This window comes from Amycolatopsis pithecellobii (assembly GCF_009707865.1).
Classification (GTDB): domain Bacteria; phylum Actinomycetota; class Actinomycetes; order Mycobacteriales; family Pseudonocardiaceae; genus Amycolatopsis_E; species Amycolatopsis_E pithecellobii.
In genome coordinates this window covers 1-57522 of sequence record NZ_WMBA01000050.1, presented here as the reverse complement: position 1 = coordinate 57522, position 57522 = coordinate 1, and the positions used below count along the sequence as shown (strand labels likewise).

52 protein-coding genes (1 of these 52 only partly in view) are annotated in these 57522 nt (G+C 67.8%); 20 read left to right on the top strand and 32 right to left on the bottom strand.

Going from position 1 to position 57522, the window contains the following annotated elements; translation table 11 throughout:
* The 5 genes in view from GKO32_RS26905 to GKO32_RS26885 are tightly spaced (at most 32 nt apart) and all read right to left on the bottom strand, a layout consistent with a single transcriptional unit that may run on beyond the window.
* Positions 1-638: the 5' portion of an ABC transporter substrate-binding protein gene (locus tag GKO32_RS26905; RefSeq protein ID WP_154759696.1), read on the bottom strand. 409 nt of this gene lie to the left of the window's left edge; the window shows 638 of its 1047 coding nt (coding positions 1-638); it begins with the start codon at positions 636-638; its stop codon lies off the left edge, out of view.
* A 32-nt stretch (positions 639-670) separates the two neighbouring features.
* Positions 671-1438 (bottom strand): SDR family NAD(P)-dependent oxidoreductase, encoded by a 768-nt coding sequence (locus GKO32_RS26900; protein ID WP_154759695.1) that lies wholly within the window; start codon positions 1436-1438, stop codon positions 671-673.
* A complete protein-coding gene (locus GKO32_RS26895; RefSeq protein WP_154759694.1) occupies positions 1438-3411 on the bottom strand; it encodes an acetoacetate--CoA ligase in 1974 nt (657 codons plus the stop codon). Before GKO32_RS26895 ends, GKO32_RS26900 begins: the two co-directional genes overlap by 1 nt.
* Positions 3408-4268, bottom strand: coding sequence for a fumarylacetoacetate hydrolase family protein (locus GKO32_RS26890; protein ID WP_154759693.1), 861 nt, complete (start codon positions 4266-4268; stop codon positions 3408-3410). The genes GKO32_RS26895 and GKO32_RS26890 overlap by 4 nt, the downstream gene beginning before the upstream one ends.
* Positions 4269-4274: 6 nt before the next feature.
* The gene (locus GKO32_RS26885; protein WP_208024555.1) at positions 4275-4970 is read right to left on the bottom strand and encodes a VOC family protein; all 696 of its coding nucleotides are present in this window, start codon (positions 4968-4970) and stop codon (positions 4275-4277) included.
* A gap of 117 nt (positions 4971-5087) precedes the next feature.
* Here GKO32_RS26885 and GKO32_RS26880 point away from each other — a divergent pair, with 117 nt between their 5' ends.
* Together GKO32_RS26880 and GKO32_RS26875 are read left to right on the top strand one after the other, a co-directional pair.
* The gene (locus GKO32_RS26880; protein ID WP_166459745.1) at positions 5088-5759 is read left to right on the top strand and encodes a GntR family transcriptional regulator; all 672 of its coding nucleotides are present in this window, start codon (positions 5088-5090) and stop codon (positions 5757-5759) included.
* A gap of 15 nt (positions 5760-5774) precedes the next feature.
* Entirely contained in the window at positions 5775-6368 is a 594-nt protein-coding gene (locus GKO32_RS26875; protein ID WP_154759691.1) for a nuclear transport factor 2 family protein, read from the top strand.
* A 3-nt stretch (positions 6369-6371) separates the two neighbouring features.
* Here GKO32_RS26875 and GKO32_RS26870 read toward each other — a convergent pair whose 3' ends face one another.
* The 6 genes from GKO32_RS26870 to GKO32_RS26845 all read right to left on the bottom strand — a co-directional run bounded on the left by GKO32_RS26870 (position 6372) and on the right by GKO32_RS26845 (position 13307).
* The gene (locus tag GKO32_RS26870) at positions 6372-6953 is read right to left on the bottom strand and encodes a TetR/AcrR family transcriptional regulator (protein ID WP_154759690.1); all 582 of its coding nucleotides are present in this window, start codon (positions 6951-6953) and stop codon (positions 6372-6374) included.
* 25 nt (positions 6954-6978) lie between these two features.
* Positions 6979-7995 (bottom strand): NAD(P)-dependent alcohol dehydrogenase, encoded by a 1017-nt coding sequence (locus GKO32_RS26865; protein WP_154759689.1) that lies wholly within the window; start codon positions 7993-7995, stop codon positions 6979-6981.
* Between the two features lie 124 nt (positions 7996-8119).
* Positions 8120-8950, bottom strand: coding sequence for an ATP-binding cassette domain-containing protein (locus tag GKO32_RS26860; RefSeq protein WP_154759688.1), 831 nt, complete (start codon positions 8948-8950; stop codon positions 8120-8122).
* Complete coding sequence (locus GKO32_RS26855; protein ID WP_154759687.1) at positions 8947-10902, bottom strand: dipeptide/oligopeptide/nickel ABC transporter permease/ATP-binding protein; 1956 nt, start codon at positions 10900-10902, stop codon at positions 8947-8949. Before GKO32_RS26855 ends, GKO32_RS26860 begins: the two co-directional genes overlap by 4 nt.
* Positions 10899-11843 carry an ABC transporter permease gene (locus GKO32_RS26850; RefSeq protein WP_154759686.1) on the bottom strand — a complete coding sequence of 315 codons (945 nt, stop codon included), beginning with the start codon at positions 11841-11843 and terminating at the stop codon, positions 10899-10901. The genes GKO32_RS26855 and GKO32_RS26850 overlap by 4 nt, the downstream gene beginning before the upstream one ends.
* Positions 11844-11864: 21 nt before the next feature.
* Positions 11865-13307: an ABC transporter substrate-binding protein gene (locus GKO32_RS26845; RefSeq protein ID WP_166459744.1), complete on the bottom strand. Its 1443-nt coding sequence runs from the start codon at positions 13305-13307 to the stop codon at positions 11865-11867.
* Positions 13308-13723: 416 nt separating this feature from the next.
* Between GKO32_RS26845 and GKO32_RS26840 the strand changes: the two genes are divergently transcribed.
* Positions 13724-14563, top strand: coding sequence for a FadR/GntR family transcriptional regulator (locus tag GKO32_RS26840; protein ID WP_154759684.1), 840 nt, complete (start codon positions 13724-13726; stop codon positions 14561-14563).
* A gap of 8 nt (positions 14564-14571) precedes the next feature.
* Positions 14572-15948 carry a class-II fumarase/aspartase family protein gene (locus GKO32_RS26835; RefSeq protein WP_154759683.1) on the top strand — a complete coding sequence of 459 codons (1377 nt, stop codon included), beginning with the start codon at positions 14572-14574 and terminating at the stop codon, positions 15946-15948.
* An 84-nt stretch (positions 15949-16032) separates the two neighbouring features.
* On the opposite strand, the gene GKO32_RS26830 is transcribed toward GKO32_RS26835, so the two are convergent.
* Positions 16033-18060 (bottom strand): CocE/NonD family hydrolase, encoded by a 2028-nt coding sequence (locus GKO32_RS26830; protein ID WP_154759682.1) that lies wholly within the window; start codon positions 18058-18060, stop codon positions 16033-16035.
* 333 nt (positions 18061-18393) lie between these two features.
* On the opposite strand from GKO32_RS26830, the gene GKO32_RS26825 reads away from it, so the two are divergent.
* From GKO32_RS26825 to GKO32_RS26815, 3 genes are all read left to right on the top strand, one after another.
* A complete protein-coding gene (locus tag GKO32_RS26825) occupies positions 18394-19128 on the top strand; it encodes a FadR/GntR family transcriptional regulator (protein WP_154759681.1) in 735 nt (244 codons plus the stop codon).
* Positions 19129-19233: 105 nt separating this feature from the next.
* A complete protein-coding gene (locus GKO32_RS26820) occupies positions 19234-19770 on the top strand; it encodes a MaoC family dehydratase (protein WP_154759680.1) in 537 nt (178 codons plus the stop codon).
* A complete protein-coding gene (locus GKO32_RS26815) occupies positions 19767-20966 on the top strand; it encodes a CaiB/BaiF CoA transferase family protein (RefSeq protein ID WP_154759679.1) in 1200 nt (399 codons plus the stop codon). Before GKO32_RS26820 ends, GKO32_RS26815 begins: the two co-directional genes overlap by 4 nt.
* A gap of 42 nt (positions 20967-21008) precedes the next feature.
* Here GKO32_RS26815 and GKO32_RS26810 read toward each other — a convergent pair whose 3' ends face one another.
* Both GKO32_RS26810 and GKO32_RS26805 read right to left on the bottom strand, forming a co-directional pair.
* Complete coding sequence (locus GKO32_RS26810) at positions 21009-21338, bottom strand: hypothetical protein (protein WP_154759678.1); 330 nt, start codon at positions 21336-21338, stop codon at positions 21009-21011.
* 1 nt (position 21339) lies between these two features.
* Complete coding sequence (locus GKO32_RS26805; protein WP_154759677.1) at positions 21340-22002, bottom strand: DJ-1/PfpI family protein; 663 nt, start codon at positions 22000-22002, stop codon at positions 21340-21342.
* A 98-nt stretch (positions 22003-22100) separates the two neighbouring features.
* Between GKO32_RS26805 and GKO32_RS26800 the strand changes: the two genes are divergently transcribed.
* Positions 22101-23048 (top strand): GlxA family transcriptional regulator, encoded by a 948-nt coding sequence (locus tag GKO32_RS26800; protein WP_312868592.1) that lies wholly within the window; start codon positions 22101-22103, stop codon positions 23046-23048.
* A gap of 7 nt (positions 23049-23055) precedes the next feature.
* Here the strand turns inward: GKO32_RS26800 and GKO32_RS26795 are convergent, their stop codons facing one another.
* Together GKO32_RS26795 and GKO32_RS26790 are read right to left on the bottom strand one after the other, a co-directional pair.
* Positions 23056-23937: a hypothetical protein gene (locus GKO32_RS26795; RefSeq protein ID WP_154759676.1), complete on the bottom strand. Its 882-nt coding sequence runs from the start codon at positions 23935-23937 to the stop codon at positions 23056-23058.
* Complete coding sequence (locus GKO32_RS26790) at positions 23934-24314, bottom strand: hypothetical protein (protein WP_154759675.1); 381 nt, start codon at positions 24312-24314, stop codon at positions 23934-23936. The genes GKO32_RS26795 and GKO32_RS26790 overlap by 4 nt, the downstream gene beginning before the upstream one ends.
* Positions 24315-24399: 85 nt before the next feature.
* Between GKO32_RS26790 and GKO32_RS26785 the strand changes: the two genes are divergently transcribed.
* Positions 24400-28035, top strand: a complete 3636-nt coding sequence (locus GKO32_RS26785; protein ID WP_154759674.1) for a CHAT domain-containing protein — start codon at positions 24400-24402, stop codon at positions 28033-28035.
* A 31-nt stretch (positions 28036-28066) separates the two neighbouring features.
* Here the strand turns inward: GKO32_RS26785 and GKO32_RS26780 are convergent, their stop codons facing one another.
* Together GKO32_RS26780 and GKO32_RS26775 are read right to left on the bottom strand one after the other, a co-directional pair.
* Entirely contained in the window at positions 28067-28903 is an 837-nt protein-coding gene (locus GKO32_RS26780) for a fumarylacetoacetate hydrolase family protein (protein ID WP_154759673.1), read from the bottom strand.
* A gap of 14 nt (positions 28904-28917) precedes the next feature.
* Positions 28918-29142, bottom strand: a complete 225-nt coding sequence (locus GKO32_RS26775) for a hypothetical protein (protein WP_154759672.1) — start codon at positions 29140-29142, stop codon at positions 28918-28920.
* A gap of 212 nt (positions 29143-29354) precedes the next feature.
* Between GKO32_RS26775 and GKO32_RS26770 the strand changes: the two genes are divergently transcribed.
* Positions 29355-29990, top strand: a complete 636-nt coding sequence (locus GKO32_RS26770) for a DUF6338 family protein (protein WP_154759671.1) — start codon at positions 29355-29357, stop codon at positions 29988-29990.
* A gap of 45 nt (positions 29991-30035) precedes the next feature.
* A complete protein-coding gene (locus GKO32_RS26765; protein ID WP_154759670.1) occupies positions 30036-30515 on the top strand; it encodes a hypothetical protein in 480 nt (159 codons plus the stop codon).
* Positions 30516-30626: 111 nt separating this feature from the next.
* On the opposite strand, the gene GKO32_RS26760 is transcribed toward GKO32_RS26765, so the two are convergent.
* Positions 30627-33092, bottom strand: a complete 2466-nt coding sequence (locus GKO32_RS26760; RefSeq protein ID WP_154759669.1) for a LamG-like jellyroll fold domain-containing protein — start codon at positions 33090-33092, stop codon at positions 30627-30629.
* Between the two features lie 92 nt (positions 33093-33184).
* Positions 33185-34114 carry a LysR family transcriptional regulator ArgP gene (locus tag GKO32_RS26755; RefSeq protein WP_312868591.1) on the bottom strand — a complete coding sequence of 310 codons (930 nt, stop codon included), beginning with the start codon at positions 34112-34114 and terminating at the stop codon, positions 33185-33187.
* A 24-nt stretch (positions 34115-34138) separates the two neighbouring features.
* On the opposite strand from GKO32_RS26755, the gene GKO32_RS26750 reads away from it, so the two are divergent.
* The 6 genes from GKO32_RS26750 (at position 34139) to GKO32_RS26725 (ending at position 39846) form a co-directional block, all read left to right on the top strand.
* Entirely contained in the window at positions 34139-34780 is a 642-nt protein-coding gene (locus tag GKO32_RS26750; RefSeq protein ID WP_246244741.1) for a LysE/ArgO family amino acid transporter, read from the top strand.
* Positions 34781-34815: 35 nt separating this feature from the next.
* Positions 34816-35778 (top strand): pirin family protein, encoded by a 963-nt coding sequence (locus GKO32_RS26745; RefSeq protein ID WP_312868590.1) that lies wholly within the window; start codon positions 34816-34818, stop codon positions 35776-35778.
* Positions 35775-36098 (top strand): GNAT family N-acetyltransferase, encoded by a 324-nt coding sequence (locus tag GKO32_RS26740; RefSeq protein ID WP_246244739.1) that lies wholly within the window; start codon positions 35775-35777, stop codon positions 36096-36098. The genes GKO32_RS26745 and GKO32_RS26740 overlap by 4 nt, the downstream gene beginning before the upstream one ends.
* 50 nt (positions 36099-36148) lie before the next feature.
* Positions 36149-36751, top strand: coding sequence for a hypothetical protein (locus tag GKO32_RS26735; protein ID WP_154759667.1), 603 nt, complete (start codon positions 36149-36151; stop codon positions 36749-36751).
* Positions 36752-36942: 191 nt separating this feature from the next.
* Positions 36943-38028: a CaiB/BaiF CoA transferase family protein gene (locus GKO32_RS26730; protein WP_312868588.1), complete on the top strand. Its 1086-nt coding sequence runs from the start codon at positions 36943-36945 to the stop codon at positions 38026-38028.
* 78 nt (positions 38029-38106) lie between these two features.
* Positions 38107-39846 carry a pyruvate dehydrogenase gene (locus tag GKO32_RS26725; RefSeq protein ID WP_154759666.1) on the top strand — a complete coding sequence of 580 codons (1740 nt, stop codon included), beginning with the start codon at positions 38107-38109 and terminating at the stop codon, positions 39844-39846.
* Between the two features lie 8 nt (positions 39847-39854).
* Here the strand turns inward: GKO32_RS26725 and GKO32_RS26720 are convergent, their stop codons facing one another.
* From GKO32_RS26720 to GKO32_RS39980, 4 genes are all read right to left on the bottom strand, one after another.
* Positions 39855-40598, bottom strand: coding sequence for a ferredoxin reductase (locus tag GKO32_RS26720; protein WP_154759665.1), 744 nt, complete (start codon positions 40596-40598; stop codon positions 39855-39857).
* Positions 40568-41167, bottom strand: coding sequence for a sulfite oxidase-like oxidoreductase (locus GKO32_RS26715; protein ID WP_154759664.1), 600 nt, complete (start codon positions 41165-41167; stop codon positions 40568-40570). The genes GKO32_RS26720 and GKO32_RS26715 overlap by 31 nt, the downstream gene beginning before the upstream one ends.
* A gap of 15 nt (positions 41168-41182) precedes the next feature.
* Complete coding sequence (locus GKO32_RS26710; protein ID WP_154759663.1) at positions 41183-42613, bottom strand: aldehyde dehydrogenase (NADP(+)); 1431 nt, start codon at positions 42611-42613, stop codon at positions 41183-41185.
* 800 nt (positions 42614-43413) lie between these two features.
* The gene (locus GKO32_RS39980; RefSeq protein ID WP_281354163.1) at positions 43414-43539 is read right to left on the bottom strand and encodes a hypothetical protein; all 126 of its coding nucleotides are present in this window, start codon (positions 43537-43539) and stop codon (positions 43414-43416) included.
* Between the two features lie 24 nt (positions 43540-43563).
* Here GKO32_RS39980 and GKO32_RS26705 point away from each other — a divergent pair, with 24 nt between their 5' ends.
* A complete protein-coding gene (locus tag GKO32_RS26705) occupies positions 43564-44340 on the top strand; it encodes an NAD-dependent epimerase/dehydratase family protein (RefSeq protein WP_154759662.1) in 777 nt (258 codons plus the stop codon).
* On the opposite strand, the gene GKO32_RS26700 is transcribed toward GKO32_RS26705, so the two are convergent.
* The 5 genes from GKO32_RS26700 to cmk all read right to left on the bottom strand — a co-directional run bounded on the left by GKO32_RS26700 (position 44337) and on the right by cmk (position 52349).
* A complete protein-coding gene (locus GKO32_RS26700) occupies positions 44337-45599 on the bottom strand; it encodes a M1 family metallopeptidase (RefSeq protein WP_246244737.1) in 1263 nt (420 codons plus the stop codon). The two genes, GKO32_RS26705 and GKO32_RS26700, sit on opposite strands and share 4 nt — an antisense overlap.
* Entirely contained in the window at positions 45596-49450 is a 3855-nt protein-coding gene (locus GKO32_RS26695; RefSeq protein ID WP_154759661.1) for a Pls/PosA family non-ribosomal peptide synthetase, read from the bottom strand. Before GKO32_RS26695 ends, GKO32_RS26700 begins: the two co-directional genes overlap by 4 nt.
* Before the next feature lie 117 nt (positions 49451-49567).
* Positions 49568-50995: a ribosome biogenesis GTPase Der gene (der, locus tag GKO32_RS26690; protein ID WP_154759660.1), complete on the bottom strand. Its 1428-nt coding sequence runs from the start codon at positions 50993-50995 to the stop codon at positions 49568-49570.
* A complete protein-coding gene (locus GKO32_RS26685; RefSeq protein ID WP_312868586.1) occupies positions 50992-51651 on the bottom strand; it encodes a lysophospholipid acyltransferase family protein in 660 nt (219 codons plus the stop codon). The genes der and GKO32_RS26685 overlap by 4 nt, the downstream gene beginning before the upstream one ends.
* On the bottom strand, positions 51648-52349 hold the full coding sequence (cmk, locus tag GKO32_RS26680; protein WP_312868593.1) for a (d)CMP kinase: 702 nt from the start codon (positions 52347-52349) through the stop codon (positions 51648-51650). Before cmk ends, GKO32_RS26685 begins: the two co-directional genes overlap by 4 nt.
* 124 nt (positions 52350-52473) lie before the next feature.
* On the opposite strand from cmk, the gene GKO32_RS26675 reads away from it, so the two are divergent.
* Positions 52474-52956 (top strand): cation:proton antiporter regulatory subunit, encoded by a 483-nt coding sequence (locus tag GKO32_RS26675; RefSeq protein WP_312868585.1) that lies wholly within the window; start codon positions 52474-52476, stop codon positions 52954-52956.
* A complete protein-coding gene (locus GKO32_RS26670; protein WP_154759702.1) occupies positions 52956-54146 on the top strand; it encodes a cation:proton antiporter in 1191 nt (396 codons plus the stop codon). The genes GKO32_RS26675 and GKO32_RS26670 overlap by 1 nt, the downstream gene beginning before the upstream one ends.
* A 14-nt stretch (positions 54147-54160) precedes the next feature.
* On the opposite strand, the gene recQ is transcribed toward GKO32_RS26670, so the two are convergent.
* The 3 genes from recQ to scpB all read right to left on the bottom strand — a co-directional run.
* Positions 54161-55963 carry a DNA helicase RecQ gene (gene recQ, locus GKO32_RS26665; RefSeq protein WP_312868583.1) on the bottom strand — a complete coding sequence of 601 codons (1803 nt, stop codon included), beginning with the start codon at positions 55961-55963 and terminating at the stop codon, positions 54161-54163.
* Between the two features lie 85 nt (positions 55964-56048).
* Positions 56049-56792, bottom strand: a complete 744-nt coding sequence (locus tag GKO32_RS26660) for a pseudouridine synthase (protein ID WP_154759657.1) — start codon at positions 56790-56792, stop codon at positions 56049-56051.
* Positions 56782-57522, bottom strand: a 741-nt coding sequence (gene scpB / locus GKO32_RS26655; protein WP_246244735.1) for an SMC-Scp complex subunit ScpB, incomplete at its 5' end; no start/stop codon positions are given. The genes GKO32_RS26660 and scpB, both read right to left, overlap by 11 nt.

Here is a 57522-nt window from a genome sequence, read left to right as displayed (position 1 = left end):
TTGTCGGCGGGATCGAGGATGACCGCGAGCTGGCCTGCCTCGATGGCGCTCTGGTACCAGTTGACATTCCCCACCGCACAGTCGGTGTGGCCACTCACGACGTTCGCGGCAACGGCCGGAACCGAGGTGAGCTGGGACAGTTCCCATTTGACGTGGTAGATGTTCTCCAGTTGTCGCGTCCATGCGTGGACCACGGTTCCGGGCGTCGAAGTGCTGACGGTCCGGCATTCCGCCGGTGTCTTGATCGCCTTGTTCGCGGTGACGACATAGCCGTACGCTCCTGCGTCCACCCCGTAGATCGTCTGAACCGGTTTGCCGGAGTTGATGATCCCGAACAGTCCGCCTTGGGCGCCCCAATAGAGATCCGTTTGCCCGGAGACGAGCTGCGCGGTGTGCGCTGCCTCTCCGACCTTGATCGACACGTCGAGGTTCTCTTTGTCGAAGTATCCCTGCGCTTTCGCCCAGTACAGGGATGATGCGTAGGCCGTGACGTCCCGCGTGCCGACCACCAGGGACAACCGTTCACCGGGCGCGGGCGCCGCACCGGAGGTCGTGCCACAAGCCGTGGCGAGGATCGCAATCACCGCGAGAATGCCGGCGGCCGCGCGGCGGCGGATTACGGAATCCGAGTTGTCCATGTCACCAAGCTCCTTTGCTCAGTTCTCAGTTGTTATGGTTGTCGGCCCGCGGTCAGGCCGCCCTCGACGGGAATCAGCGCGCCCGTGATGAAGGACGCCTCGTCGGACAGCAACCACCGCGCCGCATGGCCGATCTCCACCGGTTCGCCCGGCCGGCCCAGCAGATGGAGGCCGGCCGCCCGCTCGAGGTACGCCGCGGACTCCGTCGACCCGAAAACGGCCTCGGCCATCGCCGTGCGTATCGAGCCAGGGAGGATCGCGTTGACCCGGATGCCGAGCGGCGCGCCTTCGACCGCCGCGGCACGTGTCAATCCGCAAACGGCATGCTTCGACGCGATGTAGTCCGCTCTGTTCGGCAATGCCATCACACCGAGTGCGGAGGAAGTGTTCACAATGGACCCTCCGCCGGTCATCGCCCGCATTTCATGCTTGAGGCAATGGAATGTCCCGACGACATTGAGGCGCATCACGCGGATGAAATCGTCGGTGGTCAGCTCGACAAGCGGTTTCTCGTGCTGGGTCACTCCCGCGTTGTTGAACGCGCCGTCCAGGCGCCCGAAACGCTCGACCGTGCTTTCGACGAGTGCGCGCACCTCGTCCTCCTCGGTGAGGTCGGCTTGGACGAAGAACGCTTCAGGCCCGTCAGCGGAGAGCTCCGCGGCGAAAGCGGCGCCGCCCGTTTCGACCACATCCGTCACGACGACATGCGCCCCGGACTCGGCGAGTAAACGCGCTGCCTCGCCGCCGATCCCGCCGAGCCCACCGGTGACGATGAACACCTTCGCGTTTCCCGCGCTCATCACGATTTCTCCTTTGTGGACGCCAGGAACTCGCGCGCCCGGTCGATGTACCAGTCCATGGCCTCGGGATTCGCCAGTGCACCGCGATCGATCGCGTCCGGATCGGCGCCGGCGAACAGTCTCTTGATCGGCAGCTCGACTTTCTTGCCCGTGTGCGTCACCGGGATGGCGGGCACCGGGATGATCTCGTCCGGCACATGGCGCGGTGACGCGTTCGAGCGGATGGCTGTCGTGATTCGTTCGCGCAGCGCGTCGTCGAAGTTCCGGCTCTGGTCCAACTCGACGAACAGGGGCAACCAGTACCCGCCGGCCGGCAGCTCGACGCCGATGACGAGCCCGTCGAGGACGCCGGAAACAGGCTGTAGCGCGCCGTATATCTCGGACGAGCCGAGCCGGATGCCGTGCCGGTTCAGCGTCGCATCGGAGCGCCCCAGGATCTCACACGTGCCATCGGTGCTCAGCGTGATCCAGTCCCCGTGTGTCCACACGTCCGGATACGCCTCGAAGTACGCGGCGCGATAGCGAGCCCCATCCGGGTCGTTCCAGAACGACACGGGCATGGCAGGCATCGGTCGCGTGATGACGAGCTCGCCGACCGTATCGCGCAGACTTTTCCCGCTCTCGTCGAAGACATCCAGCGCCACCCCGAGGAACGCGCCTTGCATACGGCCCAGACGCACCGGCTCCAGCGGATTGCCGCCGACGAATGCCGAACAGATATCGGTGCCACCGCTGGTATCGGCGAGGCGCGCCCGGGCGCCCACCGTGTCATGAAGCCAGTTCGCCGTGGCATCCGCCAATGTGGAGCCCGTCGACATCACCAGCCGCAACGCGGAGAGGTCGTATTCGCCGCCCGGATATCGGCCGGCTTCCTGGACCCTTTTGAGGTATGCGGCGCCCGTGCCGAACATCGTCGCTCCGGAATTCGCGACGATCTCGAACTGCCGGTCGACGCGCGGGAAGGTGGGAGAGCCCGCATAGGTGACGATGGACGCGCCCGACATCAGGCTGGCCAGCAGCGTGTTCCAGACCATCCACGAGGTGTTGGCGGCGACGTAATAGCGGTCCTCAGGCGTCATCTCGAACTGCAGACCCCACGCCTTCACCGCCTCGAGGGCCATGCCGCCGTGACCGTGCACGATCCCCTTCGGCGAGCCTGTCGTGCCCGAGGTGAACAGGACCCACAACGGGTGGTCGAACGGGACGCGGTCGAAGCCGGGCTCCGCCTGCTCGGCTGTCAGCTCCGCGAAAGACATGCGCGTCGTGTCCTGCCCGACCTCGATGACGTGCTCGAGCGAGGGCAGCCGGGCGACGATCTCATCGAGATGATCGCGCCGATCGAACCACTTACCGCCGTAGCGATACCCGAGTGATCCGATAAGCACCTTCGGGTCGAGCTGACCGAGCCGCGCGACGGTAGCCGTCGCCGACAGGTCGGGTGAGCAGATGCACCAGGTCGCACCGATACTCGCACTCGCCAGCAAGCCGATGATCGCTTCGGGCGCATTCGGCAGCACGGCCACCACGCGATCGCCGCGACGGACACCGAGCCGGCGCAGCGACGCCGCCACGGATGCGACGCGATCACTGAGGTCACGCCAAGACATTTCGCGTTGGTGGCCATGTTCGTCGATATCGACGATGGCGGCTTGTGAGGCAAGCGCGCCTCGTGCATGACGTAAGACGTTCTCGGCGTAATTGAGGCGGGACAGCGGAAACCACTTCGCTCCCGGCATGCGCTCGTCGGTGAGCACCGGGCCGCGCCAGTCGCCGACGAGATCGAACCAACGGCGGACCCGGTCCCAGAAGCCGGCGATATCGTCGGTCGACCACGCCAGCGCCGACCGGTAGTCCGGAAGGTCGACGGCACACTCTTCGGCTGCCGCAGCGAGAAACCTCCCCATCAGGCCGGCCATCGCGTCGGCTTCCGGCTCCCACAGAATCGTCTCGCCGTGGGCTGTGGTGTCGTTCATCGCGACGTGAATCTGTTCGTCATCGTGCCGATACCGTCGATCGTGCTCGTCAGCGTGTCGCCGGGTTCGAGAAAGAGGCCGCGGGGTTGGCCCACGCCGGCGGGCGTACCCGTGAAGATCACGTCGCCGGGATGCAGCGTCACGACCTGAGAGAGGTCGGAAATGATGCGATCAACAGGAAAAATGAGGTCCGCAGTGGTGCCGTCCTGCACCGTGCGGGTCCCGGCTTCTCCTGCGCTCGGCCCCGCCAGGACCGCTGTGATCCGCAGCTTTCCGGGATCGTCGAGTTCGTCACCTGTCACCACGGCAGGCCCGAACGGCCCGAAGTGGGGAAACGACTTGCCCAGGCTGAACTGGGGCGCGGGGCCGCGCAGCTGGACACCCCGGTCGCTGTAATCCTGGCCGACGGAGTAGCCGGCGATCGCAGCAGCCGCGGTCTCGAGATCGGCCTGGTGGGTCTCGCGGCCGATGACCACGACAAGCTCGGTTTCGTAGTCCACGCTTTCGCTCGGCAGCTCAACGGTCACATTCGGCCCGGCCAGCGAGGACGCGAATTTCGTGAACACGACGAGATGTTCGGGATGTGCGAGCTGTGCCTCGTCGGCGTGGTCACGGTAGTTGAGCCCGATGGCGAACACCTGCTGCGGATCGGGGACCGGAGCGCCGAGGTCCGCCGGTTCGAAAGCCTTACCACCGCTCAAATCCGCGGTTTCGGCCCACGCCGTGAAGGCATCCCACTGTTCGAACACCTGCCGTGGCGACGGACCGAATCGCCCGGCACTCGCCTCGGCTATATCGACGGCTGTCGTGCTGTCCGTGATCAGCACGGCCCGCTGGGAGAGATTCGCGATACGCATCGTGGTTCAGGCCTTCGAGTCTGCGGGTGCGGGAACACCATCGGCGAGCGAGGGATCCGAAGAAATCCTGGCGGGCCAGGGATCGTCCAACGTGAGCACCGTGCGGGGCTGCTCAGGGGCGAATTCGCCTTTGCGTGCGCGGGTGTGTATTTCCGCGCTGGTCGCGCCCGATCGGTAGGCGGCGACGAGCTCTTCCGGATCGAACTGTGGCCCGATCTGGTCCTCGCTGAACTCTTGCGAAGCCCACATCCATTCCTTCGACGCCGCCCAGTCACCGAACACGTCGACCTGGATCTCCACGCCGTTCCCATCGGGATCCTGGTAATACATCGACATCGTCATGCCGTGATCAAGGCAGACGGTCGGCAGGACACCGGCGTCTCGCAGGCGCACATAGTTGTCGATCCACCCGTCGAAGGTGTCGTATTCGAACGCGGTGTGGTGGAGTCCGGCGCTGTGCGGCTTGTCGACCGGCGGGTGCACACCGGGCAGCCGCAGCAGCGCGATGCGGTGGTTCGCGTCGTCGTTGGTGAGCCACGCCGCGTGCTGCGCGTAGTAGACCGGCTGCAGCCCGGCGACCAGCTCGTAGAAGGAAACCATGGCGTCCACGTCCATCGTCATGAAGGTCGCGTGATGGAGCTTCGGCGGCCGGATCGGGCGTGGCTTGGGAGTGCGGAAGTACTGACTGTGGCCCGTATTCACGGGACCACCTCCTCGGGGCCTCGTCGTTGAGTGGCCCGAGCATGTCCGATGATTCACGAAGATGCAATAGATTTTTGAGAATCTAGCTGATTCATGTGGATGTGGTACGTTGCCGCTGTGGCGCCAACCAAACCGACGACGCGTGCGGCACGGATGCACGACCTCTTGAGATCAGCGATTCTGCGCGGCGAACTCGCCCCCGGGGAACCGCTGCGCCTGGCCGCGCTGGCGGCGAAGTACGACGCGAGCCAGTCCTTGGTGCGTGAGGCGCTCACCCGGCTCGCGGAAAACAACCTGGCCGAGCTCAGCCCGAATCAAGGCTTCCGCGTGGTCAGCATCTCGCGTTCGGACCTGATCGCGATCACCGATCTTCGCGTCCTGCTCGAAGGCGAGGCGCTGCGTCTTTCGATCGAGCACGGGGACGTGGAATGGGAGGCCGCGGTCGTCTCCACGCACCATGTGCTGGAACGCGCGACGTTCACGCTGGCTGGCGAACCCGGGACCACCCAGGCCTGGAGCGATGCGCACGCCGCGTTCCACATCGCTTTGGTGTCCGCGTGCCCGAACCCCCGGATGCTCGCGCTGACGAACTCTCTGCGCGACGGAGCCGAGCTCTACCGGCAGCTGTCGGAGGGTGGTTCCCGGTTCGCCGAGCGTGACATTCCGGCCGAACATCGCGAACTGATGCGGCTGGCGACCTCCCGGGATCCGCTGGCGGTCGAATCCCTCGAACGGCACCTGCGCCGGACCACAGACGACGTTCTCGATTCGGGCGTACTGGCGCCATGAGACAAGGAGTCCTGAATGGACAGTTCCGAGATCCGTGCTGTCATCGAAGGATGGGCCGTGTGGCGCGACGCCGGTGCTTGGGAGCAGCTTCGGTCCACGTGGCATGACGACGGCCGCATGAAAACGACCTGGTTCCGGGGATCAGCCGACGATTTCGTCAACGCCTCGCGCACGGGCTTCGACAAGGGCGTGATGGTGCATCATTTTCTCGGCGGATCGGCGATCGAAGTGTCCGGCTCGCGTGCTGTCGCACAGACGAAGATGTCCATCTCCCAACGGCTTACGTTGGACGACGCCGAGGTCGACGTCACCTGCGTCGGGCGGTTCTACGACTTCTTCGAGCGCCGCGACGGAGCGTGGCGAATCGTGCTCCGCGAGCCGGTCTATGAGAAGGACAGGATCGATCCCGTGACGCCCGGCCGGGCGCCGCGGCTCGATCACGAAGCGCTGGCGGCTTTTCCGTACGGCTGCCGGCATCTGCTTTTCTGCCAGCGCAAGGCGGGGATGAACGTGTACACCGATGTCCCCGGCCTCCGCGGTCCGGAAGTGGAGGCGCTCTACGCGAACGGCCGCGACTGGTTGGACGGGAAGCCCCTTCCGGCCGGGTAAGGCCTATGCGCTGCCGGCCTTCTCGAAGGCCGGCAGCACGATGTCGTCGATGACATGGTCGACGAACTTGCCGTCCAGCGACTGGCCCCGCATCAGTCTCATGATGACCAGCGCCGGCACGATCTCCTCGAACAGCTGGTGATCGACCGGGCCGGAGAGCTCACCGCGTTCGACGGCCCGTTGGATGACCGCCGGCGGGAGGTGTATCCCGCTGGCGCTGTTCCGTACGACCGCTTCGGCGAAACTCGGATCCGCGGTGTAGCCCTGCATGAGACCGAGGAAAAAGCGCCCGTCGAATCCGTTGAACAGCGTGGCGAGCCTGCGCCCGTAGGCGAGGAGATCACCCCGCAGCGATCCGGTGTCCTCGGTCGCCGCGTCGTTGTGACCGACGTAGTCGTCCATCGCCGCGAGGACCAGCTCACGCTTTTCGCGCCACCGCCGGTAGATGGTGGTCTTCCCCGTCCCGGCCCTCGCGGCGACGCCTTCGATCGACAGACCCGCATAGCCGCGCTCGGCGATGAGTTCCCTGGCCGCGGTGAGTATCGCCTTGTCGCGGTGCGGGTCTCGTGGTCGTCCCGTCGTCACGACGAAAACGATAACTCGTCGTACGTCACAGCTCGAGAACGGCGCGATAGCGGGCACTGCCCTCGCGCACACTGTCGAGCGCCTTGTCGAGGTCCGGAAGGGAATACGTCTGCACCTGTGACCGGATATCGTGCCGTCCGGCGAAGGCCAGCATCTGGCGAGTGTCCTCGATACCACCGGGAATCCCGCTGCCGATCGTCTTGGCATTGGGCAGCAGGTTCATCGCGGACACGGTGATCGACGAGGGCGGGACACCGACGAAGCACAGCGTGCCACCGGGGCGCAATGTGTCGAGGTAATCTCCCCAGGGCAGATCCGCGGTGACCGTCGACAACACGAAATCGAATCGTCCGGCCGCCGCCTCCAGTTCGCCCGGCGTACCGGAGGCGACGAAATCGGTCGCGCCCAGCGAATAGGCGTCCTGTTCCTTGTTGCGGGACCGGGATATCACGGTCACCTCGCAGCCCCACTTGGCCAGGAACTGCACGGCGAGGTGACCGAGACCGCCGAGGCCGACCACTGCGACCTGGTCGGTCGGCCGGACGCCGTAGCGGAGGATCGGCGCGAATACCGTGGCGCCGGCACACAACAGCGGCGCCGCCTCAGCCGAGGGAATGGCGTCCGGGATCGGCTGAACGTGCCGCCACTGGCTGGCCCGGACATAGCGAGCGAAGCCGCCCCCGACACCGCGCAAGACGGTGTCGTCGCGGTGCGCGCAGAACTGCGTGCGCCCCGCGATGCAGGTGGTGCATCGCATACACGACCCGGCGATGGCACCCACGCCGACCCGGTCCCCCACCTTGATCCGGGCAGTGTCGACGCCATCGCCGACCGCTTCCACCACGCCGATGGCCTCATGCCCTGCCACGGCGGGAAAGCGACCGATCCCGTGGTGGTCGTCGATGATGTCGACATCGGTGTGGCAGATGCCGCAGTGAGTGACCCGGACGTCGACCTCCTCCGCCCCCAGCGGCCCACTGTCGTATCGATACGACTCGAGCGGACCTCCGGCCTTCATCGCCGCAAACGCCTCGACCTGCATGCCTGCTCCTTCCGAGAGTCGCGATAACTTACGATACGGAAGTGTACCGTATCGGAAGGGGTGCCGCAGGGAACGGAGAACTTCAGGCCCGGGCTGGGGGGGCGATGTGCAAGTCGAGGGGGAATCAGAGCTTGCCGCTGCAACCCATCGCAAGTGGACGCCGACGCTCCTGCTCGTCAGGATCGGGTGCAGGTGCCGCCGCCAGCAATGCCCTGGTATAAACGTGTTTCGGCTCCTGGTAAACCCGCTCGGCCGGTCCCTCTTCGACGATCTCACCGCGACGCATGACGGCGACGCGGTGCGCCACGTACCGCACAACCTCCAGGTCATGCGATATGAACAAGTAGCTCAGCGACAGGTCGTGCTGCAACTCGACGAGGAGGTTGAGCACTTGTGCTTGAACGGACAGGTCCAGCGCGCTCACGGCTTCGTCACACACGATCAGTTTCGGTGACAGAATGAGTGCGCGGGCAATGGCAATTCGTTGTCGCTGCCCTCCGGAAAACTGCGTCGGATAGCGGTCGGCTACCTCCGGTGGAAGGCCGACCTTGGAAAGCGCCGTCGCAATCCTCTTGCTCGCTTCGTGACGGCTGAGTTTCTCGTGAACGAAGAGCGGCTCCGCAAGCGTTTTCCCGATGGTCCTGGCGGGATTGAGGGAGCTGTACGGGTCCTGGAACACAACCTGCAAGTCCCTGCTGAGGAGACGGCGCTCGGCACGATTTGCTCGCGTGATGTCGCGACCGTCGAATGCGATGCTGCCGGAAGACAGGGGCACCAAACCCAAGATCGCATTTCCCACCGTGCTCTTGCCCGAGCCTGATTCGCCCACGAGCCCCAATGTTTCGCCGGCCCCGATATTCATACTGACACCGGAGACGGCACGAAACTGGCGCTTCCGCCGGCCGATTTGATAGTCGACAATGACATTGTCGAGTCGCAGCAGGTCTGCGCTCATCGAAGGATCGCCTCCCGCTTCAGGTCCTCGTGATGAATGCACCGGGTTCGATGACCGGCGCTTGGCTCCAACAGCGGGATGCGCCCAGCCGCGCAGTCCGCGGTACTCATGTGGCAACGCGGGTGGAACCGGCAGCCCGTCGGCCAATTCTCCGGAGCCGGCACCGTGCCGGCGATGGCCGGCAGTGGTAACCCCTTCTGAGCGCCATGGGGATTCGAAAGAAGGAGCCCGTTGGTGTAGGGATGGCGTGGTTCACGGAAAACGGTGCGGACCTCACTGGATTCAACCACTTGACCGGCGTACATGACGATCGCTCTGCTGCACATGTCGGCGACGACCCCCCAGTCGTGGGTGATCAGGAGAATCGCCATGCCAGTGTCCTGCTGGATCCTTCGCAACAGCTTCAAGATTTCGGCTTGGACGGTGACATCGAGCGCGGTCGTCGGTTCGTCGGCGATCAGCAGTGCGGGCTCGGCGGCCAGCGAGCCGGCGATGGAAACCCGCTGTGCCATACCTCCAGACAGCTGGTGAGGGTACTTCCGCGCGACGCCCTCCGGGTCGGGCATCTCCACCTGACGAAGCAACTCCACCACGCGTGCCTTGGCCGCGCGGCGTGTCATCTTGTCGTGCCGGCGCAAGACTTGGGCGATCTGGTTGCCCACGGTGAAGTTGGGATCGAGGCTCGCGATCGGTTCCTGTGCGATCAACCCGATACGCCGGCCGCGAAGCCGGCCGATCTCCGCTCTACCGAGCCGAAACAGGTCCTTTCCCTCGAACCGGCATTCTCCCCGCACCACTTCTCCCCCGGCCGGCAGGAGACCGAGGAGTGCACGCCCTGTGATGCTCTTTCCGCAACCGGACTCGCCGACCAGTCCAACTGTCTCCCCGTAACCGATCTCGAATCCCACGTCCTCCACGACCGTCCGGCGGCCCTCAGGAGTTGTGAAATCGACGGTGAGGTGCCGGACGGCCAAACAAGCGTCAGGCGAGAGCGGCGCGTTGTTCTCGGACCCGAGATCTCGAGTGTTGTCCGTGCCCCGGTCAACAATCGGCCGGGCACGGCGTCGCACCTTGCTCGCCGTCACCGGGCCTCGTGCGTCACGTAATGCGTCCCCGACAAGCCCGAACGCCAGCACGGTCAGCGCGATGGTGAGACCGGGCGGCACGATCTCCCAGCTGTGGTCGCTCAGGTACAGCGATGCGCTGCTGATCATGCCGCCCCAAGTGGGTTGTGGTTCCTGCACGCCCAGCCCGAGAAACGCCAAGCTGGACTCGGTGAGCAAGGCCGCTCCCGCGAACAGGGAGGCCTTGACGATGATGGGACCGGAAATTCTCGGCAAGATATGCCTGACCATCGTCTGGAACGTCGAGAGGCCGTACACGCGAGCCGCCGTGACGTAGAGATCCTTGCGTACGGCTATCGTCGCCGCCCGCACGATCCTGACGGTTCCTGGGGCGCCGAGCAAGCCCAACGTCACCATCGCAGCTGCCTGGCTCTGCCCGAACGTCGACACCACGACGAGCAGCGCCATGATGTTCGGAATCGCGAGCACGATATCCGTGATCGAACGGATCACGGCGTCGGCACGCCCGCCGACGAACCCGGCCAACAGGCCAAGCGGCACTCCCAACAGGAGCATCACTCCGACCGCATAGGCCACACCGATGAAACTGACCTGACCGCCATAGAGCAGCCGGCTCAGCACGTCACGGCCGAGATCGTCGGTACCGAGCAAGTGCTGGAACGATGGTCCGGCGAAAACCGACTGCAAGTCTTGCGCCAGCGGGTCGTACGGCGCGACCAGGGGTGCCGCCCACACGGCGGCCACCAGGCACACCAAGAGAGTCAGGGCTGCCGCGCCGAGCGGACGCCGGAGGATCCGGTGCAGCATGGTCGCCCGGCGAGGGGCGGCCGACGATGGGGAGTCCGTTTCCGGCGGGGAAACCGTCATGAGATCCTCGCTTTCGGGTTCAGCCAGGCGTACAAGATGTCGATGATCAAATTCACGACGACCACGATGAGTGTGAAGTACACAGCGACGCCCTGGATCAGCGGCGCATCCTGTTTCGTCGTCGCGAGCACCGCCGCGCCGCCCAGCCCTGGCAAGCCGAACACGGTCTCGACAATCACGGTGCCGCTGAGCAATCCGACGAGAAGCAAACCCAATGCCGTCACAATCGGAATAGCCGCGCTCCGCAAAGCGTGCCGGAAGATGATCGTGCGTTCCGGCACACCCCGTGCTCTGAGGGTGGTGATGAACTCTCGGTCCAGGACCTCGAGCATCGAATCACGAGTGAGCTTCGCGATCAGGGCGACGGCCCCGAACGACAAGGTCGCAACCGGCAAGATCAGACTCCACGCCCAGCCGGTCAGGGAACGCTCCGGCGGAATGTATCCCCCCGAGTTGAACAACCCCAGCTGCACCGAGAAAACAGCCACCAACCCCAACCCGAGCCAGAACGTCGGCACCGAGTGCCCCGCAAGCGAGACGACGTCGACCACCCGGGCCAGGACACCGTTCTTGCGAACAGCGCTGAGGATGCCGAGGCCGATCGCGATGACACCGGCAACCACCAAAGTCGCGGCAACCAGGGAGATGGTGACTCCGACGCGATCATTCAGGACTGTTGTCACGGGTTCGTGGCTGTACAGCGATTGTCCCATCGATCCTTCGAACACACTTTTCAACCAATTCCAGTAACGGACGTGGATCGGTGCGTCGAGCCCGAGCTGCGCCCGCAAGGTCGCGTACTGCTCCGGGGTGTACTGGTCGCCCAGTATTCGTTTCGCGGGATCACCCGGTGCCAGCGACTGCATGACAAAGGTCAGCATGGAAACGATGAGAACCAACGGCAGCGACAGCAGGAGACGCTTCACCACGAGACGGCCCATGTCTTCAACCTCTTTTCGACGTTACGCCCCGGACCCGCTCGCCGGGCGTATCCACGTGGCGTTGGCCAAGGGGCGAACGGCGGGGACATCCAGACCAGTGATGCCCTGTCGCGCGAAGTAGAACTTCGGTGCGGCCGTGACGAATACGAACCAAGCCTGGTCGACGAGCTGGCGTTGAACCTGCTGGAACAACGCGCTCTGCTGGTCGGTCGCAGCACCGGCGGCCCTGTCATAGGTGGCGGTGATCGTCGGGTCCGCCGACTTGAACGGGTTGTAGGTCGCGGCGTTCGGCAAATACAGGGTAGGCCCCTGAATGTGCATGTTCGGCAGCGTTCCGAACCCGATTCCGGCTATTCCGTATTTTCGCGAACGCAATTCATCGGAATAACTGGCGTAGTCGATGTTTTTCAGGTCAAGAGTCACGCCGACCTTCTGCAGGTCCGCCGCGATCGCCTGGACCACCCTGCTCTGCCCGTTGTACGAAGTGGTCAGCGTCGGAATCGTGAGGCCATTGCCATAACCCGCGTCGGCCAGCAGTTTCTTCGCCTTCTCGGGATCATATTGATAAGTGGCCGCCGGCAGGGAGCCAGGCTGTCCGACAACGACCGTCTGATCGGTCGACTTGCCGTACTCACCGAACAGAGCCGACGAAATGGTGTCACGGTTCACGGCCAGGTTGAGTGCCTGGCGAACTCGCACATCCCCGAGCGCCGGCACGATTTCTCCGCGGCGGTCGAGCAAATCGAGGCCCATCATCAGCGAAGGCTGATAGGTCACCGTCAGTCGCGCGCTCTTCGCGGCACCGGCCACGGTATAGTCGCCCGGAGCCGCATCGATCTCCCCGGTCTTCATCGCGTTGAGAACCGAGTTGAGGTTCGGCATGACCTTGATGACAACCCGCTCATAGCGGAAATCGTTCTTGTTCCAGTAGTCAGGGTTCGGGACGTACGTGTAGTGGTCGTTCGCGACTGTGCTCGCGGCGTCCAGCACGTACGGGCCCGCACCGAGCGTGTGAGTCCCCAGCTGATCTCGGCTGTTCAAGCCCCCGTCGCTGACCACATGCCCGCCGGCCAGTGTGGACGTGAGCGACCACGGGATCGAGGGGTCAGGTTTCTCGCTCGTGATCCGGACGCTCAACGGTCCTGTCACGTCGACGGTCTTGTCGGCCCACCTGCTTGCCGCCTGATTTCCCTTTTCCTTGTTCCGATCGAGGTTCGCCTTGACCACCTGGGCGGTCAACGGAGATCCGTCGCTGAACTTCACATCGGGCCGCAACGTCAGGTCGAATACCCGGTTCCCGTCGCCGACGTACCCCCAGTTCGTCGCGAGTCCCGGCCGCAGGCTTCCGTCCGGCGCCATGCTGATCGGTGTTTCATAGGCCAGGTCCCAATACCAGTTGAACGCGGTGTTGAACTGCGCCGGATCGAGACTGGTCGGACCTTGCGCCATAGCGAGATTCAGCACCCGCGATGCACCACTGCCCGCCCCACCACCACCGCAGGCTGCGACCACGAACATGGCCACGACAGCGCCGAATCCCAGCGCACGCCGTGACCATCCACCATGGACTCTCCTCAACGCCGTCCGCCAGATTCGCAAGATGCTGACCATGTCACTGACCTCGTTGTCATTTCTCTCGAATTGCCACAAGGGACACTTGTGTCCACAAAGGACACGGTTCTTTTCCGGCCACCTGCGCGAAGCGGCCACTAGCACGCCCGCTCCCGGGCGGGGTTCCGGCTTGCGTCAAACATGTAATGTTTTGCTGGGTATGTTAACTTAGCGTTTCAGAAAACGTCAACGACCTGCCGGAGGAGACCGGAAGAGCGAGGCATCGGAATGGTAACGAAAAGCAATTTGCAGATTTCCAGGTGTGCTCGATGAGCAAGGGAGACAAGGTATCGCCCGCCGGCCGGCGAAGGGCCGGTGGCTCCGCGACCCGACCGTCGAACCCGAGCGGGCAGTCGACACAGTGGCACCGGATCACGACGCGGTTGCGTGAAGAGATAATTTCGGGCGCACTCCAACCAGGAGACCAACTGCCTACGGGCCCGGAACTCGCTGCCCAGTACGACGTCAGTCTGCACACCGCCCGCAGCGCCCTCATCGCGCTGGCCACGGAAGGCCTGGTGATCTTCAAGCAAGGGGTGTCCGGTGGCACTTTCGTCACCGTGCCGAGCCCGAGCCGGGTCGGTGATTTCCTGCAGCGCAGCATGTCTCTCATGGTGGCAAGCGCCCACGGCCCCCTGTCCGGCCTCATGGAGATCCGGGAGATCATGGAAGTTCCCGCCAGTGCACTCGCGGCGGTGCGCCGCACCGAACAAGATCTCGCCTCGCTGCGGAGGGCGCTGTTCGACCCGCGCGCAGTCGATGTCAACGACATCTTCACTTACACCTATGGGTTTCATCTGGGCGTGATCACCGCAGCTCACAATCCCTGGCTGTCCATTTTGGCCAGTCCCGTGCAACGTGTGCTCCAGGAACGCTTCGCCCGCGAACGGGTGTCGAATCGGCAATGGAAGACGATCAACCACGAGCACGAGGAAATCCTGGCGTGCATAGAAGCCGGCGACTCCGCCGCGGCGGAAGCCGCGACCCGCCGGCACCTGCGCTCACTGGTTCCCAGCTACGAAAGGATGGACCGCGAGCGTTCCCCGGAAGTCGCGATCGTCCAGGATGTCCGCCGCGCACAGCGGCACGGAATGAAAGCCGAGGAGTAACTCGTCCCATGCGCACCAGTACCCGTTTCACCGATGGCCGGGTTCCCGAGCCCGGCATCAGCCCGTTGTTCGAGAGGGAGAACCGGTGGCAACGCTGGCTTGACGTCGAAGCGGCGCTCGCACTCACCGAAGCGGAACTTGGCGTGATTCCGGGAGAATCCGCCACCGTGATCGCGCGCGCCGCACAGCTGAGCAACTTCGATCTGGCTCGCGTGCAGCATGACATGGCAGTGACCAGCCATCCGTTGATGCCCCTGATCACCCAGCTCAGCGAGGTGGCTGGGGAACCACATGGGGGGTGGGTCCATTGGGGAGTCACCACGCAGAACGTGACCCAGACCGGAGACGTTCTCCTGGTGCGGCAAGCACATTCCCTCCTTCGCACCTGGCTCGGCCGCGCGTTGCGCGCCGCAGCGGGACTGGCCGAACGCGGCGCCGAGGTCGTGATGGCCGGTCGAACCCATGGCCAGCACGCGGTGCCGATCACCTTCGGCTTCAAGGTCGCGACGTGGATCGACGACCTCATCAGGCACGTCGATCGATTCGCCCAAGCGGAAGACCGGCTCTTTGTCGCTCTTGTCGGTGGGGCGGTAGGGAACTTCGCGTCGTTCGGCTCCCTTGGACCGCGAATACAACAGGGGGTGGCGGATCGTCTCGACCTCCGCCCTGCCGACGTGCCCGCGCGCACCATGGCGGATCCATTCGCGGAATATGTGTGTTTGCTCGCCATGCTGGCCGCCACCGGTGGACGAATCGGACGCGAGATCTCAACTCTGATGAAGACAGAACTGGGTGAAGTACGGGAACCGGCTCCGCGTGAAACCATCGGAAGCTCCACTATGCCGCACAAGGTCAATCCACAACTGTGCCAGGACATCACCGCGTTGTCCGCCCAGATAAGGACGCTGGTTCCGCTCGCCCTCGAGGCTGTGCTTCATGAACACGAAGCCGACGGGGCCTGCCAGTCCATGATGGACAACGCGATGACGCAGGCGATCATGCTCACGGGGGATCTGCTCACGAGACTGGTGCTCGTTCTGTCCGGGCTCGAGCTGGACGAAACGCGAATGCGGACGAACCTGGATCTCACCGGTGGTCTCATCACGTCGGAGGCCGTGATGCTTTCGCTGGGAACTTCCGTAGGCCGGCAGAACAGCCATGAGATTGTCCACAATGCAGCGTCGGCCGCCCGAAACGGGACGAGCTTCGCCGACGCCCTCGCCAAGGACCCGCGAGTCTCGGAAAACCTGAGTTCGTCGGACCTCGCCGATCTCGCTGATCCCAGTTCATATATCGGCCTTTCCACCGCCATCTCCCTCGAGTCCGCCGACCGTGCGAGGAAGGCGGCCGACGCGATCGACTCAGCCGCCTTGCCCCATCCTTAGTCCCCTGAGTGCACCGGGCTGAACCGCGATTGCCGCCTCAACCCGGTGCACTCCCTTATGCCGGTTGTACTTTCGCTTGCCGCGTCACCCGGTGAGCAGCGAGGAAAACTGCTCACCGACCGGCGCCAGAGGGGCACGCCTCGCCGATGCCCGGGCTTCAGCACGTGAGCCGACGTCGGTGATCACCAGATCGGCGGAGCCGTCGTCGAGCGAGGCCTCCCACGCTCTGGAGAAGATGGTCAACCCATCGATCGTCACTTCGCCGTGTACCCACAAGGTCGCCTGATGACAGCGGAACCGCGCCTCGACCACGATCAGCTCACCCGTGTCGAGTTGCACGACCGCACTGAACTCACCCCGGATCACGCAGTCCTGCGGAGCATCTCGACGCACCGTGGCTGTCGTGCTGTCCTTCTTCTCGAACGGCAATCCACCGCCCGGTGTTCGGCCCGATGTTGTCGAGCCGACTGTCACGGCAACCCCACCGTCGCCCGGGCTTCGGGTGATCTCCCATCGTCCGGCGTTGCTCGTGCGTGGCGCGGTGATCGCGGGAAGGTCGTGGGTGACACCGGCATGGTCCGGCTCCGCGATTTCAAGTTCCACGGACGAGATCTCGAAGGCGATCGGCTCGGCGAGCGGGCGCAGTCGAGGGAAATCCGAGTCGCTCACCGAAATCCGGAGCCGTTGGCCGACGGCGACCCGGTAGAAAATCGGCCACAATGTGAACGAATAGCTGTCGCGGGGACCTTCGGGGCACAGAACCCCGCTGGTGATCAATGTGGAACTTCCGTCGAGGTCGACTGCCGTCAACCTCACCACCAGCCGTGGTGGATACCCGCCCTGCGCCGGTACCGCCAGTCTCATCGACACACGAGGCCGGCCGGTCACCAGCACATCGTCTTGCAGCGGCGCCGTGGTGAAGGTTGCCGAGCGCACGTCATCATCATGCTGGTCGATGGGAAGACCGAATCCCCCGACACCGATACGGCATAAGCCGGCGGTGGTTCCGATGGTCGGATCCGGTTGATACCAGGTGCTTCCACCGGCGCCCGACCGGGTTGGCGGCAGCACGATCCGTTGCGTTTCCCCACCGGTATCCGGCTCAGCCGGCCATTTGTCGTAGGCGCGCCACCCCGGATCCTTGCCCTGTTGATGGACGACTACTTGCGGTTCTTCGAGCACGCCGTCGTCCACGTCGCGTAACCAGTGATCCCACCAACGCAGCGCGATGGCAAGGAAATCGATGGCCCCGAATGGAGAATTCTGGGGCATGCTGTGCATCCAGGGCCCTATCAACAACTTTTTCGGTCCCTGTACACGTTCGAAGACCCGGACAATTGCCGAACAGTAGAGGTCGTACCAGCCACCGACACACAACGCCGGCGTCACAATCTCGGCCGGCTCGATCGCCCGCGCGCGGAGGTCCGGGTCTCGCAGCCGACAGCGAGCGAGGTCCGCGAAGTAGGGCTCGCTCTCGTGCAACCGGCGCCGCCACCGCCGCTGTGCTGCCGGATCGTTCAACTCGTCCAGCGGCGGCAGTAGCTGCAGCAACAAATTGGTGCCACCGCGACGCACCAGCGTGTGCAGGTCGGCACGTGCACCGTCGGGATGAACCGCATCGAACTCGGTGTCCACAGGCGGCATCATCGGAATGATCGCCTTGAGCGCATTCGGCTGCCGCGTCGCAGTGCGCAGGGTCGTGTAGCCACCGTAAGACAAGCCCCACATGCCGACCCTGCCGGTGCACCAGGACTGCGCTGTGGCCCAATCGATCGCAGCGAGGGCGTCATCGGCTTCACCCGGATCATTGAATGGCCGCATGAGCCCGTCCGATGAGCCGGTTCCGCGGATGTCGACGAGCATGCAGGCGTACCCGCGCTCCGCGAACCATCGAGCCGGGCCGGCGTGCGCCGCCCCGGAGACGAAGTCACCACGGTAGGGCGTCAGCATGAGCAGGAGCGGCACCGCATCGGGCGTCACCGGCCGGTAGACGACCGCACCGAGACTCGTCTCCGGGTCCGCCGTGGGAATTCGCACCCCGCGGTCGATGCGAACCTCGTACTGGCTTGGCGACACCACACGACCGTTCGGCGACTGCGGTGACGAATTCATGCTGAAGCCCCTCTCTCGGCGTCCCGATATGCGCGGAGAAGCCGATGCCAATGCACGCCAGACTTGTCGAAACCTCCGAGTTTTGGGGTAGGTTAACTCCGCCCCCTACCGCCGTCAACGGGAGCACTCAAGGCCTCCGCGACCCAGCCGAGCAGCCTTGACAGCTAAACCTCCAAGGTTTAACGTCAACAGTGAAATCCGGTAACTTCGCCTCGCGGTTCATCGAGCATGGGGCGGTTTCACTGTCCGGGAGGAGAAGATGACGAGGCTCTGTGGTGAACCTCTGACCTCCAGCGGATCCGAGTGTCATGTCGCCCGGCAAAGGGACGTGCTTTGACTGTCGAATCGCGAGGCGCGACCACGGCGTACGACCGGCTTGCCGCACATATCCGCGAGCAGATCCTCTCGGGCGAACTGCGCGCGGGGCATCAGCTTCCCACGGAATCGGAACTCTCGGACCATTACCAGGTCAGCCGTAACACCGCGCGCGAGGCGGTACGGGCGCTCGCCAGCCAGGGACTCGTGATGGTGAAACGGGGCGTCGGTGGTGGCACATTCGTCACGCGGCCAACGCCCGCGCAGATCAGCGAGTCGCTGCGATTGAACCTTGCCCTCCTCGCCGACGGCACCGACCTGACCGTGCGGGCGCTCGTCGATATCCGCGAAATGCTCGAAGTCCCGGCGGCCGAAATCGCGGCGCGCAATCGCAGCGAGGAAGAGCTCGCGGCGATCCGGGAAACGCTTTTCGATCCCGTCGACGTCAACCCCAAAAGCGTGTTCTCAGATAATCGTAGTTTTCATCTGGGGGTGCTGCGGGCCACCCACAACCCGCTCATGGAGATGATGGCCGAGCCGGTTTTCCGGGTCCTGCAGGAGCGATTTCTTCGCGAACGTGCGTCCGAGGACTTCTGGGTCCAGGTCGATCACGATCATCGCGAAATCTTCGGTCACCTCGAAAGCGGCGACCAAGCCGGTGCCCGGGAGGCGACGCGCGCACATCTGCGCTACCTGCGCATCCATTACGAGGCCATCGACCGAAACAAAGACGAGCCGGCACCGAAGCAGTAAGAGCCGGACACCACTGGGACGAAATTCCGAAACGGCCACGGCACTCGCCTGTCGCAGGGTTGCGCGGGTGGGTGTACCGCGCCGTTGTTTCGCTAGGGAGGCGTCATGAAAGTGAGAGCCGGGTGGGAAGGTCGGTTCTTCGAGGACTTCGAAATAGACGATGTGTACCAGCACCCGCTGGGCCGCACCATCACCGACACGGACAACACGTGGTTCACCCTGCTGACCATGAATACCAACGAGGCCCATTTCAACGCCGAAGTCGGCAAGGCCTCAGAATTCGGCAAGCCGCTTGTCGTGTCCACGCTGACCATTGCGATCGCCATCGGGCAGAGTGTCATCGACACGACCCAGAACGCGTTCGCCAACCTGGGTTTGGACAAATTGCGGCTGTCACATCCGGTATACGCGGGCGACACGTTGTGGTCGGAGTCCATCGTCCTTGCCAAGCGAGAGTCGGCCAGCCGTCCCGACGCGGGCATCGTGACCATCAAGACCCGCACCATAAACCAGCATGGAGATGAGGTGCTCTCCTTCGTTCGAACCTTCTACATTCACCGCCGCGGCGCACCCCGCGCGGGGGCCGGCTTCCCGGAACCGAAGGAACCGCTGGTGGTTCACGACTGGGAGCGTCCGGCATGAGCCCGCTGGAGGACGTGCGCGTCATCGCATTGGAGCAGTACGGCGCCGGTCCATTCGGCTCCCTGCATCTCGCGAGTCTCGGTGCGGACGTGATCAAGATCGAGGACCCCTCCGCGGGAGGCGACGTCGGTCGCTACGTCCCGCCCTACGCGGCCGGCGAGGACTCGTTGTTCTTCGAAACCTTCAACCGGAACAAACGCAGCGTCAGCCTGAACGTCCGGCACCCCGACGGGCGCACCGTGCTGGAGGACCTCGTCCGCCACGCCGACGCCGTGTACTCGAACCTCCGCGGCGACGTGCCCGCCAAACTCGGCATCCGTTACGACGACCTCAAGCATGTCAATCCGAAGATCGTGTGCTGCTCGCTGACCGGTTTCGGGATGACCGGCCCACGGGCCGACGAGCCAGGATACGACTATGTCCTGCAAGGACTCGCAGGCTGGATGACGCTGGCAGGCGATCCGGCGGGGCCACCGGAGAAGACGGGATTGTCACTGGTCGACTACTCGGGCGGGTTCGTCGCGGCGATCTCGCTGCTCGCCGGAATTCATGCCGCCCGGCGCGACGGTGTGGGAATGGACTGCGACGTGAGCCTGTACGACACGGCGCTCAGCCTTCTGACCTATCCCGCCACCTGGCATCTGACCGAGCGGTATGAGCCGGCGCGGACCCGGCGCTCCGCACATCCCTCGCTGGTGCCCTTCCAAGTGTTCACCGCCAAGGACGGCTGGCTCGTGATTGCCTGCGCGAAGGAAAAGTTCTGGCGGCGACTCACCGAGGTCGTCGGCCGACCCGAACTCGCCACCGACGCCCGGTTCCGGACGTTCACTGCGCGCCGCGAGAATCATCAGGCCGTACAGGACATCCTCGACGAAGTGTTGTCCAGCCGCACGGTGGCCGAGTGGGTCGACGCGCTGCGAGCGGCCTCGGTGCCGTGCGGGCCGGTGAACGATGTCGCCCAGGCGCTGCGGGAAGAGCACACGGAGGCTCGCGGGCTGATCGTGTCGACCGAGCACCCACGGTTCGGCACCGTGCGGCAGGTCGATTCGCCGGTGCGGGTGGGCGAACCGGTGACCCGGCACCGGCGAGCGCCATTCCGGGGCGAGCACACGGATACTGTGCTGCGTGAGCTGCTCGGTTACGACGAAGAGACCATCCGGCAGTTTGCCGATGCCGGTGTCTTCGGGGCAACATGACGCGCGCCGGAGTCCACAATGGAGGGACAGGATGCCGGCGCCCTAGCCCGATCGCCGGTGGCCGGAGACTTGGGTTTTCGGTAGGCGGCCGGCGCGGGAATGGCCGAGCATCTCACCGGAGCGCACTTCGACGTCGAATTCGAGGTTCAGCCGTAACGGTTTCCGGACGCTCTGCCGCCACGTTACCCGGGGCCCTTCGACGCGCACGGCGGTGACGGGCGTTTCTTCCCCCGCACCCGTAGCGGTTCCGACGACCTCGTTTCCATTGTGCGTAAACACATAAACGGCACTGAGTGAACCTATCGGGGTCTTCATGGTGACATCCCAGATCCCGATGAGTTCCTTGATCGCATTGTCCGCCGGGCCGGTCATTTCACACCTCCACAGGGGTGCGTCCGGCGGCGTGCCACACGGTCCCGCGGCGCTCGTATTCGAAAAGCTGCTCGACCGACCGCGCTATCTGGGAGCCGAATTCCCGTTCCAGTAAATACAAGCCGAGATCGAGCCCGGAAGTGACACCACCTGAGGTGATCAGATCGCCGTCGTCGACCACACGTGCGTCGATGGCCGTCGCTCCGGTGGCATCCAGCAGATCCATGCCCAGCCGATGGGTCACCGCGTTACGGCCGTCGAGCAAGCCCGCCATCGCGAGCGCCAGCCCGCCGCCGCAGACGCAGGTCACCGTGACCCGCGGATTCGCCAGCATTTCCGAAAGTACCGGCATACTCGGGCTCGCCGCGAACCGGGCCAGCAGCACCGGGATCGTCTCCACGCCGTCATCGGGATCACCGGCGACCGGCCCCGATGCGCCGGGCACGACGACATATCCGGGTAGTCCGGGATCCAGCATTCCGGACGCGTCGAGCAGCAGACCGCGAGTGCCCGACCGCACCGGGCCGGGGCCATCAGCCGACACGAGCCGGACATCGAGCTCCCCGCCCAGTGCGTCGCTGCCGGCGGCGAGCACTTCGAACGGACCGATGACGTCCAACGGGTCGAACCCGTCGAACAACAAGATCTGTGCGTACGTCGTCATGCCGCTTATCGTTTCGGCCCCGATACGCCACGCGCCATCGGCCAGACAGCCATGTTCCGCCTCGATCTGGCCACCGGCATCGCAGCTAAAGTGGCCAGGTGCACACCGTGGTCGTTCTTGCCGTCCCTGATGCGATCGTCTTCGATCTAGCCACACCGATCGAGGTTTTCGGGCGCGCCCGGCTGCCCGGCGGGCAGCCCGCGTACCGGGTGCTGGTGGCCGGGAGCGAACCGGAGGTCGCCGCCGGGCCGGTTCGGCTCGGTGTGGACGACGGCCTTGAAACGGTGGATCGGGCGGACACGATCGTCGTTCCCGGCCGGACGAATCCCGAGCTGGAAACACCCGCGGAATTCGTGTCCGCGCTCCGGAAAGCCTTCGCCAACGGCACGCGAGTCGCCTCCATCTGCGTGGGCACGTTCACCCTCGCGGAGGCCGGCCTGCTCGACGGGCTCCGCGCGACCACGCACTGGCGGGCGGCGTCCCTGTTGCGCCGCAAGTACCCCACGGTCGAGGTGGACCCCGATGTGCTCTACATCGACAACGGCCAGGTCCTCACCTCCGCCGGCGCCACAGCCGGGATCGACCTGTGTCTGTATCTGATCCGGCGCGATTACGGCGCCGCGGTGGCCGCTGACGCGGCGAGGCTCGCGGTCGCCCCGCTGCACCGGAGCGGCGGTCAAGCCCAGTTCCGCATGCCGAGCCTGTCCGACGGGACGGCGACGAGTCTCGAACACGTTTTCGCCTGGCTGGAAGAGAACGCGCATCGCGAGCTGACGTTGGCCGATATCGCCGCTGCCGCACACGTGAGCGTGCGAACCCTGAGTCGCCGGTTCCAGCAGGAAGCCGGGTGCACGCCCCTCGAATGGCTCATCGGCGTGCGAGTACGACACGCTCAGGAGCTGCTGGAAAGCACCGACCACCCGGTCGAGCGCATCGCGGCACAGGTCGGTTTCCCGAGTTCGAGCAACTTCCGCGCCCGGTTCCGCGCGTATACGACGGTGAGCCCCAGCGCCTACCGGGCCACGTTCCGCAGCACCAGCCGATAGCCGGTCCTCATTCCGGGACGCCGCCACGAAGTGCGGCTTCGACGGCGGCCCCGGTGTCCCGGGTGAACGGTCCCTCCGCCGCGACACCAAGCCGCGTCGCGAGTTCCCGGCCGTGCAGGTCCACCGCGCCGCTCACCAGATCCGCCAGATTCACCGCGCTGTCCCGCGCCCGGAACCGCGCCGTCACGGCAAGCACGACCGCGACCGGCACCGCGGGCCACCACACCGCCCCGGCCACCAGATAAAGAACCGCCCACGCGGACAGCCGTGCGGAAGCGGCCTGCGCGTCACGGGCCGCGGTGATTTCGGCTCGGCACTGGTCCGGCACCACCAGCCACAGCAGCGGCCAGATCTGCCCGAGCTGCATCGCATAGCAGTGCCGGATCCGTTGCTCCACACCGAAAACCCCGTCCCCGATCCAGGACGGCCCGTGCGGGCGGATGCGGCCGATCCGGTCGCGACGGGCTTGTGCGCGAAGAGCTTTCCGGCGCGCGGCGGGCCCGGCTTTCAGTGACCGGTGCAGCCGTGCGTCCGCGGCATCCCACCGTCGCCGGCGCCAGGCGATGCGCAGCCGTCCCACCACCCCGGTGCCCTCGGCGTACCAGAGCCGCTCGATTCCGCGGCCCAGCGCGGAAACCGTGAGCCCGGCGAACGTCGCGGCAGCCAGGATTCCCGCCGCTGTCAGTAAAATCGCGCCCGGACTGGACGACGCGGGGCTGGCCGCCACCCGGTCCATGGTCTCGCGCAGCAGGCCGATTTCGAATGGCCTGTGGTGGCGCAGAATGACGGCCGCCGCGACCACGGCCAGGTACAGCGCGCCGGGCAAGACCAGCAGGCTCAACCATTTCTCGGCCAGCTTCCCGCCGAGCGCGGACAGGAAAGCGTTCATGCGCCGAGGCTCCGGCGGCCCAGGACACGCCCGGTGATCGCGCACCGCGGCGGCCCGCCGGTCTCGATGGCGGGGATCGTGACGATCCGGGCGCACGGGCGCTCGGCCGGGCAGCCCCAGAACGCGAGTGAGTGGCCGGCCGGCAGCGGCCGGTAGCCGCGGCCGGGCTGGGTGACCATGCCCATCCCGGCCCTGGCCAGCAGGTCATCGAGGGTGTCCAGGTCGGACACGATGTCCGGCTCCGCACCGCCTTCGCGGATGGCGGTCAGCACGCGGCGAAGCACGTCACCCGCGCCCGCACTGCCGGCGAGCTGCTCGAACCCGGCGTCATCCAGCATGGTGCACAGACGTTCGACCCGGTCGCTCGCCGACGTCATCAGGCCCCACTTCCTTTCCCAAAAGCCATGACTACCCGTGGGTCGGCCACTACCCTACGCAAGACAGCCGATCGGAGGGGGCCGAATGCGGGAACGCGCGAAACTGCTCAGGCGTGTCAAGGCCAGGGTCAGCAAGTTCGAGCGGACCGGCGATCCATCGCACATTCTCGACCGGGAAGCCACGGCCGAGGCGGCGGAACTGCTCGCACAGCTCGGAAATGCCACCGACATCGCGGTCATCAGCGTCGCGGCCTCGTTCTACGAGGCGCGTTTTCAGGTCCGTCCCCGCAGCGACGAAGGTGCCGCCGACGGTTCCACGGCGGTGACCCTGTATGCGCAGCTCTACCCGACGCATCCGGAACTCGTACCCGAGCTGTACCGCGACTTCCTTGAGAAGAACTGGGCACGGATCGAGCGTTCGGCCGGGACAGCCAATGACGATCTCATGCGGGATGCCCGTGCGGCACAACAACTTTTCACTCGTGACCCCGCTTCACGCACCCGGGCCGATCTCGAAGAAGCGCTTGCGCTGCAACGTCGCGCGCTGCGCCTGCTCCCGGCTGTCCACCCCGGATACGCCGCCACGCTGTCCGAAAAGGCTGTCGTACTCGTGATGCTGTGCGACGAAAGCGCCGATCCGCGCCCCCTGCTGGAAGAAGCCGAGGCAAGTCATCGCGAAGCGCTCGCCGCGGCCCCTCCGGGACACGCGAGCCGGGCCACGATCCTGTGCAACTTCGGGCTGTTCCTCAAAAAATGGTATATCCAGACCAATTTGGCCGAGGTTCCGGCGGAGGCGGTGCGGGTGGGGCGCGAGCTGGTGGATCTGGTCGAGCCGGACCAGCCTGACGCACTGACCATGCTCTACGGACTCGGAGACGCATTGCGCGAACTGTTCGAGCTGAGCGGTGAAGCGGACTTGCTCGAGGTTTCCCTCGCGCTGCTGACCAAGAGCGTCGACGCCTATCCCCCGTTCAGTCCCGGCCTGTCTTCGATCTTTTTCGCGATTTCCCGTGCCCAGTTCGCGCTTTACCAGGTCAACGGGGATCAGCAGCTGCTCAGCGACGCCGCGAGCGCGGCCGTCGGCGCCGCGACGATCGCGCCGCACGAGCAGCCCGATCCCGCGGCGTTCGCCCACCACGCGATGACCGTGCAACGCGAGCTTTACCGCGTGCGGAACGACACGGACGCACTCGCCGACGCCGTGCGGCACGGCCAAACCGCGCTTCGGCTGACCCCGAAGACCGATCCGAATCACGCGGTCTACCAAGACAATCTGCTGCATGTATTGATGGATCAGTACTCCGTGACCAAGGAAGTGTCCCTGCTGCAACGCGCGGCCGCCGCCGGGCGCGACGGGGTCGCCGCCGCCGCGCCCGATCACCCGGCGCGCGGGCTGCTGCTGCACGACCTGTCCTATGTGCTGTATGTGCTTTATCAGGCTGAGCCGAGCATGGGTGTATTGCGCGAAGCGATCCGCACCGCACGCGAGGCCATCGCGGCCGGCCCGGCGGACGCGCCGGATCGCGCCGGGAATCTGGTCACGCTCGGCGCCATGCTGCGCATTCTGTTCACCCGCACCGGTGAGGTCGCCGCCGTGCACGAAGCCATCGAAGTGACCAGCCGCGCGCTGGACGCCCTCCCGGCCGGCACGCCGAAACGGGCGCAGTATCTCGGCAATCTCGCGATGATCCGGTTCGCCCTGTTCGAGCAGCAGCCCGATACTGTGCCGTCCGTTACCAATCCGACGACAGCCGTACTGGCACAGGCGATCGCGGAAGCGCGCGAGGCGCTCGCGGGCAGCACGGGCGCGGAACTCACCCGCAACCGGTCCAATCTCTCGGTGCTGCTCGCCGCGGCCGGGACGGATGAAGCGCTGTCCGAAGCGCTGGCACTCGCCCGGGAGGCGACCGTCGCGCTACCGCAGGGCGCTGAGGACACGGGCGTGATGTTCGCGCAACTCGGGCGGTGCCTGCGCCTTTCCGTTGAGCGGTCCGGAAATCTCGCATTGGTCGGCGAGGCGCGGAAGGCGTTCACCACCGCGGAGCGCGCCTCCCGTGCCGCACAGCTGCGGATCTGGGCCAAGCGCCAGATCGCGTGGGCCGACCTGACCGAGGACGACCCCGGCGCGGCGATGCGGGCCTACGGCGACGCGATCGACCTGCTGACCGAAGTGTCCGCGCCGCGCTTCTGGCGGCAGGACCGGCAAGCCGGGCTGGCCGGGTTGAGCGGGCTCGCCGCCGAAGCGGCCACAGCGGCGATCAGGGCCGGAGATCCCGCGCAGGCCGTGGATTTGCTCGAACGCGCGCGCGGCACCTTGCTCGCCGAAGCGATGGGCTGGCGCGGTGACCAAGCCGAATTGGCTGCCCGCGCACCGGAATTGGCCGAGGAGTACGCGAAACTGCGCGACTCGCTGGAACTGGCCGAGGAGTTCAACCACACACCACCGGTCATCCTCGAGGTCCCGGGCCTGGACGCGCCGGTGTGGAAACCGGAGGGCATCGAATTCGACCGGGACGGTTCACCGGAGCAGCTCGCCGCGTGGATCACCGCCTGGCGCCGGGAACTCGAGCGCTGGCGGGACGATCTGCTCGGCCGGATCCGCGCGGTCGATGGCCTGGCCGACTTCCAGCGCGCCCCGTCGACCGGCGAGCCGCCCGCCGGCCCGGTCGTGATGATTGCCGTCAGCGAGTACGGGGCGCACGCGCTGATCGTCACCGACGAGCCGCCGCGCGTCGTTCCCTTACCAGGCCTCACACCGGAAAAAGTGCGGGAGCAGGTCGACCGCCTGCTGCGGGTGACGGGCGATGCGCCGGGCCGGTCCGCCGCGGAGCGGATGCGGGCGCAGCGTGACCTGAGTGACCTCGTGGGCTGGCTGTGGGACGTCGTCGCCGAGCCGGTGCTGGACGAGCTGGGCTTCACCGGCCCCGCCGACCGCGACGGCCCACGGGTGTGGTGGTGTCCCGCCGGTGAGCTCGCCCTGCTGCCGATCCACGCGGCCGGTCACCACGATCGCGAAGCCGACGGGGCACCGCCGACCGTGCTCGACCGGGTCGTGTCCTCGTACACGCCGACGCTGCGCGCGTTGCGGCACGCGCGTGCCGTCGAGCCGCCCGAGGACACGGCGGCCGGCGCGCTCATCGTCGCGATGCCGCAAACCCCTGGTGCCGCACCGCTTCCCGGTGTCCTCGCGGAGGCGGCGCGGATCGAGGCGCTCGTGCCGGGGTCGCGGATGCTGACGGGGCCGGCGGCGACGACCGCCGCGGTCAGCGAAGGCCTCCGGTCGCACTGGATCGCGCACCTGGCGTGCCACGGGATCAACGATCGCAGCAATCCTGACGCCAGCCGGTTGCTGTTGCACGACCACGAGGAGAACCCGTTCACCGTGCACCGCGCGGGTACCACGCGCCCCGGTTCGGCCGGTCTCGCGTACTTGTCGGCGTGCAGTACGACGCAGAGCAGTCCGTGGCTCGCCGATGAAGCCCTGCACATCACGTCGGCTTTCCAGCTCGCCGGGTACCCGCACGTCATCGGCACACTCTGGCCCGTCGGCGACGCCGTGGCCACCCGCGTCGCCGGAGAGGTCTATACCACCTTGACCGAGGGTGGCACGCCCCAGCCGGACCGCTCCCCCTACGCGCTGCACGAAGCGATCCGGCGGCTCCGCGACGACTACGTGGCCAGTCCTTCCTTGTGGGCAGCGCATATCCACGCCGGGCTCTGACGATTTCCTTGCCAGGTCCCGGATCGGCGGCTTACCCCACCGGATTGTCCAGCCGCCCCACCCGGTCCACGTCGATGATCACCTCGTCACCGCGCCGGAGGCTGATCTCGTCGCCGGGAACGGCGGAGGTGCCGGTCGCGAGGATGACCCCGCGCGGATACACGTCGCCGCGGTAGAGATAGGCGGCCAGGTCGGCGAGCTTGCGGTGCAGCCGTGCGGTGCTGGTCTCCCCCGACCACAACGGCGCGCCGCCACGGTTGATGCGCACAAAAATGCCGAGTACATATGGGTTCGCGATTTCGCTCGCCGGTACGATCCACGGCCCGACCGCGCACGCGCCGCGAAAGATCTTGGCCTGCGGGAGGTACAGCGGGTTCTCACCCTCGATACTGCGCGAGCTGACGTCGTTGACGATCGTGTAGCCGACGATAGCGCCTTCGGCGTTGCACACGATGCCCAGCTCCGGTTCGGGCACATCCCACGTCGAGTCGTCACGCACGCCGATCCGGCCGCCCGGCCCGGCGACCCGCCAGCCGATGCTCTTGAAGAACAGCTCGGGCCGTGGCGCCTGGTAAACCCGCGCGTACACGTCCGCGTCGATGCTCTCGTGCATCCGCGCCTCGCGGGACACTTCGTAGGTGACGCCCGCGGCCCACACCTCGGTGTCGTCGTCGACGGGCGCGAGGAGTTGCGGGGCCAAAGTTTGGGTCAGCGGCACCGAGGCAAGCCGGTCGGCGAACTCGGCGGCGGGCAACGCGAGGAGTGACCCGAGCGTGGTGCCCGAGGGGAGCCGGCCGAGCATGATGACCGCGCCGCTGTCCCCGAGTACGCACCAGCCGCCGGGGGTTTTCGCCAGCCGGAGGGCCATCGCCGCCTCCTTGATCAGCGCCGGAAAAGCCGCCGCCACAGCGATTTCCGGTCCGCCGGTTCAGGATCCGGCGACGGTTCGGGCGGCGGCAACGGCGATGGCAGCGACGAAGCCGGCATCTTCGGAGGCGCCAGGCGACGCCGCGGCGGTGGGGTCAAGTCGTGCACGAACTGCCCGCCGGCGGGCTGCTGCGACACCGGCTCATGGAACGCCTGCGGCGGTGGCATGGAGTCGTGCACGAACTGGCCACCGCCGGGGTGCAACGGAACATGGACCGAACCACCGTCCAATCCGGACGATAGACTCAGGCGAGGTTCAGGTGGCGGAGTTGGGGCAGACGGCGGCTCGGTGGATTCGCCGGGATCGGGCTGCTCAGTCAACGGACTCCCCCTCCGCAGGTTACGACCCTTTAGGCTACCCGCACACGCAACGTGACGGGGGAGTGATGATCGTGCCGACGACGCTGGTCGGGCTGCTGGTGTTCCTGGTGCTGCTGGTCCCCGGGTTCGCCTACACGCTGCGCCGCGAGCGCGTCGCGTCGAGCCGGGACGTGTCGGTGTTCCGGGAGACGATCGAGCTGGCGTTCGTCAGCGTCGCCGCCGATGCCGTGGTCCTCGGCCTGTTCGCCTTGCTGCGCACCATCGTCCCGTCCTGGACCCCCGACATCCGGCAACTCCTGCGCGAACCGGGGCGCTACGGCATCGATCATCTCGGCTCGGTGACCGCGTGGGCCGCCGGCCTGCTCGCCGCCGCGTCCGGGCTGGCCCTGCTGGCCGCGAGTCCCCGGTTCCGCCGCCGCGAGCACGAGGCCTACACCTCCGGCTGGACACTGTTGTTCGGTGAACATCCCGGCGCCCGCATCTATGTCGGGTGCCTGCTCGACGACGGCAGCTACGTGACCGGGCGCCTGCGCACCTACAGCCGCGCCTCGGAAGACGACCAGGACCGCGACCTCACCCTCACCGGCCCGATCTCCTACCGTGCGCCCGGCGAGACGAAATCCGAGGTCCTGCCCGACGTCGGCGCCGCCGCGATCAGCGCCCGGCGCCTTACTTTGCTCACGGTGACGTACGAATCGCCGTCCTGAGCCGGCTTGGCTCACCCAGTTGATGAAGCACAAAGGATCAGGGACATGCCGAGGACATTCATCGGGTTCCGGGGCGTCGGTTTCTGGGCGCCCGACGCCCACACCGAGACGTGGATGTACTTGGTGTGCGCCGAAATCGACCGAACGGCCGAGCCGCCGGGCTGGCTGCTGGAGGTCCGGGAGTGGTGGTTCGTCCTCGCCACGGTTCGTATCAACGGCGTCATGGACCCAAGCTACGACACACATCTCGGTGAGGACGAGGCGCGGATCGGGCTGGTGCAGGAGATCCATGAGCACGTGCTGCGCCGCTTCGAGTCATTCGGCGAGAAGATGCCACGGCTGAGCGTGCCCGAGGGCGTCTGGGCCTTCGACGGCTCCGTCGACACCGATTTGTTCGCCGAGACCTTCGCGTCTTTCACCGGTGTGTTGCGTGGCGAGGGCGAGGAACTGGAGCCAGATGTAGTCGCGTCCAACGGGAGTGTTGCGAGAAAGGTCCGGCATTTGTTCCGTCGCCCCCGTTACTGATCGGGCCGAAGCGCCCACACCAGAGAGTCTTCGCCTCACGCAGCGCAGGTCCATCGACGCGATCTGTCTGTTACGGCGACGTACAAAGACCGGCCGACTCGAAGCCGTTGGCTACGCGCCGCTCGAGTACAAAGTGGACACCTCCACATCGGACAGTGCGCGGTCATACAGATGCACCTGATCGATCGCACCGTTGACGTAATCGACCGGGCCACCGGCGTACTGGCCGCGTCCGATTACCGTGTGGCCGGTCGCCTGATCGCCGAGGCACGCGTTCGTGGTGCCGGTCAGACGTCCGTCCACATAGAGCTTCAACGTGCCCGCGGCCGCGTCGCGGACACCGACCAGGTGGTACCAGCGGTTCGCCTCCGGCGTGTCCGGAGCCAGCGCGCGGATCCCGGCGAAACTGAACGCCAGCCTGTGCTCCACACCCGAGTACTGCAGGTAGAACGCGCTGTGGTCACCACCGTCCTGGCTCACCACCGTCTGGAACCCGTCGCCCAGCGACGTGAACTTCACCCAGGCGGCGACGCTGTAGCTGCCCTCGGTGTTCAGCAGCGCGGCGCCGGTGTCGGCGTACTGCCCGGAACCGCCCAGCGCCAAGGCGGAACCGCGCCTGCCCTCGGTCCAGGACGCGCCACCCACGAGTGTCGCGTCGTGGTCCCCGGCGACGTCCTCGGTGCTCCCGTCGAACGGATAGGCCGCGATACCGTCGATCCCCGGCGTACCAGGCGAAACAGGCGGACCCGGCGCAGGATCGCCGGTCACCCCGTTGATCACCGCCAGGTTCGCGGCACGCGCTGCGGCGAAGTCCATCTTGCGCACCTGGCGGTCATAGGTGAGGAAGCCGTTGACTTCCTTCTCCACATCGGTGGTCTGCGTGTAGACACCCGCGGACACCCCGCACTGCTGCGCCACCAGCCGCAACCGTTGCTGCAGCTCGCCGTAGCGGCGGGTCAGCGTCGCGCTGTCGGGCTCCATCTCGTAGGCGAAACTGCCGTCAGGGTCGAACTGATGACCGTCCACTTTGTACCCGAGCCCGCCGTACTCACCATCGACGGCGGCACGCGCGCCGGTCTGCACCGGGGAACCGGGACCGGTATAGGTGTGATCGTCGTAGATGTCGCCACGGCCACTGTCCGGTTCGGACCGGCAACAGTTCACGCCGGACTCCGCGTTCACCAGCCGGGTCGGGTCCCAGGTCTTGACCTGATCGGCGATCCGGCCGACGTCGTAGTCACCCCAGCCTTCATTGAACGGCACCCACATCACGATCGACGGGAAACTCCGGTGCTGATCGATCATCCGGTGCAGCTCGGATTCGAAGACGGCACGCGCGGCGGGCGAGGGTTCGATGTCGTCCTTCATCGCGGGCATGTCCTGCCACACCAGCAGTCCGAGCTTGTCCGCGTAGTAGTACCAGCGGTCGGGCTCGACCTTGATGTGCTTGCGCACCATGTTGAAGCCCAGCGCTTTTTCCTGTTCCAGATCGAATTTCAGCGCTGCGTCGGTGGGTGCGGTATAGCTGCCGTCGGGCCAGAAACCCTGGTCCAGCGGGCCCAGCTGCATCACGAACTTCCCGTTGAGCAACATCCGCTGCTTGCCGTCCGCGGTCTTGCCGACGCTGATCGAGCGCATGCCGAAGTACGAACCGGCTTCGTCCCCAGTGGACAGTCGCACCCGCAGGTCGTACAGGAACGGATCGTCGGGCGACCACAAGTGCGCGCCGGGAATGGCGAGCCGGACAGGCTGGTTGGCGTTGCCGTTCGCCCGCGCGACCACTTTGCCGTGGTCGTACGCGACGACTTCGGCCCGTTGCCGCACCGGCCCGCCGACGATCGCGTTCACCGACACGGAACCGTCCGCGACGTCCGGCGTCACGTCAAGGCGGTCGATATGCGCCGGTGCCACGGGTTCCAGCCACACCGTCTGCCAGATTCCCGAGCTGGGCGTGTAGAAGATGCCGTCACCCGGCGAGCGCTGCTTGCCCAGTGGCTGACCGCCCTGGTCGTTCGGATCGCTGACGCCGACGACGATTTCCTGCTCCTGTGCCGTGGTGAGCGCATCGGTGACGTCGACGGAAAACGAGTCGTAACCGCCGGTGTGATGAGCCACGGTCTTGCCGTTGACCAGCACCGTCGCGTCGTAGTCCACCGCCTGGAAATGCAGCAGCAGCCGCTGCCCGCGCCCGATCTGCCAGTCCCGCGGGACGCTGAACGTGCGCCGGTACCACATCTGCGTCTCGTGGCGCATGATGCCGGACAGCGCGGACTCCACGGGGTACGGCACGAGGATGCGTTCGGCGAGATCGCGTCCGACCGGCGGCGCCTCGCCGGGCCCCGCCGCGGCGAACTCCCAGACCCCGTTGAGGTTCTGCCAGCGATCACGGGTCAGCTGCGGACGAGGGTACTCGGGCAGCGCGTTGCCGGGGGAAACCTGACCGGTCCACGGCGTGCTCAGCGGCGGCGTGAGGCGCTGCCACTGCGGCGCGGGAGCGGCCGAAGCCGCGGGCACCGCAAACCCCAGCAACGCCACGGCGAACGCGGCCGCCGTCACCATCCAGCGAGGACGGAACATTGGTCGAGACCTCCTCGGGCAGCATCGTCGACCGCCTGAATGTTTCTTACCGCGCCGGGGCATTGGTGTAAACCGCCGAAAGTACGGCGAGTCTAGGTGTCCAAAGAGGACAATCGCAAGGCGGGGCGGTCCCGCGGCTTCGGCGGGACCAGTGCATCCTTCGCCGCCGCGGTCACGGCCCGCGCGGTGGCCGAGAGCGCGGGCGAGTGCAGTTTCCACTGCTGCCAGTACAACGGCACATCCATCGTGCGCCCTGGCTCCAGCAACACCAGCGCCCCGGACGCCAGCCGCGGACCGGCCTGCGCCGCGGGGACCAATCCCCAGCCCAGCCCGGCGATCACCGCGTCGACGTACCCTTCGGACGCGGGCACGTAATGCCGGGCCGGGCCCGCGCCTGGCCGCCGCAGCGTCCGTGCGAACTTGTCCTGCAATTCGTCGTGCCGGTCGAACACCACCACCGGCACGTCGCCGATCACCCGCCGGAACGGACGGTCCAGCCACCGCGCCACGAAATCCGGGCTCGCCACCGGCAGGTACCGCATGCGCCCGAGCGCGCTGACCGAACAGCCTTGCACCGCCTCGGCTGACGACGTCACGGCGGCCATCACCACGCCCTCGCGCAACAGCCTCGTGGTGCGTTCCTCGTCCTCGCGGTGCAACTCGAAACAGATTCCCTCCGGCACCCGTGTCAGCGCCGGCAAGAACCAGGTCGCCAGCGAGTCGGCGTTCACCGCGATGGGCACCGTGGCCGGTTCGCCTGCCACGCCCAGTTCCGCCCGCGCGTCCCGTTCCAGCTGCACCAGCTGGCGCGCGAGCCGCAGCACAACTTCACCCGATTCCGTGGGCCGCACCGGTTTCGTGCGCAACAGCAGCACCCGGCCGGTCCCCTGCTCCAGTGCCTTGACCCGCTGGCTCACCGCCGACGGCGTCACGTGCAGCGCCGCCGCGGCCGCGTCGAATGTGCCCTCGTCCACGACGGCGAGCAGCGTGCGCATCTGGTCCAGCGGAAAGAAGGACGTCACAACAGCTAATGTTACGTAAGAATCATGAGCTGGACTGATGGTATGCCCCGCCCTAACGTCGGTGCCGTGCTCACCATCGCCACCGGGTTCGGGGCCGGGATGTCGCTGCTGGTCGTCATCGGCGCGCAGAACGCTTTCGTGCTGCGCCAAGGCATTCGCCGCGAGTCGGTGCCGCTCGTGGTCGCCATCTGCGCGGCTTCGGACGCGGTGCTGATCTCGCTCGGCGTGGCGGGCGCCGGTGCCGTCGTGCGTGCGCAGCCTGCGGCGCTGAAGGTCGTGGGAATCGTCGGCGGGCTTTTCCTGGTCTGTTACGGGATCCTGGCCGCACGCCGGCTGTTCCGGCCTGCCGCCATGACGGTCGAAGGCGCCGCCGCGGGTTCCCGGCGCCGGGCGGTGCTCACCTGCCTGACGATGACGTGGCTCAATCCGCACGTGTATCTGGACACTGTGCTGTTACTGGGTTCCATCGCCGCCACCCACGGCACGCTGCGGTGGGAGTTCGCCTTCGGCGCGGTGGTGGCCAGCCTGTGCTGGTTCACCGCACTCGGGTTCGGCGCGCGCCTGCTTTCCGGGATTTTCGCGCGCCCGTCCTCCTGGCGCGTCCTTGACGGGCTCGTCGCCGCGACCATGCTCGCGATCGGCGTAACCCTGCTCGCCGGCGCCTGAACCCACCACCTTGCCTGCAACGGCACAATGGCCTGGTGAGCAATCTCGAACAGGCGCCGGCCGAACTGTTCTGCCAGGACCGGCCGGGCACCGGGGTCACCGTGCTGACCGCGCGGGACGTTCCGCTCGGTGGTCCGCGCGCCATCAGGGTGCGCCGCACTTTGCCGCAGCGGGAACGGTCCTTGATCGGCGCGTGGTGCTTCGCCGACCACTACGGGCCGGCGAGCACCGCGATGGATGTGGCGCCGCATCCGCACACCGGGCTGCAGACGGCGAGCTGGTTGTTCAGCGGCGAGGTCGAACACCGGGACAGCCTCGGCACGCACGCGATGGTCCGGCCCGGCGAGCTGAACCTGATGACCAGCGGGCACGGTATCGCGCATTCCGAGGTCTCGACCCCGGAAACCACGGTGCTGCACGGAGTTCAGCTGTGGATCGCGCTGCCGGACGAGCACCGGCACACCGCCCGCGACTTCCACCACTACGCCCCGCCGCGGATCACCTTGCCGGGCGTGTCGGCGCGGGTCTTCCTCGGCAGCTTCCTCGGGGAAACCTCGCCGGTGCCGGCGTTCACTCCGCTGCTGGGCGCCGAGCTGGTGCTCGAGCCGGGTTCGCGGCTGGTGCCGGCGGTCGATCGCGAGTTCGAACACGGCATCCTGCAGGACACCGGGTCACTCACCGTCGCCGGCACCGCGCTCACCACCGGGGACATGGCCTACGTCGCGCCCGGCGCCGACCGGCTCGAACTGGCGAACACCGGGGCTGAGCCGGCGAGGGTGCTCCTACTCGGCGGCACGCCGTTCCCCGAGGAGATCGTGATGTGGTGGAACTTCGTGGGCCGCAGCCACGACGAGATCGCTGAATTCCGGGCCGCATGGCAGGCTGAGGACGGCCAGTTCGGCCGGGTCGAGGGCTATCCCGGCAACCGCCTTCCCGCGCCCGAGCTTCCCCGCACCCGCCTCGCCCCACGCCGCAACCACCCCGAAGGGCAGCGATGACCGACGTAAGCAGGAACGACGAGAAGCACCGGTACGAGATCAGCGTGGACGGCGAGCTGGCGGGTTTCGCCCAGTACGCCGACCGCGGCGACCAGCGGATCCTCTACCACACCGAAATCGCCGAGGCCTTCGGCGGGCGCGGGCTGAGCAAGGTGCTGGTCACCGGGGCGCTCGCGGACGTGCGCGCCGGAGGCAAGCGCGCCGTGCCGGTGTGCCCGCTGGTCGCGTCGTTCCTGCGCAAGCACCCGGACCAGGCCGATGTCGCCGACGAGGTCACCCCGGAGACCGTCCAGTGGCTGGACAAGGCGCTCGAGCGGTGAGCGCGGCCGCCTGGTCGAGTCACGGAGCGTGGCCTTTGTAGGGTGCGGGTGTGAAGTCGCTGGCACCGACCCTGGCCGGGATGAGCGCGGAGAAAGCCGCCCGCCTGCGGGGCCTTGTCGTGCGGCAGCTGATCGAGTCGACGCGCGCGGCGGATCGGCATTTCACCCTGCTGCACCTGTTCCTGCTGCCACCGGCCGGCGAACAGACCCGGTTCCGGCTGTACGAGGTGGTCGAGCCGGTGGACGTCAACGCCCCGATCCGGCAGGTCGTCGAGGACGTGCGGGAGGAACTGACCGCGGCCGGGGACCCGCGCCTGGTCGCCGACGCGGACGACCGCTGGCAGCGCGTCGACCCCGGGCTGCGCGCCTTCTACGTCGGCACCGGCGCCCGGTTCATCACCCCGCACAGTGACACCGCCGGCACCACCATCATGCGGCTGGCGGACGCGACGGCCGTGGTGCTCAGCCTCGACGCGCAGGGCCGCCCTGCCTCGCTGCAGACCTCCAAACCGGTCGTCGTCGACGAGACGGTGTACCCGGCGATCCGGGAAATCGAGGCGACCGGCGAACCGCCGTTCGTGTTGATCGACATGTTCGCCCAGCTGCTGCAAGTGCCGGGCGAAGGCACCGAGCCGTTCCGCCCGTTCGGCTGAGAAACCAGCGCACGGCGCGATGACCAGCGAGAATGGTGACGCGTGCCGGGACCGGCCGCTTCGGGGGGCACCGCGTTCGGCCCCGGCGCGCCCGGTTTCGCGTGTGGGTGGCGAGGTGTGTGTCACTTCCGCGCCGGCGCCCGGTGCGGCAGCCTGGGCAAGGCTGATGCACGTGCGCAAGGAGGAATGACGTGGCGGGACCACTGGCGGGACTGCGGGTCGTGGAGCTGGCCGGGCTGGGGCCCTGCCCGCATGCGGCGATGGTGCTGGGTGACCTGGGTGCGGACGTGATCCGCATCGAGCGGCCCCAGGCCGGTTTCGACCCCGTCGGGCCGTCCGACCACGTGCTGCGCAACCGGCGTTCGGTCGCGGCGGACCTGAAATCCGACGACGGCCGGGCTCTCGTGCTGGGGCTGATCGAGAAGGCCGACGTGCTGCTGGAAGGGTTCCGGCCCGGCGTCACCGAGCGGCTCGGGCTCGGGCCACAGGAGTGCCTCGCGGTGAATCCCCGTCTCGTCTACGGGCGGATGACCGGCTGGGGGCAGGACGGCCCGCTCGCCCAGCGCGCCGGGCATGACATCAACTACATCTCCCTCACCGGTGCACTGCACGCGATCGGCCGCGCCGGGGAACGCCCGGTGCCACCACTCAACCTCGTCGGCGACTTCGGTGGCGGGTCGATGTTCCTGGTCACGGGGGTGCTGGCCGCGTTGTGGGAGCGCGCTCGTTCTGGCCAGGGCCAGGTCGTGGACGCCGCGATGGTGGACGGCGCGAGCGTGCTGTCGCAGATGACGTGGTCGTTCCGCGGGTCCGGTGGCTGGAGCGACGAACGCGGCACGAACCTGCTCGATGGCGGCGCGCCCTACTACGACACCTACACCTGTGCCGACGGCCGGTACATCGCGGTCGGCTGCCTCGAACCGCAGTTCTACGCGGCGTTCCTGCACGGTCTCGGGCTCGACGGCGAGGACCTGCCCGCGCAGTACGACCGTGCCGGCTGGCCGGCCCTGCGTGCCCGCTTCACCGCCGTGATCGTCGGCAAGACCCGCGACGAGTGGGCCGCGATCTTCGAGGGAACCGACGCGTGTGTCACGCCCGTCCTGACGTTCGAGGAGGCCACCGTGCACCCTCACCTGTCCGCCCGTGACACCCTTGTCACCCTCGACGGCGTGACGCAGGCCGCGCCCGCGCCACGGTTTTCCCGTACCCCCACGGCAAAACCCACGCCACCACCGCTTCCGGGCGCCGACACGGAAAACGTCCACGACACCTGGTGACGCACATCCGGGTGCGCCGGTGCCCGCGCCCCAGCAGAATCGGAGACATCCTTATCAGCTGAGGAAAGCGGAGGGCCGATGCCCAAGATCACCATCGCCGAGCAGTTCGTGCAGGTGCTCGTCCAAGCGGGTGTTTCCCGTATCTACGGGGTGGTCGGGGACAGTCTCAATCCCATCGTGGACGCGATCCGGCGGACCGAGGGCATCGACTGGGTGCATGTCCGCAACGAGGAGGCCGGCGCGTTCGCGGCCGCGGCCGAAGCCCAGCTGACCGGGCGCCTCGCGGTGTGCGCGGGCAGCTGCGGGCCCGGCAACACGCATCTGGTGCAGGGTCTCTACGACGCGAACCGGTCCGGGGCGCCGGTGCTGGCGCTGGCCTCGCACATCCCGGCCGCCCAGGTCGGCACGTCGTTCTTCCAGGAGACGCATCCAGAGCGGTTGTTCGTCGACTGCAGTGGTTTCTGCGAGCAGATCACGCAGCCAGGGCAGATGCCGCGCGTGCTGCGCATCGCGATCCAGCATGCGCTCACCCGCGGCGAGGTGTCCGTGCTGGTGCTGCCCGGCGACGTCGCGCATCTGGAGACGGAGCTGCCGACCGGAGCCGGCTCGTTCGTCACCGACAGCCCGACGCTCGTCCCATCACCGTCCTCTGTGGACCGTCTCGCGGCCGCGCTGAACAACGCGGAGAAGGTCACGTTGTTCTGCGGCGCGGGCGTCAAGAACGCGCACAAGGAAGTCATGGAGCTGGCGGGAAAGCTGCACTCGCCGATCGGGCATTCCCTGCGTGGCAAGGAATGGATCCAGTTCGACAATCCCTATGACGTCGGGATGAGTGGCCTGCTCGGTTACGGCGCCTGCTACCGCGCGATGCACGAGGCCGACGTTTTGTTGTTGGTGGGCACCGATTTTCCGTACGACGGCTTCCTGCCCCAGGCGCACACGATCCAGATCGACCATGACGCGACCCACCTCGGCCGCCGCACGCCGCTGGATCTGGCCGTGCACGGTGACGTCGGCGAGACCCTGCGGGCGGTGCTGCCGAAACTGGAGCAGAAGCGCGACCGTACCTTTCTGGACGAGATGCTCCGCGATCACGCTCGCACACTGGAAAACGTGGTCGACGCCTACACCCGCAACGTCGAAAAGCAGGTCCCGATCCACCCCGAGTACGTCGCCGACGTGCTCGACGACCTCGCCGCGGACGACGCGGTGTTCACTGTGGACACGGGAATGTCCAATGTGTGGGCCGCGCGCTACCTCACCCCGAACGGCCGTCGCCGGGTGATCGGCTCGTTCCTGCACGGCAGCATGGCGAACGCGTTGCCACACGCGATCGGCGCGCAGCTGGCCGAGCCCGGCCGCCAGGTCATCTCGATGTCCGGCGACGGCGGGCTCGGCATGCTGATGGGCGAGCTGCTCACCGTGAAACTGCACCGGCTGCCGGTGAAGATCGTGGTGTTCAACAACTCCTCGCTGGGCATGGTCAAGCTGGAGATGCTCGTCGACGGTTTGCCCGACTACGAGACCGACCACGATTCGGTCGACTACGCGGCAATCGCGCGCGGCGCCGGACTGCACGCCATCCGGGTCACCGATCCGGCGAAGGTGCGCGACGCGCTCAGCGAGGCGCTCGCCTATCCGGGCCCGGCGCTCGTCGACCTGGTGACCGATCCGAACGCACTGTCGATTCCCCCGCACATCACCGGCGGTCAGGTCAAGGGTTTCATGCTCGCGGCGAGCAAGGTCGTGCTCAGCGGCGGGGTGGGGAAGATGATCGACCTGGCGCGCTCGAACCTGCGCAATATCCCGCGCCCCTGAGCCCGGCGTCAGCCGGTGGGACCGAAACGTTCCGTCTTCACGCGGCGCGGGTCGTGGCCGAGCGCGAGCAACATGTCCGCCACCGCCTCGACAAAACCCGTTGGCCCGCAAACGAAACACGCCGGCTCGAACGAGGCGGGCCAGCCACCGCTGTTGACATCCGCCACCCCGATCCTGGCGGGCGCGCGGGAAAAACCGTCCGGCGCCGACCGAGTGTACACATAGGACACTTCGACGCCGGACAGTGCGGCGTCACGCAGTTCGCCCGCGTAGTACCGTTCCTCCGGCGACCGCACCGAATACACCAGGCGAAACGGGGTCCGCGCACCCTCGGCCCGCCGGGTGCGGATCATCGCCATCAGCGGCACGATCCCCGAACCGCCCGCGACGAGCAGCACCGGCGCCGGGTCCGTGGGCCGCCACACGAACCAGCCGCCGATCGGGCCGCGCACCTCCACCGGGTCGCCAACGGTGAAAACCTCGGTGAGATAAGGGGAAACCTCACCGTCGCCGACGCGTTGCACAGTCAGCTCGATCCGCTCACCACCGGACGCGGAAGCAAGCGAATACGAGCGCTGCGCGGTGTACCCATCCTCCGCGGTGAGCCGGACATCGGCATGCTGCCCGGCCAGGTGCCCCGGCCAGCCCGGCACGTCGAGCACGAGCGTACGCGCGCTCGACGTTTCCTCCCTCACCCCGGCCAGCCGCGCCACCCGCCAGTTCAGTCGCCCTGATAGCGCTGTTCGCGCCATGGGTCCCCGTAGTTGTGGTAGCCGCCGGCCTCCCAGAAGCCGGGCTCGTCGGTCAGGGTCAGCTCCAGATCGTGCACCCATTTGGCCGACTTCCAGAAGTACAGGTGCGGCACGAGCAAGCGCGCGGGCCCGCCGTGCTCAGGCTCCAGCGGATCACCGTCGGACTCGTAGGCGATCCACGCGCGGCCGTCGAGCAGGTCCTCCAACGGCAGGTTCGTCGTGTAACCGTCGTAGGAATGGGCGAGCACGTAGTCCGCCGCGCTGTCGACCTCCGCCAGCAACGTGTCGAGCGAAACACCACGCCAGTGCGTGCCGAGCTTGGACCACTTGGTGACACAGTGGATGTCGACCGCCGGGGTTTCGCTGGGCAGCGCCAGGAATTCCGGCCACGACCACTCGTGCACCTCCCCGGTCTCGGTGGTGATCGTGAATTCCCACGTCTCGGTGGCCACGCGCGGTGTCGGTCCTGCGGAAAGGACCGGGAAGTCCTTGGTCAGGTACTGCCCCGGCGGCAGCACGACACCCTCGTCGCGGCGACGCCCGTGAAAGCCCGGTGACACGATTCCCATGTCGACAGTGTGCCCCTACCGGACCCCGTCGACACGACGTGGCACATCCCATGGGTTGGCTTCCCGCAACGGCGGCGGCAGCAGCGCGTCCGGGAAACCCTGCCACGCCACCGGACGCAGGAACCGTTCGATCGCCGCGGTGCCGACCGAGGTGGTGGTGGGCGTGGTCGTCGCCGGGTACGGGCCGCCGTGCTGCTGCGCCCAGGTCACCGTGACACCGGTGGGCCAGTCGTTCCACAGCAGACGCCCGGCGAGCCGGGTCAACGACGGCAGGAGCTCGCGCACGTCCTCGGTTTCGGAATCCTCGGCGTGCACCGCGGCGGTGAGCCCGGGTTCCAGCCCGGCGAGCACCTCCAGCAGCTCGTCCTGACCGGCGTAGGTGACCACAATGGACGCCGGGCCGAAACATTCCGAGCGCAGCACCTCGTCCGCTTTCAGGAAATCCGCCGCCCGCACGGAAAGCAGCGTCGGCTCGAACGGACCACCGGAGGCCAGCACGGTCACCGCGGGCTGTTCGCGTAGCCGCGCCACGCCGGCTTGGAACCCTTCCGCGATGCGGTCGTTGAGCATCGGCCGCGCGCCGACCGCCCGCGCGGCTTCGGCGAGCGGGGTTTCCAGACCGTGCCCTTCGGGCAGGAACAGCAGCCCGGGTTTGGTGCAGAACTGCCCCGCGCCCAGGGTGAAGGAGCCGACGTAGCCCTCGGCGATCCGCGCGCCGCGCGCCCGGACCGCGCCCGGGGTCACGATGACCGGGTTGACACTGCCCAGCTCGCCGTAAAAGGGGATCGGCACCGGCCGGGAGACGGCGATGTCGAACAGCGCCCGCCCGCCGGCGACCGAGCCGGTGAACGATGCCGCCGAGATCCGTGGGTCCTTGAGCGCGGTGACTCCCGTTTCGACCCCGAAGATCACGTCGAAAATCCCCGGCGGGGCGCCCGCGCCGGTCAGCGCGTCCCGCACGATTTCGCCGGTGCGGGCGGAAAGCCGGGGGTGGCCGGGGTGGGCCTTGAGCACGACGGGGCAGCCGGCCGCGAGCGCGGAGGCGGTGTCACCACCGGCGACGCTGAACGCGAAGGGAAAGTTGCTTGCGGCGAACACCAGCACCGGCCCGATGGGCACGACCGTGCGGCGGATGTCCGGGCGTGGCCCCATCGGCCACCCGGGGTCGGCGTGGTCGACGGTCGCGCCGAGGAACGCGCCGTCGCGCAGCACTTCGCCGAAGAGGCGGAGCTGGAAGGTGGTGCGCGCGAGCTCCCCCGCGAGCCGCGGCTCGGCGGGCAGCTGCGTCTCCGCCGCGGCGAGGGGCAACAACTCCCCGGCAGCAGCGTCGAGCGCGTCGGCGACGGCCGCCAACCACGCCGCCCGCTCCCCCGGAGCCGCCTCCGCAGCCCGCGGCGCCGCCTGCGCCGCCGCGGCGAGCACGGGTTCCAGTTCGGTTGTATCCATGCGATCCCTCCTACCAGGCGGCGACCGTCGCTCTCCGCACTTGAGCCGCCCCTGTCGACGGTGGTGCTTGTGCCACGGTGACCAGAATGCGCTCCGGCTCGGTCAGCTTCGTCGGTGCCCTGCTACGACGGCCGGCCACGTCAGCGACCGCCGCGTCCGGGGCACCCAAGTCCTCGCCGCCCGTGCACAGGCGCAACCAGAATGCGCTCCGGCTCGGTCACCTTCACCGATCCCGCGCTACGCGGGCTGCCGTACCGTGCCGTTCGTAACCCATCCGACGGCAGCCACGGCGGAAACGGATGGCTACCAGCAGATCGGCTGCGGACCGTGTCCGCCCACTTTCGGGCGGCCTGGTAACCAGCTCCACCCGGGGTGCCGGCACGGCAGTACCACCGTGGTCACCTCGTCCGCCGCGGCCGGGTCAGTCCCGGCAGGGCGCCGGTCGCCCATGGGTCAAGATCGCCGTGCAGCGCCGCCGGAAGCGATCCAGCACCACGCGGCGCAGCAGATCCGTGGCGGCTTTCCCCGCGATCAGCAGGCCCGAGGCGGGACGACAGTCTCTTTCAGGTCAGTGATTAGCCGGAAAACTTCTTCCTGGAAAGAGTCTTCCACGCCGTATGCCTCACCAGGTTCACATCCATGAACCGAGTCCGTATGTTGACACGGAGCGTCAATATCATGGCAGCTGCAAGTCAACGGACGGGATGCGATGGCGGGACCGGCAGGCGAGTCCGCGGGCGTCAAGTCCGCGCACAACCGTGGAGCTCCCCGAAACCTTCGCGGTTCGGGACGCCTGGCTGTCACTGTCCGATCTGCACGCGACGACGGGCGCTGACCTGCGGCACCGACGCGATGAGCTGCTCCATCCCGGTCGGCGCCGCCACCGATGCCGAGGCCGCGCACGTGGGCGCATAGCTGTGGCGCACCGGAATCCGTTGAGGGGAAAGAGAATGCGCGTACTGGTCACCGGCGCCGCGGGTGGCGTCGCCACGTTGCTGAGGCCGCGCCTGCGCGGCGACGGGCGGATCCTGCGGCTGCTCGACATCGCCCCGCCCGACACCGGTGGGGACGAGGTCATGACCGGCTCGGTGACCGACCCCGAGGTGATGGCGGTCGCATGCCACGACGTGGACGCGGTGATCCATCTCGGCGGGCACAGCCGGGAGAACTCCTGGGCCGACACCGTCGAGGTCAACATCACCGGCACACAAACCGTGCTGGAGGCCGCGCGCCGCGCCGGGGTGCGGCGCGTGATCCTCGCGTCCAGCAACCACGCGGTCGGATTCCGTGAGGTCACCGAAGAACTGCCCGCGGACTCGACGCCCCGCCCGGACACGTTCTACGGCGTCAGCAAGGCGGCGATGGAGGCGCTGGGCAGCCTGTACCACTCGCGGTTCGGAATGGACGTCATCTGCATCCGGATCGGCTCGTGTTTCGAACGCCCGCCGGGTGTCCGCGGGCTCTCGACGTGGCTCTCCCCCGACGACGCGGGACGATTGTTCAAGGCCTGCCTCACTTTTGCGTCGCCGGGGTATCGGATCGTCTGGGGTGTCTCGGACAACACGCGCCGCGTCTACTCCCTCGCCGAAGCCGAAGCGCTCGGCTACCGGTCCGAAGACGACGCGGAAAAATTCGCCGACGAAATCACGGACGCACCGCCCGCCGGCACGGAGGCCCGCTACGTCGGCGGTCCCTTCACCACCATTCCCCTCGGCGGCCCCAACTAGCGCGGCAGAGCCGGAGTCCACAGCCAAGCCGCGAACAACTCGCGCAGGGACCGCCCGGCGTGTGCCTCCGCGTGCGCGACGAACTCGTCCGTCGTCACCGTGCCGTGCCGGTGTGCGGCGACCCAGGAACGCAGCAGGGCAAAGAAAATCTCGTCACCGACTTCGCCACGCAAGGCGTGCACGGTGAGCGCACCGCGTTTGTACACCCGCTCGTCGAACAGGTTCGCCTCGCCGGGATCGGCGATGACGAGATCCTGCGGCAACGTCTCCAAGCGCGCCCGCCACCGTGCGGCCAGCTCGCTTACCGAAGGTCCACCGGACGCGTCGGACCACAACCATTCCGCGTACGTCGCGAAGCCTTCGTTGAGCCAGATCTGCGGCCAGTCCACAATGGTCAGGCTGTTGCCGAACCATTGGTGCGCCAGCTCGTGCGCGACCAGCCGTTCCCCCGTCCGGCGACCGTCCACATGGTTCCGCCCGAAGATCGCCATCCCTTGTGCCTCAACGGGGTCTTCGAGATCGTCGCCCGCCACGACCACGACGTACTCACCGAACGGGTACGGTCCGAACAACCGCGAGAACAGCGCCACCATCTCCGGCTGCCGCGCGAAATCGTGGCGGGCCAAGGGCAGCAGCGCACGAGGCACCGCGAGCCGCTGGGACTCGCCCAGCGCCAGCTCCTCGTACCGTCCGATTTGGACACTCATCAGATACGTCGAGGTCGGCTCCCGGCGCTCGTACACCCACTTCGTCGTGCTGGCACCGGCGCTGCGCGACACGAGATCACCGGTCACCAGCACCGCATACGCCGACGAGGTCGTCACCGTGACCCGGTACGCGGCCTTGTCGGCGGGACGGTCATTGCACGGGAACCACGACGGCGCACCGATCGGCTGGCTCGCCACCAGCACGCCGTCGGTCAACTCGTCCCAGCCGATGTCGCCCCAGCGCCCGCCGACCGGTTTCGGGTTGCCGGAATACCGGACTTCGACGGTGAACGGGCCGACCACGGGCCTGGCCGGTTTCACCGTGAGCTTGCTCCCGCTGCGACCGAACTTCGCCGCGCGCCCGTCGACCTGTACCCCGGTGACCTTGAACCCGGACAGGTCCAGCCCGAACTTCGCCAGCGGGCGCGCTGCCGCGGCGGCGATCTTCGCCCGCCCCGACAGCCGGTTGGGCATGATCTTGTAGTCGAGGTCGAGATCGTACTGCGTGACGCGGTAACCGGAATCCCCGTGCGAGTTCAGCGCTGACCTCAAACCCCGTTCCCCCAGGCCGAAATCGGGTTGCCCAGCCAGCGTGTGTCAGCAGGCACCTCGTCGCCACGTGTCACCAGCGACCCGGGTCCCACGGTCGTGCGGTCGCCGATCGTGGCGCCGGGCAGCACGATGCCGTGCGGGCCGAGGGTCGCGCCCTCACCGAGGGTCACCTCGCTCATGCTCATGATCCGATCATGGAACAGGTGCGTCTGCACGACACACCCCCGGTTGACGGTCGCTCCGTCGCCTAGCCGCACCAGATCCGACTCCGGCAGCCAGTACGTTTCGAGCCAGACGCCACGCCCGATCCGCGCGCCCATCGTCCGCAGCCATGCCGCCAGCAGCGGGGTGCCACCGACCGACCCGGCGAACCACGGCACGGCGAGCGCCTCGACGAACGTGTCGGCGAGCTCGTTACGCCACACGAACGAGCTCCACAGTGGACGGTCAACCGCCCGGAACCGCCCCACCAGCAACCACTTCATCACCGAAGCCGTCGCCGCGGCCACCAGCCCGGCACCGGAGAGCAACACGGGGGACAGCAGCACCGCGACCCATAACCCGGCCGAAACCCACACGGCGCCCAGCGCCGCCGCCACCAGGACCGCGAGCGCGACCGCGCACATCACCGGCACGATCCGGCACAGCTCGACCGCGGCTCGCGCGAACTTGAGTCGCAACGCCGGGCGGTAGGTCCGGCCGGCGTCGGCGACCTCGACCGAGCGCCGCAGCGGCATGGGCGGCATGCCCAAGTACGACGAGCCCTTCTTCGCCTTGCGCGGAGTCGAGGACAGCACGCCGACCAGACCTCGCTTCGGCACCGACCGGCCCGGCGCGGTGATCCCGGAGTTGCCAAGGAACGCCTGCTTGCCGATCCGCGCGGGCGCGACATGCAGCCAGCCATGGCCGAGCTCGTAGGTGGCGACCATCGTGTCGTCGGCCAGGAACGCCCCATCGTCCACTTTGGTCATCTTCGGCAGCGCGAGCACCGTCGAGGCCTCGACGTCACGACCGACCTTTGCACCGAGCAGCCGCAGCCAGGCCGGGGTGAACAGGCTGGCGTACAAGGGGAACAGCGCGGTGCGCGCCAGGTCCATCAGCCGCTCGGTCGCCCATACCCGCCAGGCGATCCGGCCGTGTACCGGGTGATACCCCTCGACCATGCCGAAGGCCAGCGCGCGGACGCCGATCAGCACGAGCAACGCGTACGACACGAAGTACGCGACGGTCGCAAGGGGAACAAGCGCCAGCATGCCTCCCCACAACGGGGAACCCAGCAGCAGCACCACAATCCCGGGCACCGCGGCGAACACGGGCAGCAGGCCCAGCAGCAACGACGTCACACCGTAAGCCAGGGACCAGAAACGCGAACGCGGCGGGCGGCTCGACGGCCAGCGCAACGCGCCCTCGCCGCTGCGCACCGCGGGCGACCCGGCCCAGCGTTGCCCGGCCGGCACCGCGCCACGCACCGTCGATCCCGCCGCGATCTCGGCGCCCTTGCCGACCCGGGCGCCGGGAAACAAGGTGCTGCGCGCGCCCACTCGGGCACCCGCGCCGATCCGGATTTTGCCGATGTGCACCAGATCCCCGTCGACCCAGTACCCGGACAGGTCGACCTCGGGTTCGATCGCGGCGCCCCGGCCGAGCTTGAGCAGACCGGTCACCGGCGGCGGCGAGTGCAGGTCGACATCCCTGGCCACCTTGGCGCCCAAGGCTTTCGCGTAGTGCGTCATCCACGATGCGCCGGACACACTGCTGGCCCCGCTGAAATCCGCGAGCTTCCCGGCCGCCCACAGTCGCAAGTGGACACTGCCACCGCGCGGGTAACTCCCCGGGCGGACGCCACGCAGCAACAGCCGGGCGCCACCGGCGGAGATCGCGATCCGGCCCGCGGGGCTGAACAGCACCAGCCATGCCACCCCCAGCGCCCACCACGGCACGGCCGGCGCCCACGACACCCCTGTCGCCGCGAGCACGGTGGTCAGCCCGGCGAGCAGGCTCGTCCACCGCAGCCCGGCCAACGCCAGCAACGGGATCATCAGCAGCGCCTGCACGAACCCGGCCCCGCGGGGCGTCGGACGGATCTCGCGTTGCGCGGTCTCGGTCGCGTTCAGCCCGTCCAGCACCCCGGCGAGCGCGCCGAGTGTCGGATGCTGGTAGATATCGCTCACCGAAACCTGCGGGTGCCGGGTGCGGATCCGGGCGATCAGCTGCGCCGCGGTGAGGCTGCCGCCGCCGTGGGTGAAGAAGTCCGCATCCGCGTCGGACGGTGCCACGCCGAGGATTTCCGCCCAGCCTTCGGCAAGCCAGCTCTCCGTCGGCGTCAGCTCATCGGTGTCCACTGTGGACAGCGGCCATGGCAGCGCGGCCCTGTCCACCTTGCCCGAAGTGCGCGTCGGCAGGTCGGCCACCACCGCGAGCAGCGGCACCAGCGCGGCGGGAAGCCGGTCCCGCAGCATCGCCGCGGCGGCGTCGAGATCGAGTTCGGCACCGGCCGGGACGACGTAGCCGACGAGAATCTGGTTGCCTGCCTTGGTTTTCCGGACGGCGGCCGCCGCCGCGGTGACGCCGGGAAGCGCTTGCAGCGCGGCATCCACCTCGCCCAGCTCGATCCGGCGGCCACCGAGCTTGACCTGCTCGTCGGCGCGGCCGACGAAGATCAGCCCTTCCGGTTCGGCACGCACGATGTCGCCGCTGCGGTAAGCACGCGACCAGCCCAGCGACGGCAGCGATGCGTACTTCTCGGCATCCTTTTCCGCGTCGAGATACCGCGCGAGCCCGGCGCCGCCGATGACCAGCTGCCCGGTCTCCCCCATCGCGACCGGCTCGCCCCGCTCGTCGATCACCGCGAGCTGCCAGCCTGCCAGCGGCAGCCCGATCCGCACGGGCCCGTCCCCGGTCAGGGGCGCGGCGCAGGCGACGACGGTCGCTTCGGTGGGGCCGTAGGTGTTCCACACCTCGCGGCCCTCGACCGCGACCCGTTCCGCCAGTTCCGGCGGGCACGCCTCGCCGCCGAAGATCAGCAGCCGGACGTCCTCCAGCGCGTCCGCCGGCCACAACGCGGCGAGCGTCGGCACCGTCGAGACGATCGTGATGCCCTGCGCCACCAGCCACGGGCCGAGGTCCACCCCGGTGCGCACGAGCGACCTCGGCGCGGGCACCAGGCAGGCGCCGTGCCGCCAGGCCAGCCACATCTCCTCACACGACGCGTCGAACGCGACCGAGAGCCCGGCCAGCACCCGGTCGCCGGGCCCGATCGGCTCCTCGGTGAGGAACAGCCCGGCCTCCGCGTCGACGAAGGCGGCGGCGGCGGAATGGCTCACCGCCACGCCTTTCGGCTTACCGGTCGAACCCGAGGTGAAGATGATCCACGCGTCGTCCCACAGGCTGGGGACGCCGGGCCGCCCGATCGGGGCGGTGTAGCGGGTCAGCGTGCCACCGTCGGTCAGCACCGCGCACACTCCGGCTTCGCCGAACACCAGCTCGGCCCGCTCGTCCGGGTCATCGGCGTCGACCGGCACGTATGCGGCACCGGCGGCGAGCACGGCGAGGATCGCGACGTACAACTCGGTGGTGCCGGACGAGATCCGCACGCCGACCCGGTCGCCGACCCCGACCCCGAACTCGGCGAGCCGGGTCCGCAGGATCTCGATCTCCTCGGCGAGCCGCCGGTAGCTCAGCACCTGTGTGCCGTCGTCGATCGCGGCGGCACCGGGGTGACGGGCGACGGTTTCGGCCAGGATGTCGAGCAAGGTGCGCTCGCTGGCCGGGAGGCCCGTCCAGAGCAGTGCCTTCGGCCGGGTGTCGACCGCGGACGCCACGGGCAGGGGTGTGTCCAGCGCAGGCAGCAAGGCCCGTCACTCACCTTTCGGGACAAGTCGGGCTTGCTCTCGTCTGGTGAGGCGCCCGGTGCGACCGTTCAGCCTACCCGAAGGTGAATGGGAGGTTGCGAGCCGATCTCGGTACGCTCACTTGCCCTTGCGAGGGCGCTTTTCCCGCACCCGGACGTTGATCCGCACCGGGGAGCCCTCGAACCCGAAGCGCTCGCGGAATTTCCGTTCGATGAACCGCCGGTACCCGGCCTCGAGGAACCCGGTGGTGAACAGCACAAGCGTCGGTGGGCGGATCGCGGCCTGGGTGGCGAACAGCACCTTCGGTTGCTTGCCGCCGCGCACGGGCGGCGGGGTCGCGGCGACCAGGTCCGACAGCCACCCGTTGAGCTGCCCGGTCGGCACGCGGCGGTCCCAGGATTCGAGTGCCGTACGCAGCGCCGGCGCGAGCTTGCGCACCGAGCGGCCGGTGAGCGCGGAGATGTTCACCTTCTGCGCCCACGGCACCCGGACCAGACCACGGTCGAGTTCCTTGTCCAACTGGTACCGGCGGTCCTCGTCGACCAGGTCCCACTTGTTGAACGCCAGCACGCAGGCGCGGCCCGCCTCGACCACCATCGTCAGCACCCGGAGGTCCTGTTCGGACAGTGGCTCGCTCGCGTCCAGCAACACGATCACGACTTCGGCCGCGTCGATGGCCGCCTTGGTACGCAAGGACGCGTAGTACTCGGTGCCGCTCGCGGTCTGCACGCGTTTGCGCAGCCCGGCTGTGTCGACGAACCGCCACGCCTCGCCGTCCAGCTCGACGAGCGAGTCCACCGGGTCCACCGTGGTGCCCGCCACCGAGTCGACCACCGCCCGCTCCTCGCCGGTGAGCTTGTTGAGCAGGCTCGACTTCCCGACGTTGGGCTTCCCGACCAGTGCGACGCGCCGCGGCCCCGCCGCCCGTTCACCGAGATCGCGCGGCGCCTCCGGCAAGGCCTTGACGATCGCGTCGAGGAGGTCACCGGAGCTGCGGCCGTGCAGCGCGCTGACGGCAATCGGCTCGCCGAGCCCCAGTGACCACAGCGATGCGACGTCGGCCATCAAGCGGTTGTCATCGACCTTGTTCGCGGCCAGCAACACCGGCCGCTTCGACCGGCGCAGCACCTTCGCCACGGCTTCGTCGGTGGTGGTCGCGCCGACCGACGCGTCCACCACGAGCAGCACGGCGTCCGCGGTGTTCATCGCCATCTCGGCCTGGGTGGCGACCGCACCCTGCAGGCCCGTCGCGCCCGGTTCCCAGCCACCGGTGTCGACGACGGTGAACCGGCGGCCGTTCCACATCGCGTCGTAGGCGATCCGGTCGCGGGTCACCCCCGGCACGTCCTGCACCACCGCCTCGCGGCGGCCGAGAATCCGGTTGACCAGGGTGGACTTGCCCACGTTCGGCCTGCCGACGACCGCCAGCACCGGCTGGTTCAGCACGGCCTCTTCGGTGTCGCCGGTGCCTTCGAGCTGCGCGTCGAGCGCGGCGAACTCGGCTTCGTCCGTCCAGGAGCCGTCGGCCCCGTCGAGCTGTGTCATGACTTCGCTTTCTCTGCCTGCGCGCGCTGTCCGTCCAGCTCGCGCACGAGCGCGGCGAGTGTGCCGCGCAGTTCTTCGGTGGCCAGTTCCAGCCCGGCCCGCCCCTTGCCGACCTCGACCCGGAACGGCTCGCCGATCAGGATGTCGACCCGCGGGCAGAACCGCCGCTTGCGATCCGCCGGGCGTTTCGTGCCGCGGACCGCGACCGGCAGCACGACCGCGTCGGTGCCGCGAAGCAGCCACGCCGCGCCCGCTTCGGCCCTCGTCACGTCACCTTCGCCGCGGGTGCCTTCGGGGAACACCCCGACCAGCCCGCCCTCGCGCAGGATCTTCGCGGTGACCAGCAGTGGCGTCCGGTCCGGTTCACCCCGGCGGACCGGTACCTGCCCGATCCGCCGGAGGAACCACCCCATGGCGCCGGTGAACATCTCCTCCTTGACGAGGAACACCGAACGCCGCGGCAGCATTCCGTAGATCAGCTGCGGTTCGACGAGCGAGCTGTGGTTGGCGATGAGCAGCACCGGCCCGGTCCGCGGCACCCGCTCCCGCCCGGTGATCCGGATCCGGTACGCGGGCCGGAACAGCACTTTACCCACCACGCGGCCGAGGTCGTGCAGCCGGCCGGACGCGCCGTCGGGCAGGCCGGCCGAGCTCACCGGGTGACCTCCGCGGCGCAGTGGAGCAGTCCACGGTGACTCGCCAGCTCGGTGAGGGCCACCAGCACCTGGTCGATCTCCAGCTCGGAGGTGTCCAGGTGCACGGCGTCCTCGGCGGCGCGCAGCGGCGACGCGGCCCGGCTGGAATCCAGCCGGTCACGGCGGCCGACCGACTCCAGCGCGTCCGCGTGGGTACTGTCCCGCCCGGCCGCGGTGTCCTGCGCGTTGCGGCGCGCGGCGCGGATCTCCGGGGACGCGGTGAGGAAAACCTTGAGCGGCGCGTCCGGCGTGACGACAGTGCCGATGTCCCGGCCCTCCACCACGATCCCACCCACCTCGGCCAGCACCGCGTCGATGATCCGGCGCTGGCGCGCGACCAGCAGCTCACGCACGGCGGGCACCGCGGAAACCGGCGACACGGCGTGGTTCACCTCGGGCCCGCGAATCTCGGCGGCGACGTCCGCACCGGCCAGCGTGACGCGGGGGCGGACCGGTGTGGTGCCGATGGTGAACACCGCGTCGGCGGCGACGGCCGCGACGGCGACCGGGTCCGCGATGTCGGCACCCGCGCGCAGCACCGCCAGGGTCACCACCCGGTACATCGCGCCCGTGTCGAGGTAGCCGGCGCTCAGACGCTCGGCGAGCTTGCGCGCGACGGTGGTCTTCCCCGTCCCGGACGGACCGTCCAGCGCGACCACTCCACGTAGCGTCACCGATGCTCTCCTTGCGCCGAAGCCGTTCCACCGCCGGTCTCATTCTGCCTGGCAGGTGGCCACGCGCACGCACCGGGCCAAACCGGGCAAACCGGTAAGGTGTGGGGGTGTGAACGTGGAAGTGACTCCCCTGCCCGGCATCGGCGTACGCAAGGACTTCGCGCTGCGCAACGGCCGGCGCCTCGGCGTGGTGACCCACCGCGACGGGCAGATCGAGCTCATCGTGTCCAAAGCAGACGATCCGGATGCCTGTCTGGCGTCGGTGCCGCTGACCACCGATGAGGCCGGTGCGCTGGCGAACCTGCTCGGCGCGCCGCAGCTGGTGGCGCAGCTGACCGAGGAGCATCGCGAGGTGCCCGGCATCAACACGCGGCAGCTGCCGATCAAGGCGAACGCGCCCTTCGACGGCCGCACACTCGGCGACACCGCGATGCGCACCCGCACCGGGGTGTCGGTGGTCGCCGTCATGCGCGCCGGCCAGGTACACCCGTCACCCGCCCCGGATTTCACGTTCACCGCCGGCGATGTGCTCGTGGCCGTCGGCACCGCCGACGGTCTCGAGAACGCCCTGAGAATTTTGAAGAACGGATGATGGATCACACCGCGCTCTCCCTCATCGAACTCGGTGCCGTCTTCTTCGCCCTCGGCCTGCTCGGCAAACTCGCCGGGCGGATCGGGATGTCGCCGATCCCGCTGTACCTGCTCGGCGGGCTCGCCTTCGGGCAGGGCGGACTGATCCCGCTCGGTGACATCGGCGGCTTCACGCACCTTGCCAGCGAAATCGGCGTGGTGCTGCTGTTGTTGTTGCTGGGCTTGGAATATTCGGCTGCCGAGCTGATCACCGGGCTCAAAAGATCGTGGCTCGCCGGGGTGCTGGACATCGTGCTCAACGCGGCGCCGGGCGCCGCTGTCGCGTTACTGCTGGGCTGGGGTCCGGTGGGCGCGATCGTGATGGCGGGCGTGACGTACATCTCGTCGTCCGGCATCGTCGCGAAGGTGCTCGGCGATCTTGGCAGGCTCGGGAACCGGGAAACGCCCGTGGTGCTGTCGATTCTCGTGTTCGAGGATCTCGCGATGGCGCTGTACCTGCCGATCCTGACCGCACTGCTGGCCGGGATCACCTTTCTCGGCGGCCTGAAAGCGGTCGCCATCTCCCTCGCGGTGATCACGGTGGTGCTCGTGATCGCGTTGCGGTTCGGACGTTACGTATCGGCCATTGTGGACTCCGACGACCGGGAAGTGTTCCTGCTCCGGGTACTGGGCGCGGCACTGCTGGTGGCCGGCCTCGCGTCCGCGATGCAGGTTTCCGCCGCGGTAGGCGCTTTCCTGCTCGGCATCGCGATCTCCGGCTCGACCGCGGAGAACGCGGCGCACCTACTGGAACCGTTGCGGGACCTGTTCGCGGCGGTGTTCTTTGTAGTGTTCGGGCTCAACACGAACCCGGCGTCGATCCCGCCCGTGCTCGGCTGGGCGGTGGCACTCGCGGTGATCACCACGGCGACGAAGGTGGCCACCGGCTGGTTCGCCGCGCGCCGACAGGGAATCGGGCGGCTGGGCCGGGCCCGCGCGGGCGCGGCACTGGTGGCACGCGGCGAGTTTTCCATCGTGATCGCGGGCCTCGCGCTGACGGCCGGCGCGGTGACGGGCGAACTAGCCGCCCTCGCGACGGCGTACGTGCTGTTGATGGCCATCCTGGGCCCGACAGCCGCCCGGATCGTGGAGCCGGTCGCCCGTGCCCTGCAACGAAAATCCACCCGCGCCGAAACCGCGACGGTGCCTTAGTCGTCGCTCAGTGCCTAGTCCGCGAGCACGTCCAGGATTTGCTGCCCGTACCTGGCCAGCTTGTTCTCCCCGACACCGCTGATCCGGCCGAGTTGCTCCAAAGTGGACGGATGCTCGGTGGCGATCTGCCGCAGGGTCGCGTCGTGGAAGATGACGTACGCCGGGACACCCTGGTCTTTCGCGGAACCGGCCCGCCACGCGCGCAGTTTTTCGAACGTCGGCGCGGCCTCGGGTGGCATCTCGACGGCCGCCTTCTTCGCGGGGCGCGCCGCCTTGGGTTCACGCTTGGGTTCGCGGCGCAGCCGGACTTCCCGTCGCCGGCCCAGCACGTCACCGCTCGCTTCGGTGAGCACGAGGGTGCCGTAGTCGCCCTCGACGGCGAGCAGACCTTGCGCCAGCAGCTGCCGCACGACGCCGCGCCACTCGCTCTCGGCGAGTTCGGTGCCGACGCCGAACACGGTCAGCTCGTGGTGCCGGTGTTGTTGCACCTTCGGGGTCTGTTTGCCCAGCAGGATGTCGATGAGCTGGCCGGTGCCGAACTTCTGCCGCCGCTCGTTGTCCAGCCGGTACACAGTGGACAGTAGTTTCTGCGCGGGAATGGTGCCGTCCCACGATTCCGGCGGGGTCAGGCAGGTGTCGCAGTTGCCGCACGGCTCACCGGACTGTCCGAAGTAGTTCAGCAACTGCACCCGGCGGCACTCGACCGTTTCGCACAGCGCCAGCATCGCGTCCAGATGCGCGGACAGGCGCCGGCGATGCGCGTTGTCGCCCTCGGACGTGTCGATCATCTTGCGTTGCTGCACGACATCCTGCAGCCCGTAGGCGAGCCACGCCGTGGACGGCAGCCCGTCCCGCCCGGCGCGGCCGGTCTCCTGGTAGTAGCCCTCGACGGACTTCGGCAGGTCCAGGTGCGCGACGAACCGCACGTCGGGCTTGTCGATGCCCATCCCGAACGCGATCGTGGCGACGACGACCAGCCCGTCCTCGCGCAGGAACCGCGCCTGGTTCGCCGCGCGGGTCCGCGAGTCGAGGCCCGCGTGGTACGGCACCGCGGGAATCCCGTTCTGGGTAAGAAATTCCGCCGCCTTCTCCACCGATGCCCGCGACAGGCAGTAGACGATCCCCGCGTCCCCCGCATGCTCCGTGCGCAAAAGTTCCAGCAACTGCTTCTGCGGGTTGTTCTTCGGCACGATCCGGTACTGGATGTTCGGCCGGTCGAAGCTCGCCACGAAATGCTTGGCCTCACCCAGGTTCAGCCGCGTCGCGATCTCGCTGTGTGTCGCTTGCGTCGCGGTCGCGGTCAGCGCGATCCGCGGAATGTCCGGCCACCGCTCGTGCAATTGCGAGAGCGCCAGGTAGTCGGGCCGGAAATCGTGGCCCCACTGGGAAACACAGTGCGCCTCGTCGATCGCGAACAACGCGACCTTGCCCCGGCCGAGCAAGTCCACAGTGGACTCCAGCCGCAGCCGTTCCGGCGCCAGGTACAGCAGGTCCAGTTCACCGCTCACGAACGCGGTCTCGACCTCACGCCGTTGCTGGTAATCCTGCGTGGAGTTGAGGAACCCGGCGCGGACGCCCAGTGCGCGCAACGCGTCCACCTGATCCTGCATGAGCGCAATGAGCGGGGAGATCACCACACCGGCGCCTTCGCGTACCAGGGAAGGGATCTGGTAGCACAACGACTTGCCGCCGCCGGTCGGCATCAGCACGAGCGCGTCGCCGCCTTCGACGACCTGGTTGATGATCGCCTCTTGCTCGCCGCGGAACGAGTCGTAGCCGAAGACGCGCTGCAGCACGTCGAGTGCGCCGGAAGTCACCGGGCGATGGTAGCCGCGTGGGCCGGCGCCGCCGAATGACCACGCGAAGCCGGCGCTCCGCAGGACCGGTGTGGTACTCGCGGCATCACAGGCCCACTGCCCGGTAGAGGCCGCCGACCTCTTCCCTGGTGAGCCGGCGCATGGTGCCGGGCTTGGGGTTGCCGAGCTGGACGTCCCCGATCGCGGTGCGCACGAGCTGGCGCACGGGGAAGCCGACCTCGGCCAGCAGCCGGCGCACGATGTGCTTGCGCCCTTCGTGCAGCACGATCTCGATCAGGGTTTTCCCGGCGTAGGCATCCTTGACCCGGAAGGCGTCGACCTTGATCGGCCCGTCCTCGAGCTCGATGCCGGCACGCAGCTGTTTGCCCAGCCCGCGTGGCACGGTGCCGTCGACCTCGGCCAGGTAGGTCTTGGGCACGTGGTAGGACGGGTGCATGAGACGGTGCGCGAGGTCGCCGTCGTTGGTGAACAGCAGCAGGCCCTCGGTGTCGGCGTCGAGGCGGCCCACATGGAAGAGCCGCTCCGCGCGGTGGCGCACGTAGTCGCCGACGCAGGGGCGGCCCTGGTCGTCGGTCATCGTGCTGTGCACGCCTTTGGGTTTGTTGAACGCCAGGTACAGCAGGTCTTCGCGCAGAATCACGCGGGTACCGTCGACGTGGATCACGGCTTGCTCGGGATCCACGCGCAGGCCTTGTTCGCGCACCGTGCGGCCGTCGACACTGACGCGGCCCTGCGCGATCAGCTCCTCGGCCGCACGCCGCGACGCGATGCCGGCCTTGGACAGGACTTTTTGCAGGCGCACGCCTTCGGGTGCTTGGTCAGATGTCATCGATCGCGTCCACTTCAGGTAGCAACGGGGCGATCGGGGGCAGGTCGTTCAACGACGGGAGCCCGAGCCGCTCAAGGAACAACTCCGTGGTGACATACAGGGTGCCACCGGTCTCCGGGTCGGTGCCGGCCTCTTCGATGAGCCCGCGGGCCAGCAGTGTCCGGATGACGCCGTCCACGTTAACGCCGCGCACGGCAGCGACCCGCGAGCGGGTGACCGGCTGCCGGTAGGCGATCACGGCGAGGGTCTCCAGCGCTGCGCGGGTCAGCTTCGAACGCTGGCCGTCGAGCAGGAGCTTCTCGACGAAGGGCGCGTAGGTGTCGCGGGTGAAGAACCGCCACCCGTCCCCCACGCGGCGCAGGTCGATGCCGCGCGCCTGGGCCGTGAGCCGTTGGGACATCGTGTGCAGGGCCTGCGTCACCCGCGAGACCGGCTGTTCCAGCGCGTCGGCCAGAGACTCCTCGTTGACAGGCGAGTCGACGACGAGGAGAAGCGCTTCGAGGGCCGCCTCGAGCGCAGCGTCGTCCGTGAGGTCCGGCAGCCCCCGCTCAATGGCGACAAGCTCCGAGTCATCGGCGTCATCGCCGGTGGTGGCGGCGGCGCTGGCGGGATCCGCGGCGGCGGTGGCGGGATCCGCGGCGGCGGTGGCGGGATCCGCGGCGGCGGTGGCGGGATCCGCGGCGGCGGTGGCGGGATCCGCGGCGGCGGTGGCGGGATCCGCGGCGGCGGT

Excerpts from the sequence above, each read along its gene's own strand:
- GKO32_RS26795 (WP_154759676.1), bottom strand. The coding sequence starts at position 23,937 with ATGAACGCTTTCCTGTCCGCGCTCGGCGGGAAGCTGGCCGAGAAATGG.
- GKO32_RS26810 (WP_154759678.1), bottom strand. The coding sequence starts at position 21,338 with ATGACCGGCCCGGCGGACAATGCGATCAAGGAACTCATCGGGATCTGG.
- GKO32_RS26820 (WP_154759680.1), top strand. The coding sequence starts at position 19,234 with ATGAAAGTGAGAGCCGGGTGGGAAGGTCGGTTCTTCGAGGACTTCGAA.
- GKO32_RS26815 (WP_154759679.1), top strand. The coding sequence starts at position 19,767 with ATGAGCCCGCTGGAGGACGTGCGCGTCATCGCATTGGAGCAGTACGGC.
- GKO32_RS26900 (WP_154759695.1), bottom strand. The coding sequence starts at position 1,438 with ATGAGCGCGGGAAACGCGAAGGTGTTCATCGTCACCGGTGGGCTCGGC.
- GKO32_RS26720 (WP_154759665.1), bottom strand. The coding sequence starts at position 40,598 with ATGGCGCGAACAGCGCTATCAGGGCGACTGAACTGGCGGGTGGCGCGG.
- GKO32_RS26855 (WP_154759687.1), bottom strand. The coding sequence starts at position 10,902 with ATGACGGTTTCCCCGCCGGAAACGGACTCCCCATCGTCGGCCGCCCCT.
- GKO32_RS26660 (WP_154759657.1), bottom strand. The coding sequence starts at position 56,792 with ATGACATCTGACCAAGCACCCGAAGGCGTGCGCCTGCAAAAAGTCCTG.
- GKO32_RS26830 (WP_154759682.1), bottom strand. The coding sequence starts at position 18,060 with ATGAATTCGTCACCGCAGTCGCCGAACGGTCGTGTGGTGTCGCCAAGC.
- GKO32_RS26725 (WP_154759666.1), top strand. The coding sequence starts at position 38,107 with ATGCCCAAGATCACCATCGCCGAGCAGTTCGTGCAGGTGCTCGTCCAA.
- GKO32_RS26860 (WP_154759688.1), bottom strand. The coding sequence starts at position 8,950 with ATGAGCGCAGACCTGCTGCGACTCGACAATGTCATTGTCGACTATCAA.
- GKO32_RS26765 (WP_154759670.1), top strand. The coding sequence starts at position 30,036 with ATGCCGAGGACATTCATCGGGTTCCGGGGCGTCGGTTTCTGGGCGCCC.
- GKO32_RS26790 (WP_154759675.1), bottom strand. The coding sequence starts at position 24,314 with ATGACGTCGGCGAGCGACCGGGTCGAACGTCTGTGCACCATGCTGGAT.
- GKO32_RS26895 (WP_154759694.1), bottom strand. The coding sequence starts at position 3,411 with ATGAACGACACCACAGCCCACGGCGAGACGATTCTGTGGGAGCCGGAA.
- GKO32_RS26705 (WP_154759662.1), top strand. The coding sequence starts at position 43,564 with ATGCGCGTACTGGTCACCGGCGCCGCGGGTGGCGTCGCCACGTTGCTG.
- GKO32_RS26850 (WP_154759686.1), bottom strand. The coding sequence starts at position 11,843 with ATGGGCCGTCTCGTGGTGAAGCGTCTCCTGCTGTCGCTGCCGTTGGTT.
- GKO32_RS26840 (WP_154759684.1), top strand. The coding sequence starts at position 13,724 with ATGAGCAAGGGAGACAAGGTATCGCCCGCCGGCCGGCGAAGGGCCGGT.
- GKO32_RS26710 (WP_154759663.1), bottom strand. The coding sequence starts at position 42,613 with ATGGATACAACCGAACTGGAACCCGTGCTCGCCGCGGCGGCGCAGGCG.
- GKO32_RS26760 (WP_154759669.1), bottom strand. The coding sequence starts at position 33,092 with ATGTTCCGTCCTCGCTGGATGGTGACGGCGGCCGCGTTCGCCGTGGCG.
- GKO32_RS26835 (WP_154759683.1), top strand. The coding sequence starts at position 14,572 with ATGCGCACCAGTACCCGTTTCACCGATGGCCGGGTTCCCGAGCCCGGC.
- GKO32_RS26670 (WP_154759702.1), top strand. The coding sequence starts at position 52,956 with ATGGATCACACCGCGCTCTCCCTCATCGAACTCGGTGCCGTCTTCTTC.
- GKO32_RS26780 (WP_154759673.1), bottom strand. The coding sequence starts at position 28,903 with ATGGCCCTCCGGCTGGCGAAAACCCCCGGCGGCTGGTGCGTACTCGGG.
- GKO32_RS26890 (WP_154759693.1), bottom strand. The coding sequence starts at position 4,268 with ATGCGTATCGCGAATCTCTCCCAGCGGGCCGTGCTGATCACGGACAGC.
- GKO32_RS26715 (WP_154759664.1), bottom strand. The coding sequence starts at position 41,167 with ATGGGAATCGTGTCACCGGGCTTTCACGGGCGTCGCCGCGACGAGGGT.
- GKO32_RS26865 (WP_154759689.1), bottom strand. The coding sequence starts at position 7,995 with ATGCAGGTCGAGGCGTTTGCGGCGATGAAGGCCGGAGGTCCGCTCGAG.
- GKO32_RS26740 (WP_246244739.1), top strand. The coding sequence starts at position 35,775 with ATGACCGACGTAAGCAGGAACGACGAGAAGCACCGGTACGAGATCAGC.
- der (WP_154759660.1), bottom strand. The coding sequence starts at position 50,995 with ATGACACAGCTCGACGGGGCCGACGGCTCCTGGACGGACGAAGCCGAG.
- GKO32_RS26875 (WP_154759691.1), top strand. The coding sequence starts at position 5,775 with ATGGACAGTTCCGAGATCCGTGCTGTCATCGAAGGATGGGCCGTGTGG.
- GKO32_RS26750 (WP_246244741.1), top strand. The coding sequence starts at position 34,139 with ATGAGCTGGACTGATGGTATGCCCCGCCCTAACGTCGGTGCCGTGCTC.
- GKO32_RS26785 (WP_154759674.1), top strand. The coding sequence starts at position 24,400 with ATGCGGGAACGCGCGAAACTGCTCAGGCGTGTCAAGGCCAGGGTCAGC.
- GKO32_RS26805 (WP_154759677.1), bottom strand. The coding sequence starts at position 22,002 with ATGACGACGTACGCACAGATCTTGTTGTTCGACGGGTTCGACCCGTTG.